Source organism: Micromonospora sp. NPDC050695 (assembly GCF_040654415.1).
In the GTDB taxonomy this organism is placed as follows: Bacteria; Actinomycetota; Actinomycetes; order Mycobacteriales; family Micromonosporaceae; genus Micromonospora.
The window spans coordinates 1-57,671 of sequence record NZ_JBFAHZ010000021.1; the positions used below are offsets into that span (position 1 = coordinate 1).

The window sequence follows — 57,671 nt, forward strand, 5'->3', positions numbered from 1 at the left end:
GACTTCGACGTCATGCTGATGATCTCTCCTCAGAACCGTCCAGGAAGAGTATCCCCTGGTAGACGAGCTGTCTCACATCAGCGTGACAGGGAGGGCCACGCAGATCGGCCGGCACGGCAAACCCGTCCTCGCGCCGCCGTTCGTGGAGTGGCTCATGGGCCTCGACCCAGGCCATGTCACCGACGCCGACCTGGGGCTGCCGCGCACGCTCGCGCTGCGGGTCCTCGGCAACGGCGTCGTGCCCCAACAGGCCGCCGCCGCCCTGCGGCTGCTGCTGTGCCCACACATGTGGTAGCGGGAGAAGGTCCCTTGGCCTACCGACGTGGCCAGTGGTGGCGCGCCCGGTTGAGGCCAGGGTGCCAGTGAGTTCCCGCTAACCGGCATCGGCGTGCTCCGCCTCCACGGCCTCGCTCCGCAGGCGGCACCGCCAGTCCGACGCGATGGCGGTGCCGCCTAACGGAGAGGCAGCCCTCGTCTGAAACCCAGGAACCCACCTACCGCTGCGGCTGGTGGTCCGAGAAATAGGAGTCAAGCCCATGCGATCAGCACGACGAACCCGCAACCTCGCCCCCGCCGCCAACCCCCATAGCGACGACGCAACTTGTACCTGGACCACCGAGCGCATCCTCGCGCTCGGGGCGACCACGGACCTCGCCACCGCCGCCGCCATCCTCGGCATCTCCCGCTCGGCGGCCTACAAGCTGGCCGCCCGCGACGCCTTCCCGGTGCCACTGTTCCGAGCCGGCGCGTACTACCGCGTGCCGACCGCCCCGATCCTGCGGAAACTGCACCTCGATTTCCCACCGCTACCGACATCTGGTGACACCGGCGGGGCGGGTGCCGACGAGGACGGCGGGTATTCGGACGGGGCCAGGGACACCACGGGTTGCAGCCCTCCGCCGTGACCCCGCCGCGGGTAGGACGCCCAATGCGCTGCTCCGTATGTCGTGTCGGTGCAGCCGCCGACTACTGCTCGACGACACCGGAGAGGAGCCGGACCAGGGCGCGACGCAACACCCGCTCGATGTCATCCACGACCGTTGACAGGTCATCTGTCGGCTTGCCGGTGAGGGTGCGCAGTTCCCGCCTGCTCGGGTCGTCGCCGTGCATCTCATCGTTGCGGAGCCGGTATCCCAGACGCAGGAGGGCCTCGAGCCGCTCGGGCGGCGCCTGCAGGACAGGGTCGTCCGCCAACGGCATGGTCGCTCCGGCAACGACCTTGTCCTGCTTCCAACGATCCGCTGGCAGGCCTGGCAGTTTGATGAACAGCACTTCGGCGCAGACGATCAGGTCGATGAGCCGGTCGGTTGGCACCCGGTCGGCCCCGGCCAGGACCAGCCGGCGCAGCGCGGTCTGCAGACCCCGGTTCTCCCGGACCGCGGGATGCGCGAGGAGGTCGTAAACCTCGCGCACCGCCTCAACCTGCTCTCGCCCAAGGATTGTCGGTCGCTCCTCGTCGAAGGTGGGCAGCGCCGACAGTGACGCCGTCGGCCCCAGTCCCTGGGGAAAGTCGTCGTCCGGTGGGCAGCGGATCGCCCGAGTCGCGGTGACGGACCCACCGCACACCAGCCGGAGCGCCGTCACCAGGCGGCTGGCTGGCTCGACCAGCGCGCCAGAATCCGGCGCCGTCGGTTGGGCGGGTACGTCCATGGCCGAGCACACCGGGTACGAGGTGCAGCGGGTCAGGGCCCACTGGTGGAACCGCGACACGGTCACCGAGTTCGGGCCGCCCGCGAAGGCGACCGGCACCGCGAGGTAGCCGATCGCGGCGCTCACCTGCCGGTCGCTCATCGCCTGCAGCACCAGGCCGTCCGGCAACGTGACCGCCTCGATACCCGCGGTGGGGGTGAAGGCGTTGAGCGGGACCACCTCGACCAACCGCGCCCGCGTGGCCAGCAGACCGTCCTCCAACCTGCTGTACGCGGCGTCGAAGGCATCCTGGTCGAACCGGTAGCGCCCGACGGCGGCAACCACGGGTTCCAGGACGTGCTTAACCAGCGTCCACCCCAATTGCCGGAGCGTGAGCGCGAACTCCACCCCGACCATGCAATCCACCCGCTCGCGCAGCACCTCATCGGCGACCACGATGGCCCGCACCGCCCCCATCTCGGCGAAGGTGTCCAAGAACCGGTAGTCGGTGACCCGGCCCGGCATCTGCCAGGCACCGCGGCGGATCGCTACGAACGACTCCTGCCCGTGGCGGTGCCACTCGCCGAAGTCGGGAACGGTCGCGAACACCGGCACGCCGTCGCCAACGGCCAACTCGCCGAGCACCGCCGCCATCAACTGGCCAACTGCCGCATGCAACTTCGGGCGTCGCGCCCGACCCGTCGCCACGTCATCTGTCGCCACCATTGGCCGTCCTCCATGCCCGATCTCACGCGAACCGGACAGGATCCCAGACTCCCCAGCAGGGCGCATCTGACTTTCGCCCCTCAACGGCCCCAGCGCATGGACCACACACCGGACCTGGAACCGCGGCGACTTGATCGTGCCCGCCGGTCACGCGTGGATGTCGATCGACCAAACCGATGCCCCACCACCCAGACGAACGGGAGCACCACCACCGATGCCAGACGGAAGCATCTTCAAGCGCTGCGGCTGCCGCCACCCCGACACCGGCAAGCCACTGGGAAACGACTGCCCGAAACTACGCCGCCCGAACCGCGCCTGGAGCTCCGACCACGGCCACTGGGCCTACCAACTCGAACTACCACCCACCACCGACGGTGGGCGCCGGCAGCTACGCCGCTCCAGCTTTCCTACCCGGCGGGCCGCCGCCGACGAACTCGACCACGCCCGCGACCTGCTCGCCCTCGCCGACCGTGACCGGCGCCGCCGCACCGAGATCGCCGACCTCCTGCAAACCGCCGTACGCGCCAAACGTCCCCTGCCCGAGGTCGACCGCGTCCGCCAGCGGCTGCGCGGCGACGGTGCGCTGGCCGACATGCCCACCGTCGCCGAGTACCTCACCGGCTGGCTGACCCACCTCACAATCGACGCGAACACACAGCGCGGCTACGAATCGATCGCGCGGGTCCACCTGATCCCACACCTGGGCGACATCCCGCTGGACAAGCTGCGCACCACCCACATCCGCGCCATGTTCGCCGCCATCGAGCGCCGCAACGACGAGATCACCGCCGCGAAGGCGAGCAGCGACCCAGTCATCCGCGCGTCCGTCACCGGCGTGCGACCCACTGGTGCCAGCACACGCCAGCGCATCCGCGCCTGTCTGCGCAAGGCGATCAACGACGCCCTCGCCGACGAACTCATCGTCGGCGCCAACCCCGCCGCCCTGGTCAAGGTCCCCGCCGACCGGCCCCTGCCGATCGTGTGGGAGGACGAACGCGTGCAACGGTGGAAGGCCACCGGCGAGGTCCCCGGACCGGTGATGGTCTGGACCGACTCCCAGGTCGTGCGGTTCCTCGACTACGCCGCCGTACACGCCCCCGACCTGTACCCGATGTGGCACTACATGGCCTACCGCGGGCCCCGCCGGGGTGAGGCGTGCGGCCTGCGCGACAGCGAGGTGCGGTTGCACCGCCGCGAGACCACGATCAACAACCAGATCGCCACCCACGGGTACACCGCTGTGCAGAAACCGCCGAAGAGCAGGGCCGGGAACCGCGACGTCGCCCTCGACACCGACACGACCAAGGTCCTCACCGCCTACAAGGCCCGCCGCGCCGCCTGGCAACTCGCCGCCGGCGACGCATGGCCCGACACCGGCCTGTTCTTCGTCCGCCCCGACGGGCAACCGTGGCACCCCAACGCCGTCACCCAGCGGTTCCGCAAGCTCGTCCGCACGGCCGGGCTGCCCCCGATCCGGCTGCACGACCTGCGCCACAGCGCCGCCACCATCGCCCTCGACGCCGGCATCGACATCAAGGTCGTCTCCGAGCAACTCGGCCACTCCACCACAACCCTGACCCGCGACACCTACCAGAGCGTTACCAAGCGGATGCACCAGAACGCCGCCGACGCTGTCGCCAAGAAGATCAACCGGAAGCGCCGCAAGGCGGGGTGAAACCCACCTCCATCGAAGCGGCAGCGGACGACCGCGTGCGGCCAGGCCCGGCCCCGGTCACCTGAGCGAATACGCTCGGGACGTGCGCGGTGACGACCAGCGGCTGAGCCGGCGGGGCAGCTTCGACGAGGACCCGGACAACTACCAGGCGGCCCGGCCGGGATACCCGCGGCGGGTGTACGAGGTGCTTGCCGAGTGCGGGCTGCGACCGGGTGCGCGCGTCCTGGAGATCGGACCCGGCACCGGGCAGGTGACTCGCCCCCTCGTGGACGCCGGCGCGTCGGTGCTGGCAGTGGAACTCGGTGGCCGGCTGGCGGCCCGGCTGCGAACGAACCTGACCGGCCACGACGTGACCGTCGTAGAGGGCGACTTCGCCACCGTGGCGCTGCCCGACGACACCTTCGACCTGGCGGTCTGCGCCACCGCGTTCCACTGGCTGGACGCGGGCGCGGCGGTACGACGGCTGGCCCGCTTCGTCCGGCCGGGCGGAGGGTTGGCGGTGTGGTGGACGGTCTTCGGTGATCCCGACCGTAGCCCGCCCTGGCGCGCGGAGCTGGACGCGGTGTACCGACGATGGCTACCGGGGCAGGGGCGCGGCCCCGCCGGTGTGCCAGCGCCGCTGCGGGTCGCCGAGCGCATGGCGGAACTGCGGGTAGGTGACTGGTTCGGTCCCGTTCAGGTCGAGATGATCCGCTGGGAACACCAGCTGACCCCGCACGCCGCGCGAGGGCTGTGGGGGACCTTCCCGAACGTACGCGAGTTGAGCACTGACCAGCGCGAGGCGTTCCTCGACGGCGTCGCCGAGGTGGTCGCCCGCCAACCCGGCGCGACGGCGATCGACAATTACGTCACCGCGCTGTACACGGCGCCGCGCCGAAACCACGATGCCCTTCCAGCCAGTCCCTGAAATCGGGCAGCGGCTGAAGGGTGCCAGCGATCTATGCCCTTCGACAGGGCCTGAGCTGGCCGTGTCTGCTGAAGCCGGACACCACCACCGAGCCGTTCGAGGATCTGGACCGAAGCGTTCTCGCTGGCATGGGCCGTTCTGGGCTGGCTGCGGACCGAACAGCGGTCATCCCGCGTGCGGGTGGTGGTGTTGTTGCTCGGCGCGAGTGCGCCTAGGCAAGCTGTGCCGGTGATGGGTGGTCAGGTGCGGGCGTCTAGCTGTTGCCGGGCGTGGCGGACGTTGCGATGCGTGTGGGATGACGCGGCGGGCCGGTAGCTGTGGTGTGCATGCGGTACCGGGCGGCTGCCATGCGCGCGACGGCGGCGTGGTGGGGATGGGCGCGGCGGTGGTCGGCGATGGTCCGGGCGAGGAGTTGCCGCGCCGGTTCCTGGCGGCCGTGTTCGTGCAGGACGACGGCGAGGGTGGCTTGGGCGGCGAGGGTCGGTAGTGCGTAGGGTCCGTCGGCTTGGGTGTGGTGGCGGATGAGGTCGCTATAGCAGTCGGCGGCGGCGGTGAGGTTCCCGGCGGCACGGTGGGTGGCGGCTAGGACGCGTAGGGCGGCGCGGACTTCCGGGTTGGTGGGGTCGCGGAGAAGGTGACGCAGGCTACGGTGGCCCCACTTCGCCCAGGGGAGCGCGGCGGCTGGGTCGCCGCTGGTGATGGTGAGGGCGGCCAGTAGCGCGGCGGCGCGGGCGGTCGCGGTGTCCACGGCGAGCCTGCCGCTGGTGGGGTCGACGTGCAGAAGCCCGCTGTGCACGACGTCGATGGCACGCTCGGGCGTGTTGTCGGCGGCGTGGCGCTGGGCCAGGTGCAGACGCTGGGCCATGGCCATCATCGGGCCGGTGATCTGCCGGGAGACGGCCCTCCAGGTGATGTGCAGGTCTGTGCCGGTCGCGCCGACGGCGACGCGTCGGATCGGGCCGAGCGCGTAGGAGGCGGCCTGGCTCGTCTTGCCGGGTGGGACCAGGTGTGGGGTGCGGTGCAGGACCACGGCGGCGACGGCGTCGCGGATCTCGTCGGCCGGAACCGGTGCACGCCCGCAGGACGGCGAGCACAGGTAGACCCTGCCGCAGCCGGGCAACTGGATGAGGATCATGGAACGTGCGCAGGTGTGGCAGGCCAGGAGGTCGGGTGGCACGGGCGCGGCCTGCACGGCGCGGGCCCGCGCAACCCATTCCTCGACCGTCGCCGGCGACAAGCCATGGTTGCGGGCCACGTCCCGGACCGCTTGGTGCAGGGCGTGGACGGCGGCGTGCTCGATGCTCGCGGCGACGACTTCGGCGACAAAGGCGGGTGTCCACGCGGCGAGGGCCGGGGTCCGCGTCGGCATCGGCGTTCCTTCCTATTGTTCGTGTCCGGGTGGGGAGGTGAGGTGGTGCCGCTGGGTTTGCGCAGGCGGTCATCGACCGAGGGCTGCCGATCTGGGCGGAGGGTGTGGCCGGCGGCAACAGCGGGGGGCTGCACCGTCGGCCACATCGGTCGCCGCTGCCGTCCCTCTAAGGTGGGCGACCGGCTTGTACGCCCCGATGTGGGCCCAGCGCAGCTGGCGGGCAGCGAGGCGGGACGATCGGTGGGAGCTGTGACCTGGGCACCTGCACGCGGCCTAGCGCTGCGCGTCGGGCTGGGCGTGTGCCGGCGCGGTGACGGTTGCCGGCTTAGCGGTGTTCAGGGGCCAGGATCCGCGAGCCGGGTGAGGGTTGCGGCGCATCGGGGCGATGACCGGCCCGTCGGGCAGGGTGAGCGCGGGTCTCGGGAGGTAGCCGTGCCGGTGGTACAGGTCCTGGCTGTCGGGCGTGGTTTCGGTGCACGAGGGCATGTCGATGCGGTCGAGGCGGCTTTCGTGGTGGGTGAGCATCGCCGCGCCGATGCCGTGCCGCTGGGCGGCGGGTAGGACGGCGAGGACTGCCAGGTGGTAGTGAGGTTCGGTGGGTCGGACCTGGGTGAGTAGGTGGTCGAGGAGTTCGAACTGGCGCGCGTGCGGGCCGGCGGCGTCGGCCAGTCGGCTGCGGTAGTTCGACGGTGGCGGGATGCTGCGGTAGCGGTGAAAGCCCATCGCGGCGGCGCTCAGGTCGTCGGTGATCTGGATGTCGCCGAAGAACATGGCGTGTTCCACCCAGATGACCGCCACGTCGGTGAGGATCCGCCGCCGGCAGGTCGGATCGGGCACCAGCCACTGGGCGAGCGGGCCGGGATGCAGGGCGTGGGCGACGAGCGCGGCGACCGGTTCCTTGTCCGCCCACCGGGCGGTACGGATACGCGGATTGACGTCCATGAGATGCCTCCAAAGGCAGCGGATCGGGTGGATTGGAGCGGGCTCACCGGTAGGCGGCGGTGGCGAGGTCACCGACGGCGGCGTCGACCGCGGCGGTGATGTCGCGTACCTGCCGGTGGTGCTGCGCGGCGATGGTGCGTAGCTGCACGGTGAGGGCGGCGATGTCGTCGGCGAGGTACAGGTGGTTGGTCAGGCCGAGGGTCGCGACGAGGCCGCCGAGGGCGGCGGTGTGGTTGTCGGGCTGGTCACGGCCGGCGGCGATGTAGTGCAGCCGGGCGCGGGCGACGACCGGCCACTTCAGGTCGGCGGGCAGGTAGCGGTCGGTGCGGGCCAGCCCGCCGAGGCGGCGGCGCACGTCGTGGCGCAGGATCCCGCCAGCGTGTAGGCCGGCGCGGGTGCGGTCGTACAGGTCGTCGGCGAACCCGCGCAGCCACCCCCGCAGCGACGGGGTCGGATGGGCGTAGCGGATGGAGGCCAGGGCCGTGTCGGCGATCAGGTCCCCGACCGGGCGTTCCAAGTGCAGCCAGACACGCTGCTCCTCGCCCGGCCCGGCGTCGTCGGTGATGTCGAGGGCGATCCGCCCGGCGAGGAACAGGTCGATGAGAACCGCACCGGCCAGGCCGAGGGCGAGAGCCTGGCGGTGAATGTGCGGCTGGCCAGTGTCGTCGTCGTGACCGAGCAGGAACAACTCGTCGCGCAACGGCAACTGGGGGATGGAGGAGGCCATGTGGATCCCGCCCTCTACCGCGGCCCGCCGGCGTGCTGTCGGAGGCGGGCGTGCATCCCGCCGTAGGCGGCCTGCGGCTGCGGAAGCAGTAGCTTGTCGACGGCGGCGAGGACCGTGTAGTTCGGGTCGCAGACGTTGCCGATCGGCGCCCTTCCCGCCTGCGACACCAGCTGGTAGGCGTCGAGCTGCTCCAGGCCGGTGAGGTCACCCACCCAGCCGACCATGTCGCGGTGCGCGACCCGGTACGCGTCCTCAAGGGGACGGGCGCAGCCAACTGACATGATCGACGTGTCGGTCTCCAGGCGGGGCCACACCGTCGGGACGCCCTTGATGACCTCGATGATCAGGGTGGTGGTCGTGGCGATCTCCACCCCGACGCCGCAGGCCTCACCCTCGCCCTGGCGGGCGTGGCCGTCGCCGAGGGCGAGCATCGCCCCGTGCACATTCACCCCCAGGTACAGGGTGGTACCGGCGCGCAACTCCGGCGTGTCGAGGTTCCCGCCATGGCTGTCGGGCACGATGGTCGAACGCGCCTCGAAACCGCCCGGCGCCACGCCGATCGTGCCGATCATCGGATCCAGCGGCAGGTCGACCGTGTGATCGGTTTCGGTGGCGTGGAAGCGGACCGTGCCCGCGTTCCGGTCGATGTCGTATACCCACACCCGCTCCTCGAGAGGCGGCTGCAGGGTCGCCGTATGTGAGGTGGAGGTCAGTGCCCCGAAATGGGGGAACGTCGAGGAGACTCCCCAGTCGCGGGCCGGGACGATCGAGGCGAGGTGGACGGCGAGGGTGTCGCCTGGCTCTGCGTCCTCGACGAAGAACGGCCCGGACACCGGGTTCAGGTAGGGCATGCGGCACACCTGCGACGGCAGGTCCGCCGGGCCGCGCACCAATCCGCCGAAGCAGTCCTCGGCGTGCACCCGTAGCACGTCGCCGGAGCGGACGTGGGCCACCGGCATCCGGCCGCCGAAGGTGTAGGCCAGCTCGTCGCGGGCGGGCCGGTAGCTGATCGTGTCCATCGTCGTCACACCCGCTCGACGTGGCGGGCCTGCGGCTGCACGGGCGCCAGACCCGACAGGGCGGGCCGGCGACCGGTCAGGTACAGGCCGGCGAGTACGACCATGCCGAGGGCGAGCCAGGCCAGACCGAGGCGCTGCGCGGCGATGTTGGCGTTGACCACCACGTAGGCGAGGATCGCGAACCCGATCCCGGGCATGACCAGGTGCGCCCACCAGTTCCCGCTGCGCTGGCGGATGAGGTGGTGCACGACCACGGATACGTGCAGGACCAGAAAGGCGACCATCGCCCCGAAGTTGATCAGCGACGACAGCAGCGTGATCCCGTCCGCGCGGGTGGCCATGTACAGGCCGAGCACCAGGGACACGGCGCCGGTGAGCAGGGTCGCGTTGATCGGCACGTTCCGGCGGATCGAAACCTTCGCCAAGAAGGCGGGCAGTTGCCGGTCCCGGGCCATCGCATACAGCAGGCGTGAGGTGGCGACCTGGGCGACCATCGAGTTCGGCAGGCCCCACGCGATCGCGGTTGCTACCGCGCACAGGGTCGCCAGCCACCCTCCGCCAGCCACCTGCGCGGCGTCGTAGAAGGCGGTGCCGTTCGGATCCCCGTCGCTGAGCAGCGAGGCCGGCTCGGGGACGAGCATCGCGGCCAGCCAGGTCTGGGCGATGAACAGCACCCCGGCCAGGATGAGGACGGCGGCCATGGCCCGGCCGATCTGCCGGGAACCGCCCTTGGTCTCCTCGGCCAGCATGGAGATGCCGTCGAAGCCCAGGAAGGACAGCACCGCGATCGACACCGCGCCCGCGATCAGGGACCAGGTGAACGTGTCCGAGTTGTAGAACGCGTCCCAACTGAACCTGCCCCTACCCGAGGCAAGAGCCCAACCGGCGACAGCGAGGAAGACCGCCAGGACGACCAACTCACCGACCAGCATCACCCGGGTCACCATCGCGGTCATCCGCATCCCGACAGAGTTGACGACCGTGTTGACCGCGACGAACCCAAGCAGCCACAACCAGACCGGCACCGCCGGGACGGTGGCGTGCATCGCCACCGACGCCACCAGGTACAGCAGACCCGGCACGAGAACGTAGTCGAGCAGGATCACCCAGCCGGCCACGAAACCGACCGGCGCGCTGATACCCCGGCCGGCGTAGTTGTAGACGCTGCCCGACATCGGGAACGCCTTCACCATCTGCGCGTAGGAGAACGCGGTGAACACCAACGCCACCACACCGACCGCGTACGCCAGGGCCACCATCCCGCCGGAGCCGGCGTACACGCTGCCGAAGATCGCCATCGGCGCGATCGGCACCATGTACACCAATCCATACGCGACCAAGTCCCGAAACCGGAGTTGGCGGCTCAGTTCCTGGCGATATCCATATCGGGAGAGGTCATTCTGAAAACTCATCACACTCCTCAAAATGTTCGCGTCCTGGCCAATCGCGCAACTCGCAGCTGACTCGTCAGCGAAGGCAACTGCTTCGTCGAACCTGAACCGCTGCTAATGATTTCGACCAGCAAGCCGACGGGTATCTCAGCAACGAGATTTGCTCACCGAGACAGATGAGTCGATAGCGTTGATGCGGACACACGGTGTTGTCCGCATGCAACTGTCCGCGTAGCGTTCGACCACGTACGGTCAGACCTTCCGGATGCGGCAGCGACGGACAGACAGCACTCAGGAGTACCGGTGGCGCAAACTCCACGACGGCTGACCCCGCACCGATCGGCGCTGCATGGATTCGGGGCCGCGCTTCGGCAGTGGCGCGAGTGCCGCGGGCTGTCCCAGCGCGCTTTAGGTGGGCTGGTGCACGTTAGTGGGGATCTCATCGGCAAGGTGGAGAAGGCCGAACGTTGGCCGTCCGCCCGCTTCGTCGAGTCGTGTGAGCGCGCACTGCAGACGGATGGTGAGCTGGTCCGTTTCCTGTCAGACCTCGAGAGTGAGCGTCGCCTCACCAGCGTCGGCTACCGCTTGGTCGACGGTGCGGAGGGCCAACTCCGGGCCTCCATCGATCATCCCGACAAGCCCGACCTGCTCCGTTCGTGGCACGAGCAACTCGCCGGTCTGGCCATTGCCGGAAACCGCACCGGATACGCCGGGATGGCGTCCACCGCCCACGCGCAGATCAGCGTCGCGGCCGCCATCGGGCGGCGAAGCCGTTCAGCCGACCGCCGAGACGTACTGATCGCGCAGGCACTGTGGGCGGAGTTCCTCAGCTGGATCGACGAGCAGAGCGACGCCGCCGAGGCTGACGCCTGGTTGCGACGCGCCCAGCAGCACGCCGTCGAAGCTAACGCGCCGACGCTGACAAGCTACGTCCTGATGAGGCAGAGCCAACGCGCCCTCGAGCGCTTCGACCCGCGTAATGCCATCGCCTTGGCGCAGCGGGCGCTGGAGGAGGTCCGGCTACCCGGCCGTATCCGCGCTCTACTGCTGATCCGCCAAGCCCAGGCTTACGCGATGGGAGGTGACCAGAACGCCTGTGCAGCCAGCATCGACAAGGCGCACAGGGTCGCCGGCAGCGCCGACTGGGGCTCGGAACTGCCGATCGATGTCGGCGTCCACTGCGACCCGGTGTACGTGGCTGCCCACGAAGCGCAATGCCGTCTGCTCCTCGGCCAACCGGCGGCTGCTGCCGATCTCTACGAGCAACTCCTGCGCCATTGGCCAGCTCAGTGGCGCGTCGACGAGGCCCTGTGGCGATCGGCCCTGTCCACCGCCTACCTCAACAGTGGTGATGTCGAGCGTGCGGCTACCGAGGCCGCCAACGCCCTGGCCTTGGCTACTGGCACCTCCTCCGCGCGGGCTCTGCGCTGGTTGAACCCGACGGCGGTGGCCCTGCGCCAGCAGACAGCCATTCCCGAGGCGGCGGCCTTCGTGCTCGCCTATCGGCAGGCGACCCTCGAAGCGTGCAACCATTAGCCCGTGGATCTCATCACCACGGCGACGAGCACCGACGAGTCCGAACGAGCAGCGTCCGTCGCGGTCCTTCCAGTCGGGAGTTTCGAACAGCACGGCGCCCACCTCCCGCTGCTGACGGACACCATCGTGGCATGCGCGATTGCGAAGGCAGTCGCCGAGCGCTACGGCCTCTTTCTGCTGCCGCCCGTGACGATCTCCTGCTCCCACGAGCACGCCGCGTGGCGTGGAACGGTCAGTATCAGCGCCACCACCCTCGCCGCCGTGGTCGTTGACATCGCTGACTCCCTGCGTGAATCGGGCATCGACCGGCTCGCTGTGATCAACGGACACGGCGGGAACTACGCGCTTGCCAACATCGTTCAGGAAGCCAACGTCGCCGGACCGAGGATGACCCTGTTCCCCGCTCGGGCCGACTGGGACGACGCTCGAGTTGCCGCCGGCCTGCACAGCACAGCCCACCAGGACATGCACGCTGGCGAGCTCGAGGTTTCGCTGCTTCTGCACGTTGCGCCGGAAGTGGTGCGTGATGGCTTCCAGCATGCAGACCACCTAGCGGACGATCGACGTCACCTCCTCACGCGGGGCATGAGTGGCTACACCACCAGCGGCGTCATTGGTCTGCCGTCCCACGGCACCGCGGCCAAGGGCAGAGCCGTACTCGAAGACCTTGTTCGCTCCTTCGCCGACCACTACGGCCTCCTGCCTAGACCCAAGGCATGACCAGGAATGATGCTGGACGAGAGCTTCTGTTCGCATCGACGTTGCCCCCCGGGAGAGCGATCGAGCGGACGCAGTTTGCAGGGTGAGCCGGGAGCAGGGACAAGAAGCTCGGACGTAGAGTCGGCGACGTCTGGGCACACACACCGGCCCGGAAATCCGAGCCCTGGCGGTGGCCGCGCCGGTGTCCCGGCGACCGGTTGACGAGCCCGCCGTCGTCCGACCCGCGTGGAAGTTGTTCGAGGAGGACCTGTGAGGCTGGGCGACAGGATCGCTGAAGTGTCGGTGGACGACGCCGTCCGCGCCTCCGTGAGTTATGACCAGCTGCGTACCGGTGATGACGGCCTGTACTGGCTGGAGACTCGCCCCGACGCCGGCGGGAGTACGACGGTGACACGGTGGCGGTCCGTTGAGGGCAAGCATGATGTCAGTCCGAAGGGCTTCGATGTCGCCAGCGGCGTGCACGCGTATGGGGGCGGATCGTTCGCTGTCGTCGAGGGGACGTTGTGGTGCGTCGGCGGAGATGGCCTCTACCGGAGCCGTCGTCACGGCGATGAACTCGAATTGGTCAGCCATGGATGCTTCGGTGACCTGACGATCGGCGACGGCGAGTTGCTGGCTGTGCGGGAGTCGGAGCAGGGTGACCAGCTCGTCGCGGTGTCGCTCACCGGTGCTCCGCAGATGCGAACTCTCGTCTCGTCCCGGGGGTTCCTCGGCGCGCCTCGGCCGGGTCCGGGCTCGTTGGCCTGGACCGCCTGGAGCGAGCACGACATGCCCTGGGACGCGTGTGAGGTGTGGACCGCCTCCTACTCACCGCACGGTGGGGTCGAGGACCCAGTAAGGCTCGCCGGCGGTCCGGATGAGTCCGCGCTGGAGCCGCAGTGGGGACCCGGCGGGGCGTTGTACTTCGTGTCGGACCGCAATGGCTGGTGGAACCTCTACCGGTGGAACGGCCTCCAGGCGGAGGCGGTGGCGCCGATCGCGGGTGAGTGCGCCGCGGAGCCGTGGGAATTGGGTTACACGTCGTATGGCTTCCTCGACGACGGTCGGATCGTCGTGGCGGTGCAGGAGGGGCCGCGGCACCGCCTCGTCGTCGTCGAGCCCGATGGCACTGTCCGCCCGGTCGACCTCCCGTACACGTCGATCAAGCCGTACCTCGCCGTGCAAGGGACGACCGTGGCGTTGATCGGATCGTCACCGACCGCAGCCCCGCAGGTCTCGCTCGTAAACCTGGCTGACGCTGCCCACCAGGTGGAGGTGCTTGCCAGGTCGGAGCACGCCGCGCTCGACGGGGCGTGCGTTTCGACGCCGACGGAGCTGCGCGTCCGAGTGGCCAGCGGTCGGAAGGTGCTTGCCCTGGTGTACCCGCCGACGGGCTCGGCGGCGGACTGGCGGGCGCCGGTGATCGTTCGGGCGCATCCCGGGCCTACCGCCTCCTGCCTGCTTCGCCTGGATTGGCAGGCGCAGTTCTTCACTAGTCGCGGGTTCGCCGTCGTTGATGTTGACTACCTGGGTAGCACCGGGTACGGCCGCGTGTTCCGGGAATCGCTGTACGGCCGGTGGGGCCTGGACGACGTCGATGACTGCGCGGCGGTGGCGGTGCACCTGCTGTCCACCGGGCGGGCGGTGCCGGGGCAGGTGTTCATCCGCGGTGCCAGCGCCGGCGGCTACAGCGCGTTGCACGCGGTGTCACAGGAAGGCCCGTTCGCCGCCGCCACCGCGGTGTCGGCAATCGTCGATCCTGAGCGGTGGGCGCTGACGGTGCCCCGGTTCCAGCGGGCGCACGCGATGCGGCTGCGCGGGGGCGCCGGCCCGGTCCGTGCCGCCACGGTTCAATGGCCGGTGCTGCTCATTCACGGCACCGGCGACGAGGTGGCCGTGGTCGAGGATGTCCGCGACCTCGCCGACGAGTTGACGTCTCTCGGCATGGCGCCCGAGGTGTTGCTTCTTCCTGATGTCGGCCACTATGTGGCGTCGTCCCGTCGAGCAGGCGCGGCGCTGGAGGCGGAGCTGGCTCACTATCGCTCGGTGATGGCGGGTGCGGCCAACGATCAACCGGGTTGCACAGCCGCCAGCGGTAGTCGGTGACGCACGTACTCGCCGAACTCGCGGACCTCGGGCTCACCCCGATAGGACTCGAGGTCAGCCTGTACCTCGACGATGCGCTGCAGGCAGCGGTGCGAGGTGGTTCGTGCCGCGAAGTCGACTGCCTCGCGCGCGGTGGCGCAGGCTTCGTCGATGCGGCCGGCGGCGGCCAGCGACGAGGCCATGAGCGCGGTGTCGATGGCGAGTCGCCGGACATGGGTGGGGCTCAGCGCGGCGAGAGCGTCGCCCGCGTGCCGTTGAGTGTGCTGCGGTCGGCCCAGGTCGTGGAAGCAGTGGGCGATCTCGTCGGCGAGGTACGCCGCGTCGAAGTACCGGATCCACGCCGGCTCGTCCTCGGGCTTGCTGCGGGCTAGTTGCGTCTCCACGATGTCAAGGTGGGTCAGGCAGTCGCCTTCGCGTCCGAGACGGGCGTGCGTGCGCGCCACCACCGCGTGCAGTGCGGCTGCCACAGCGGGCGTCGCCCGGGTCTCGCTCCCTCTCACCGCCGTGAGCGCCATTCTGCGTGCCGGCTCGGGGTGCCCGCAGTGCAGCGCGAGATGGCCGATGTTCACGGCGAGCAGGTAGCTGCCGTACAGGCGGTCGTCGGCAGCTTCCGTCAGACGTAGAGCGCGAAGGTACCGGCGCTGGGCGAGGCCGTGGGCGCCAGTGTCGACCGCCTGGTACCCGCAGAGCTCGAAGAATCCGGCCGCCAGCGTATAGAGGTGCCGGCCGACAGTCTCGGAGGTGGGAGTGTTCGCCAACAGCCGGTTCAGTTCGCCTTCGACGTACCGCTGCACCTGCGCGTGGACTCGTCCGGCGCCGTGGGTGTGGTCCAACTGCCGGAACATCGTCAGAGCGGTCTCCGCCGCATGAAGATCCTCTTCGTCAACATGGTCGGGTGAATTGGGTCGTCCGGCCACGGGCGGCCGGGGTTCCGCCGCAGCGTTCAGCCAGTCGAGGGCGGCGCGGTCGAGAACGCCGGGCTGGAAGGGCACACGGACGACCATGCCCGTCACCCCGGGTTTCTCCTCCAATTGGGTGGGCAGCAGGGGGTCTGCGTTGCCAGAGCCGTTCGGGGAAGTTGCCCGCTTGCTCTCGCTGTTGCGGCTTTCCTCGAGAAGGGGCAGCAGGCGGGTCAAGGCCCCTCCGGCCTGCAACGCCCTGTCGCAGGCCTCGACGAATTCCCGGGATGGGAAACGGTCCGCTGTCTCGATTCGACGCACCAGGTCGGCGCTGAAGCGGATCATCGCGCCGAGTCGCGCCTGGGAGAGGTTGGTCCGCTCCCGCAGCCGACGCAGCTCGGCTCCGAAGAAGTGGCGCTCGGACAGGGACGGCTGGAGCATCCGCGGGGTCTGGCCCATAACACCGCCTCCTCGTGACTGTTCGCACCACTATGGCGATGATCAGCGTGACTGTCGCGCACCTAGGGTCGCTCGGTGTTCAGCGCGGCGCAACCACGAACACCGAGATGCACAGGTACGAGAGACGCTCACCGGTGGCGCACATGCGGACAGCCGCTTCGTCCGCATGCTCGGCATTCACTCCACCGACTCGACGGGCGATTGTGGAGACGTCCCGTTGGCTGCTCGTCAGACACGCCACCGACTTAGCACGGGAGGCTGCAGTGCAGGAGGAGTCCGCTCCGCGCCGAGATCTTGATAAACGGCGGCACCCCGGCCTTCCCGCCGCACGAACGATCATGCCTATGGGCATCTGGGCGCTTACCCGGGCACCCATGAGCGCCAGTAGGAGGCGACCTTCGACCGGCACCACATCGACGTGAGATACCCGTGTGACTTGGCGAGTCCAGCGGCTTGACGCTCTGTTGAGCCCGAGAAGAGCGGTACGGCGGACCACCCGATCGGGAGGTCCTGATGGAGAGGGAGAGCACCGGAATGAGTGTCGACACGGCGAGCGGCGAGGACCTCCATGCCGCGATGGTCGATCAGCTCGTCGCTGATCACATGGAGAAAGGGCTGGTCATGCGGCCCGAGGTGGAGGCGGCACTACGGTCCGTGCCACGTCATTTGTTCACTCCGGATGCCGCGCTAGCGGAGGCGTACCGGGCCGACCAAGCCGTGGTGACCAAGCGGATCGGCGACGAGGCGGTCAGTTCGGTGTCGGCGCCGTGGCTCATCGCGGAGATGCTCGGTCAGGCAGCCGACGCCGTCGACGGCGGGTTGGCCGGTCGGCACGTCCTGGAGATCGGTTCCGGCGGATACAACGCCGCGCTGCTGCGCGAGCTGGTCGGCCCGTCGGGCTCCGTCACGACCATAGACATTGATCCCGAGGTGACCGGCCGGGCCGCTGCCTGCCTCACCGCGGCGGGTTACGACGACGTGGCCGTGGTGTGCGCGGACGCCGAGCAACCGGTCAACCCGGGCCGTTCATACGACTTGATCATCGTCACGGTCGGCGCCTGGGACATCTCACCGGCCTGGACCGCGCAGCTCGCCGAGAACGGGACGCTGGTCGTGCCGCTGCGGACGTTCGGGATGACCCGTTCGTGGGCGATGCGTCGGACGGGGGACCGGCTGGTCAGTCACAGCCAGCGGTTGTGCGGGTTCGTGTCGATGCAGGGCGCTGGGGCGCATGAGGTGCGGTACGTCGACGTCGCTGACGGGGTTCATCTGCGGCTGGACGAGGATCAGCAGGTCGATAGTCACGCTGTTGCTGAGCTGTTGGCGCAGCCGCAGACGCAGGCATGGGCCGGGGTGAGCCTGCCCCCTCGTACCGTCCTGGCTGACCTCGACCTGTGGTTGGCGACCCGCATCACCGATGCGGTACAGCAGTTCGTTGTTCTCACGGCTCAGCAGGAGGCCGTCGATGCGGGCGTCGTCGCCCCGGCGTGGCGCTTCGGCACACCGGCCGCCCTCAACAACGGCGCGTTCTGCTACCGCTCGACGCTGCGCTGGAACGACGACGACATGTTCGACCTCGGCGCCTGTGCACATGGGCCTGACGCCACGGCGGCGGCCGGTCGGATGGTCGGACAGATGCGCGCGTGGCTGGATTCGGGCAGCCCTTCACCGGTGTTGCACGTCCTGCCCGCTGGTACTCCCGACGGCGACCTGCCGGCCGGGACGGTGTTGGACAAGCGGCACAGCCGCTTCGTCCTCACCTTCACCCCTGCATAGAAGGGAACGCACGTGAACGACACCGACACCTCGGAGTTCGCCCTGGACGTCAGCCTGGTGGATGCCGGCCCCACCGCGGGCGGCTACGCCACCGCCACTGACGACGGGTGCGGCTCCGGCAACACCGGCTCCAACGCCTGCACCACCAGGTGCGACGGCGGCAACTGACCCCTTCCGTTCCTCCCATGATCGGGCCCGGCGTCGCGCGCGCCGGGCCCGTCGATTCGGTGGTGCCTCGTGGTTCCCGCATCTGGTGCGGCGCTGATCAGAATCGCCGCCTACCCCAAGGATCTCGTTCTGCCACCCTGGCCCGACATGGCCCACGGTCATCCAGATCAGTGGCGCGAGTGGCTGGACACGACGTGGACGCTGCCCGGGTTCGCGGTGGCCGTTACCGGCGCGGCGCCGCAGCTGGCCGACCAGATTCGACGCGCGCTGAGCGGGGAGCCGGTGCCTCGGCAGCGGCTGCGGCGCCTGGTGCAATCAGCGGTCCGGTACCTACTGCGCTGGACCACCCGTGCGACTCCGTTCGGCACGTTCGCCGGTGTCGCCCCGGTCCAGTTCGGCGCTCGCGCGGCGGTCCGTCTGGACGACGCCCATCGTGCGGTCTCCCGCTCCGACGGCCAGTTCATCGCCGAGCACACCGCGCGGGCCGAGCAGGACCTGGCAACTCTGCGCACCGTCGCGGTGGTGACGAACTCGCTGGGATACCGGCGCGGCGACAGGTGGGTGCTGCCCTGTGCCCACGCCACCGCCGATCGGCGGTGGGACGTCGAGGTCCGCCTGACCAGCCCGATTCGGGCCGCGATCCAGGCGGCGCGGTCCCCAGTCAGGTTCGCCGCACTCGCCGCGACGATCGCCGGGCCCCCCAGCATCGCCGACGCCGAGCGGCTGCTGGCCGACCTGGTCCACACCGGGGTGCTGCTATCGGCCCTACGCCCACCCATGACCGCCACCGACCCGGCCGCATACGTCGCCCGCCACTACGTCATTCCGGAACCGGGCAGCCGGACCGCTATCGATCTCCGCGCCGACATCGCGGTGACCCTGCCTCCGCCGGTACTGCAGGAGGCGGAGCGGGCCGCGTCCACGCTCGTGGCGATAGCGCCACCACCTACCCCCGGATGGGCCGAGTACCACAACGCATTCATCGAGCGATGGGGCCCAGGAGCGGTTGTTCCCATCCGTGAGGTGCTGAACGTGCTGGGTTTTCCGGCCGGCTACCGGGGATCCACTCGCCGCGCCCCAGCGTCGTTCACCGCCCGCGACCGGCTGCTCGGCCAGCTCGTGCAGCAGGCCGCACTCGACGGCTGCGCCGAGGTGGTGCTGGACGACGAGCTGATCGACCGGCTCCGCTGGAATGACGACCGGCCGCCGATCCCGCACAGCGAACTGCGGTTCACCCTCACCGCCGACACTCCGCGCGACCTGGACCTCGGCGCCTTCACCCTGACGGTGCTCAGCGGGTCCCGCCACGCCGGGGTCGCCGCGGCCCGGTTCCTGCACCTGCTCACCCCCTCCGAACTCGCCGGATTCCAGCAGGTTTACCGGCATCTGCCGACTGCCCTGCCCGGCGCGGCCACGCTGCAGCTGTCCGGACCACCCCTTGACGCCCGCCTCACCGCAGTAGCCCGGACGCCCGAGCTGTTGCCACTCCTCCCTGTCGGCGACTTCCACCCTGCACCGCCGTACACGATCGAAGACTTGGCGGTGGTCGGCGACGGCCGCCGGTTGTGGCTGGTATCGCTGACCACCGGTCAGCCTGTCGAGCCGCTGTTGTTCAACAGCGTCCTGCTGCCTACGCTGCAGCAGCCGCTGATGCGGTTCCTGGCCGAGATCTGGGCCGCGTGGACGGCACCGTGCAGCCGGTTCGACTGGGGCCACGCCAGCGGCCTGCCGTTCCTACCCCGCCTGCAACGGGGACGCACCATCGTGCACCCCGCCCGCTGGATCATCGACCACACCGCGCTTCCCGCTCAGGGGACAGCATGGGCGCAGTGGTGTGACGCCTGGCGACGACACCGCCTCCAACGGCACATCCCGGAGCAGGTCCTGGTAGGCGATGACGACATATGCCTACGCCTTGACCTGGACAACCCCGCCCACCTGGCGGTCCTCCGCGACCACCTCGACCGGCATCCCCGCACCGTGATCACCGAGGCTCCAGGGCCGGCGGGCTGGATCGACGGCCGCCCCGCCGAACTCCTGCTCACCCTCACCCACCCCGCGCCGGCCGCTCAACCAGCCCGACCAGCCCGACCAGCCACCACTGTTCAGCACTGGCCAGGGCAGTCACGGTGGATCGAGGCACACCTACACGGTCGGCTCGATGACATCTTGACCGACCTCGCCCGCCGACCCGCCGACCACCTCCCAGCCGGTTGGTGGTTCCTGAGGTATCCCAACCCCGAGCCGCACCTGCGGCTACGCATCCCGCTTCCGGACACCGGCCGGTTCGCCGACACCACCCGCCACCTCGCCCGCTGGGTGCAGCACCTGCACGACGACGCCGTCGTCCACGATTACAGCCTGCATCCGTACCGCCCCGAAACCCGCCACGGCGCGGCGGCGACCCTCGCCACAGCCGAGAGAGTGTTCGCCGCAGACTCCCGCGCCGCCCTGCACCGGCTCACCGGAGACCGACAAGCCGCCACCGCCGCCGGGATGATCGCCATCGCCGAAGGCTTCACCGGCGACGGCCCGCGCTGGCTCGCGACCCACGTCCCTCACCGGACCGGCCCCCGCCTCGATCCCGCCCAGCTCGAACATGCCCGACGCCCAGTGCATGACGAGCGGCGCGCCGCAGCGCTGGCCGCCTACCGCTCCATAGTCGCCGATGACGGGCTCGACCCCGACAACGTGCTGGGTGATCTGCTGCACCTGCACCACGCCCGCATGATCGGCGTCGACCCCGCCTCCGAACAGCACTGCCTGCGGCTGGCCAGAACCATCGCCCGCACCACCCTCGCCGGGCTCAAGTCGTGACCGCGGGACAGTCCCTTGCCGACGGAGCGGCCGGCATCGCCCTGCTGCACCTCGAAACCGGCAACAGGCCGGCGGCGTACGAGGCACTGCGCGACGCCACCGCCGGTGGTGTGAGCATCGCCGAGGGGGCCAGCCTCTTCTACGGCGCTCCCGCGCTCGCCTTCGTCCTCGCCACCACCGACCACCCGGGGCTCGCCCAGGCACGAGCGGCCACCGCCGACGGCACCGCCACGGTGACCCGTCGACGACTCGACGCCGCCCACCGCCGTATCGACCGACGTCAGCAGCCGCACTACGCCGAGTACGACCTCATCCGCGGACTGACCGGCCTCGGCGTCGTCCTACGCCGGCTCGACGATCACGACCTGCTCCGCCAGGTCCTGGACTACCTCGTCCGGCTCACCGAACCGCGAGGCGAGCTACCCGGCTGGTGGTGCTGGAACGGGCCCGAACGCCGCCGGCCACCGCCCGTCGGCGGTCACGCGAACTTCGGCATGGCCCATGGCATCACCGGCCCACTGGCACTGCTCGCCCTCACCCTCCGCGACGGCATCACCGTTGCCGGACACACCACGGCGATCAACCGCATCAGCCGATGGCTGGACGCCTGGCAGCAGCACACCGACGGCACGATCTGGTGGCCACAAACCATCACCCTCACCGACCTGCACCGCGCAACACCGGCCCAGCGAACCCCGCTGCGGCCGTCCTGGTGCTATGGCACCCCCGGCATAGCCCGCGCCCAGCAACTCGCCGCACAAGCCCTGCGCGACACCACTCGGCAGCGCCTCGCCGAGACCGCCTTCACCACCTGCGTCACCGACCCCGAACAGCTTCGACGGCTCACCGACCGAAGCCTGTGCCATGGCACCGCCGGACTGGTGGCTACCGCCCGTCGGGTCGCTTCCGATGCCCTCACCTTGATACCCCTGGCCGCCGTAGAAGATCTCCACCGGCAGGCCGCCCCCACCACCAACGAGCCCGAAGGGCTGCTCGATGGCAGGGCAGGCGCCGACCTCGTCACGGCCGTCGCCGCCGCCTGGGACGCCTGTCTCCTCCTCACCTGAAAGAGCCATCCGTGGACCACACCCCCTGGCAACAGGTCAACATCACCTACCCCGGCCAGACCGCCCAGGAGCGCGAGAAACAGGCCGTCGCCCACCTGCGCCGAGTGCTTCCCGCCGCCGAGACCACCGGCCTGATCACCTCCTGGTGGTTCATCCGCAAAGGCGCCTGGCGCATCCGCTACCTCCTCACAGAAAGCCCAGACAGCGGCGACCAGGCCCGACGGCTACTCGCCGAAGGGGTCACCTGGACCGGCGACACCTACGAACCCGAAACCCACGCCTTCGGCGGCCACGACGCCATGACCACCGCCCACACGCTGTTCCACCACGACAGCCGCCACCTCCTCACCTACCTCCACCAGCACCCCACCACCCGGCGCGAACACTCCCTGATCTTGTGCACCGCCCTGATGCGCGCAGCAGGGCTGGACCCCAACGAGCAAGGCGACGTCTGGGCACAAGTCCTCGAGCACCGCGCCGCACACCTCAACCAGGCACCCACGACCGATGCCCGCAGGTGGGAGAGGTTCACCGGAGACGTTCGAAGCCTGCTGCTCGGCGCACCTCGCACTTTCGGCGACTGGCACACCGCATTCGCACACGCCGGCGCAGCTCTACACCGCCAACGGGAAAGGGGCACCCTCACCCGTGGTCTGCGGGCAGTAATCGCCTTGCACGTGATCTTCCACTGGAACAGGCTCGGACTACCCGCCACCACCCAGGCCACCCTCGCCCGAGCGGCCGAGGAAGCCATCTTCGGCCTGCCCGATAAAATTCGGCCAGACCCGGTCACGATGGCGACGACGACACCAGTACCGCGGCAAACAGCCCAACACCAGCGAGGACACCGACTCCACCAGGTGCGGCCGGAGTGCTAGTGCTGCCCTTGCCTCTCGCTGGTTGCGCTGAACGTGGGGTGGGCCGGGCACTGCAGTGCCCGGCCCACGCCCGGTGGTTCACCAGCCGCTAGCGATTTGTGTGCGGGTGCCCAGCAGGCCGCCTGCGGCGCCGGGGTACATCCAGAGGTTGCCGGTGGAGTTTTCTCGGGCGATGACGTCGGGTTTGCCGTCGCGGTTGAAGTCGGTCAGTCCGAATGAGGTGTAGCCGCCCCAGCCGACTCCTACCTGCGTCACGCCGGTGACCGGGACGTCGTAGAGGCGCAGGATGCTGGTGCTCGCGAGTCGGGTGTAGATGTCTGGGGTGGTGTCACCGACGACGTTGGCGATGCCGAATGGGCTGAAGTCGGTCGTCCAGCCTCCGCCGAGTCCTACCCGGGCCGTCTTGCCGCCCTTGAGGTCGCCGGGGTAGTTCCACATTTGGCCGGTGGAGTCGGCGGCGATGACGTCGTGGTAGCCGTCTCTGTTCCAGTCGGCTACCCCGAATGGGCGGTAGCTGCACCAGCCGCTGCCGAGGAATGTGGGCGTTGGGCTGAGGTCGTCCGTGGTGCCGAGGAAGACCTGGAGGTTGCAGGAGGTGTTGTCGCGAACGACGAGGTCTTGGTATCCGTCGTGGTCCATGTCGGCGATGCCGAGGCTGGTGAATTGGTTCCATCCCGTCGACACGAGGCTGGGAGCGGTATTGAGCTGATTGTCCTGTCGGTGGTATTTCCACAGGTTGCCGCTGGTGTCGGCGGTGTAGACGTCGGTCTGCGGGGTGCCGGTGCCGGGCGGCGTCCAGGTCGTCGCGCCGAACGAGGTGAAAGGTCCGGTCGCGGCGGCGCTTGCCTGCGCTTGCTGCGGCGTGAGGGTCCGGTTCCACACCTCGAGGTTGCTGAGCATGCCGGCGTAGTAGGCGGTGGGCGCGCCCAAATACTTGTAGCGGCCGACGACGAATTTGCCGGTGCTGGGCCAGGTCGGCGTGGCGGTGAACTGGGCGCTGCCCTTGAGTTGGTTGTTGACGTAGAGGGAGATGGTTCGGGTGTCGGCGTTGTAGGTGGCGACGAGGTGTGTCCAGACGCCGAGTGCGGTGCCGGCTGGGGTCACGACTTGGGTGTAGGACCAGCTGCTGTCGGTGTTGCCCAGGCCGAAGCGCCAGGTGTTGTCGCTGGCGTTGTTCCAGAGCAGGAAGCGTGAGGCGTTGGCGCCGTCCTCGCTGGCGATGACGCCGCCGGCGCCGGTCGGCTTGGCCCACACCGAGATGCTGAACGATTTGGTGGTGTCGATCAGCGGCGCGGCGTTGTAGAGCGCGCTGTTGCCTTGAGAGACAACCTGCGTGCCGGTGTCATCGACGTTGAGGAACAGGGCGGGGCTGAACAGTTCGTCGCTACGCCACCTGGCGTGGATCTTGTCCGCGGCCTGGTCGGGGTCCTCGAGGCTGAGTGCTTTGCCACCCGATACGTCTTCGGCGGTGGTGACCTGGGCGTCCTTGTTGTCGTCGAGTTGCCAGGTGTGTTGCGAGGTGATGAGGGTCTGTGGCGGCTGCGCGGTGATGGTGGCGCTGCTGGCTTGCAGGTTGCTCACCAACCACATCGTCGTTGTCGCGCCCGCGCCGATGGTCGCGAGGTCGGGGGTGCCGTTGAGGTCGAAGTCGGCGCTGCGCAGCATGAGTGAGGCGCCGGTGTTCCAGCCGGAGTTGGCGAGGATTCGCGGCGTGTAGGTCAGCTGTCCGGTTTCCTCGCTGAAGGTGAGGTCGGACCACAGGTGCAGTGCGCCGGTCGTCTTGTTCCACAGGAACATCGCGGTGCCGGTGCTCATTTGTGTGGTGGCCAGCGTCCAGTTGTTCCAGGCGGTGTCGCCCGTGGGGGTGAGAGCTCCGGTCGAACGCGTCATGAAGCTCGCGGAAATCTCGCCGAGGCTCGGGTAGTAGGTCAGTCGATACCCGGTGGACGGGTCGCCGCTGGTGCCGATCAGGTCGGGAAATTCGAAGGCACCTCGGCGGCTGTCTCCCGCGTTGGCGAGTTGGATCGGTAGCTGCCCGTATTCGTCCGCTAGCTGGTCGGTCAGGAGGTTGAACTGGCTGACGTCCAGGACTGGAGTTGGTGTGGTTCCGTCGCCGTTGCCGGCGGTGACGCTGCCGGTGCCGTTGGTGGGGTAGTAGGCCAGGACGTCTTGAAGGCCGGTTCCGGTGAACCGTCCGGTGATCACTTGCGCTCCGTCGAACTCGGCGGGTGAGTTGGTGCCGCTGAAGCCGTTGCCGCGGGTGCCGATGTTGGTGATCCGCGGATTGACACCGGTGGTGCCATTGTTCTCGGCGAGCCAGATGCCTGGCTTGAGGTTGTTGACGGAGCCGACTGTGACGAGGTCTGGTCTGCCGTCGCCGGTGAGGTCTGCGTCAACCGCGCGCATGGTCGGCCGCACAGAGTTGAATATCAAGGGTGTGGTGTCGCCGAAGTTCGTTCCGTTCGCGGTGACGCTGGTGACGCTCAGAGTGTTGGTGAAGCGGGTCGGGGTGATGGTGATGGTGGCGTCGCCGTTGGCGTCGGCTTGCCTGGTGAGTGGGGGCATCTCGTTGAGCTGGTATACGTAGCTGGTTGGTGTGGTGCCGGTCGCGGGAGCCTTGACCTGGAATGTGGCGGCCTCGCCTACCTTGCTCGTTTCCGGCGGGATCACCGTCGGCGGTGCCGCACGTGTGGCGTCGAAGGTGAACCGGCATGTCGCCGACCAGGCGCTGGGCCTGCGGAAGTCGGTGACCTGCACTGCCCAGGCGAAGGTCGTGACCACTGGCTTGCCGGCGGCGTCCTGTGAATTCTCCCTGAGTTTGTCCAGAGGAGCGATGCGGACCGCAGTGCTGCCCGACGGGTAGGTGAGCAGGTTCGGGTCGCTGGTGACAATGGCTTTCTGGGCGGGGTCGCTGTCTTTCCACAGCTTGAAGCTCACGCCGAGCGTGCCACCGTTGGGGTCGGACACCGGGGCGTAGAGCGTGACCTCTGTATCACCGACGACCGTGGGGGTGGCAGCCGCGCATGCCGTGGTGGGAGCAGTCTTCATCCCGGTCGGGGTGTTGGGCGTGTGGTTGTAGCGGATGGTGAGGGTAGGGCTGGTCGCGAGGAACTTTTTCCAGCTCTCGATGTCGGTGGCTTCGTTCCCAGCCACCATCCACAACGTGCGGACCGCCTTTTGGTTGGCGACGTCGGTTCTGATTTGGCCGCTGATGTCGAAGGAGACACCGTCGGCGGGGCAGCCACTGTAGCCGTAGGCAAAGCTCTTCGAGGCGATTGCACTGCCCTTGCTGACGCCTTCCCAGTAACCCCAGGTGGCGTTGGACTGGGCCAATGTCGTGCTGGGGCCGTAGATGTTGACGGTCTTGGCGGTGCAACTCCACGACCACGTATTCGTGATCTTAAATTGTGCGTCGAGGATTTCCGCACCCTTCAACGTCCCGTAGGGCACGGGGAAGTTGATCAGCGTGTTGCGGCGTTGGCTGCCGGTGTTGCCGACCTGCATATGCCCATCAGGGTCGGGAGTGTTCTTCCAGTAATTGCTCGACTGGTGCTGATAGGAAATCGTCGCCCAGCCGGACATGCTCTGTCCAACTGGCGTCCAATTGAATGTTGGGTCGATGTAGACCGGGTAGACCGTCTTCGGGTCGGCCAGCAATTTGTTGTTCGGGGTCAGGTTCAACTTCCCGGGCGTGATCGCCACGTCTACCGCGGCGGTCTGGGCACCCGGACCCGGGGCGACAACAGTGGAAACGGGTGCACGAGCGGCCGGGGCGGTGCCGGTGGAGTCCCACATGGCTGGCGCTGGTGCGGTGAGCACGGGCTGGTTCGCCCGGTCCCGGCCCGTGATATTTCCGACCTCGTCCGAGGTGAGGGTGACGCCCGTGGTGGTGGTGGTCAGCTCGATGCTGGCGAGCTGGGGGTTGGCCGCTGCGGCGGAGTTCTTGACGACGAAGACGTGGGAGAAGGAGCCCTCGCCCGTGACCCGAATGACGAGGTCCACGCCGGGAAACACCTCGGTGTACGTCGCGGTCGGGCCGGAAAGGATCGGTGCCGGCAGCGCCGGAGCGACGGCCATGGCGAAGTGTCGGTCGCCGCTGGTCATCTCAGCGAAGGGCCCGGCTCCGCCGGCAGACACGCGGACCGGTGTTGTCGTGACGGCCGCAGTGATGCTGCCGTCGGGGTGCCGAACCAGCGTTGGGTCGAGGTTCTTCCACTGGCCGGCAACCCGTGTACGGGTCGGCACGGCGCTCTGGGTCAACTCGACCACGCCGTCGGGGTTGGCGGTGACCGTCGTGGTGGGTGAGCCTGCGGCGGTTGCCTCGACCGGCTTACCGGTTCGTTTGGCCTGCGCCATGGCCTGGTCGACGCCGAGTGACGCGCCCGTCCTCGCCGCAGGTTTCGCCGAGGTGGAGGCCGAGGCGGCTACGGGTGTGGCGGTCAAGGTCATGATGGTGCTGGCGGCGAGAACGCTGGCGGCCACGCCTGCGGCGGTGACCATCCTGTGGCTTCTCGCCCCGTAGGTATGCCGTTTCCCGGGCATGAAGAGGTGCCTCCCCCATGGCTGTTGTCCGGAGCGCGAGGTCCGCGTCCGACGCGGCCACAGTGAAGCACCGCGTACCGCCTTCGAGGAACGTTCACCTCACGCGGACCTGTCCCTTTCGAAGCAACTGGAGCGCTTTGCTCACCCAAACATGATCAATCGTTACTTGCCCGTGACCATCCGGGTCGTAGGACGTGAAAGATTATTCCGCGCCGCGAGCGTGTGCGATCAGACACTCTGCGTGGCCTTTCTTCTATGTCGCAGGGGTGGGTTCGGATGGTCGGGCACGGGGGTACGCGTTTGCTAACTCGGCGCAGACGACTGGTCGCGATGGTGGTGGGCGCATCGTTGATTGCGGGTCTGCTGTCGGGTTCACCTGCGGCGGCGAAACCGCGAGACGACCAGCCGGCGGAGCCTCCGGCGACGTCGCCCGGACCGTCGGTCAAGGGGGTCAAGCCGCTACCGACGAGGTTCGTGAAGCCACCGGACGGGGCGAAGCACTCCTACACGCCGACGCGGACCTCGTGGCCGAAGGCGTCTTCTGCGCGGCTGGCGTTGACGCCGCCGACTGATCGGTCGGCGGCTCCGGTGAAGGCGCGTGCGGCGGGCACGCCCGTCTGGGCGCAGCCCGTGGCGGTCGCCGGTCGGTACGCGGCTCCGTCGAGCGTGGACGTGCAGGTCGCCGAGCCGACCGCGGCCAAGGCCGCCGGGGTCGATGGCGTGCTGCTGTCGGTGCGTCCGGTGGGTACTCCTGGTTCTGGCCCGGTTCGTGTCGGCGTGGACTACGGCGCGTTCGCGGAGGTCTTCGGCGGCAACTACGGCTCACGGTTGACGCTGGTGCGGCTACCCGCCTGCGCGTTGACGACACCGAAGGCGGCGCAGTGCCGCACAGCGACACCCCTGGCGGCGACCAATGATCTCGCGGCGCGATCGGTGTCTGCGGAGATCCCGCTGGCGGCTACCGACGTCCAGAAGGCCAGCGGTTCCACGGTGCTGGCGGTGGTGGCGAGCGCGGCCGACAACGGCGGCGACGGGGGCACCTACGCGGCGACGGACCTGAAGCCGTCCGGGTCGTGGAGCGGCGGGGGGAACACCGGGTCCTTCACCTACTCGTATCCGATCACGGTCCCTCCGGCAGCGTCGGACCTGACGCCGACGGTGGCGCTGTCGTACGACTCGGGCAGCGTGGACGGGCAGACGGCATCCACCAACGCGCAGTCCTCGTGGGTTGGTGACGGCTGGTCGACCCCACACTCGTATGTCGAGCAGACGTTCGCCTCGTGCATGGATGACCCAGGCGGGTCGGCGTCACCGGTGAAGACATCCGACCGCTGCTACGACGGGCCGATCCTCACCCTGTCGTTGAACGGGTCGTCGACGGCGTTGGTGTGGGATGCGACCAAGAAGGTGTGGAAGCCTGAGTCGGACAACGGTGAGGTCGTCACCCACGTCGAGAACTCCGGCAACGGGTCCGGCACCTACAACACCGACTACTGGCGGGTGACGCTGCGCGACGGCACCGTGTACGAGTTCGGACGCAACCGGTTGCCGGGCTGGACTTCCGGCAAGACGGCCACGAACTCTGTCGATCACACGCCCGTGTACTCCCCGCATTCCGGTGACCCCTGCTACCAGTCGTCGGGCTTCACCGCGTCGGTGTGCACGATGGCCTACCGGTGGAATCTCGACTACGTCACCGACGTGCACGGCAACGCGATGGCCTACTACTACGACCAGGACACCAACTTCTACGGCCGCAACATGGGTGCCAGCGACGTGTCGTACATCCGCGACAGCCACCTCGCGCGCGTCGACTACGGCTTTACCGCGGGCGGCGCCTACGGCACCGTGCCGAACCGGGTCGTGTTCAACTCCGACGCCCGGTGCGTGTCCGGGACGTGTAAGCCGTTGAACGCCTCCACGAAGGCGAACTGGCCGGACGTACCGTACGACCTGGTCTGTGACTCCGGCGTCGACTGCGACGACTGGAGTCCGTCGTTCTTCTCCACCGTTCGCCTGACGTCCATCGAGACGCAGCAGTACGACACGACGACGTCGAGGTACGAGAAGGTCGACTCTTATGCGCTGACCCAGACCATGCCCGCCACGGGCGATGCCACCTCCCCGACGCTGTGGCTGGGCTCGATCACCCGTACCGGGCACGACCTCAGCGCCGGCGGGTCGGCCGATGCGATCACCTTGCCATCGGTGTCCTTCACAGACATCAAGCTGGCCAACAGAGTCGACGTCGCCGGTGGGTTGTCAGCGTTCTACCGGCGACGTATCGCCACCATCACCACGGAGACTGGCTCGGTGATCAATCCCAGCTACGAGCTGCCCGTGCCCTGCGCGGCCCCGGTCACGACCGATCCGGCCAACAACACGAGGTCGTGCTACCCGGCTTACTGGACTCCGGATGGCGTGGCGGAGCCAAAGAAGGACTGGTTCCACAAGTACGCCGTCACCCGGGTGACCTCCACCGACCCGACCGGCGGCGCCGCCGCCTTGTCGACCAGTTACCAGTATCTGGGCGGCGCGGCGTGGCACGTCGATGAGAACGAGGTCGTTAAGGCCAAGTACCGCACCTACGGTCAGTTCCGCGGCTACGCCAAGGTGCGGACGTTCACCGGCGATGGCGTCAACGACCGACGCACCCAGGCCGACGTCGCCTACTACCGGGGCATGTCCAAGAACAACACCACCACGACGGTCACCCTGACCGACTCCGCCGGCGGTAGTCACGAGGACATCGACGAACTCGCCGGCAAGGAACTCGAATCAACTCGATATCTCGGCGAGAACGGGCGGGTCGAATCGTCGACGATCACCTCGTACTGGGTGTCCGGGGCGACCGCCACCCGTAGCCGGACGGGCCTGGCTGCCCTGACCGCCCAATGGGTACAGCCGATCAAGACCTACAGCCGGCAGGCGATCACCAGCGGGACGTCGACAACCTGGCGGTACACCGCCACCGACAGCAGCTACGACGCGAACATCACCAGTGCGACTCTCGGCGAGCTGAAGCACAGCTACACCTACACCGTGCCCGCCGACCCGGCCTACGACCAGTGCAGCACCTACACCTACGCGCCGGTCAACACCGGTAAGAACCTGGTCGGCTTGGTCGCCGAAACCGAAACCGTCGCCGTCGCCTGCGCGGGTTTCCAGCAGGGCAGCCCGGCCAGTGAGCCCGGAAGCGTCAACACCCTGTCCGCCCCGACAACGGTCAACCGACCGGCCCAGGTGGTGAAGGCGCAACGTACCTTCTACGACGACACCGATTTCTCCACCACCTTCCCCCAGCCCACCGCGCCCACCAAGGGCAACCCCACCATGACCCAACTCGCGGCGGACTGGACCTCCAGCACCTACCAGTGGCAGACCGCCAGCAGGTCGACCTACGACTCCTTCGGTCGAGTCGCCGACAGCTACGACGGCAGGGGCAACAAGACCGCGAGCGGCTTCACCATGAACGCGGCGAATCTCGTCGTCGGAACGTCGACGACGAACGCGTTGAACCAGTCGGTGTCCACCACCGTCAACCCACGCCGGGGAAGCGTGCTGACCAGCACGGACGCCAACCAGGTCACGACCCGGCAGCAGTACGACGCGGTAGGCCGAAACACCGCGGTGTGGCTGAACTCCCGGCCCACCAGCAAAACGGCCAACCACAAGTTCAGCTACACCGTGTCCAAGACCGGTGTGACCGCCGTGCTCAGCCAGACGATGAACAACTCCGAGCAGTACACGCGCTCGGTCACGATCTACGACGCCCTGCTGCGCAGCCGCCAAACCCAAACGATGACCCCGACCGCGCAAGGCGGACGAATGGTCACCGACACGTTCTACGACACCCACGGCTGGGTCCGCGCCTCGAACAACGGCTGGTGGGACGACGCCAACCTGCCACAGGTCACCACCCCGGTGTCAGCCAGGGACCTGGGCAAGCAGGTACCGAACCAGACCTTCACCACCTACGACGGGCTCGGCCGGCCGGTCATCGTCGTCGCCGCGAAGAACGGCGTGACCGTCTCGACGACCACCACCGCCCACGGCGGTGACCGCACCACCGTGATCCCACCCCAGGGCGGCGTCGTGACCGCCACGGTGACTGACCCGCTGGGCCGCAAGAGCGAACTGCACGAATACAGCAGCACGCCCACGCTGACCACGCCAGCGGACACCTTCAGCGGCGCCTTCACCGTCACCGGCGGCACGGCCGCCGTGAGCAAGTACGGCTACGACAGCCACGGCAACCAAGCCACCCTCACCGACGCGGGAAGCCAAGCCACCCCCGGCGCCACGAGCAACGTCTGGACCTCCACCTACAACCTGCTCGGACAGGTCGTCGCCAAGTCCGACCCCGACGCGGGCGACAGCACCATGCGCTACGACGCCAACGGCAACCTCACCCAGTCCACCGACGGGCGAGGCAAGACGCTGTCCTACACCTACGACGCGCTGAACCGTAAGACTGGGGAGTACGCCGCCTCCGTCGAGACCCAGTCGGCGGCGAACCAACGCGCCGCGTGGATCTACGACAACAGCAACACCGTCTCCGGCGTCACCAACCCGATCGGCCAGTTGACCACCACCATCGCCTACCGCGACGGCCAGGCCTACACCACCCAACAAAAGGGATTCGACGTCTTCGGCAACAGCCTCGGCGTCACCATCACCATCCCCGCCAGCGAAGGCGCACTCGCCGGATCGTACGTCTTCGGACACAGCTACACCTCCGTACTGGGCCTACCCCTGACCGACACGTACCCATCGAAGGGCAGCCTCCCCTACGAAACCGTGGTGCACGGCACCACCGGCGCGTTCGACCTCCCCAACAGGATCGGCGGCCTCGCCGGATACACCCAAAACGTCAGCTACGACGCCTGGGGCCGGGTGACCCAGCAACAAATCGGCTCGTCCACCAGCTTCGCCAACGTCACCAACATCTACGACACCCACAACAGTCGACTGAAGAACCAAACCATCACCCGATCCACCGCAACACCAGCAACCGTGGACACGCAGGAATACGAGTACGACCCCGCAGGCAACATCACCCAAAAGATCAGCAAGCGCTACGGCGCCGTCACCCCGGCCGAAACCCAGTGCTACGGATACGACGGCCTCGCCCGACTCACCGAAGCCTGGACCGCCACCGACGCCTGCGCCACCGCGCCCACCGATGCCAACAAGTCCATGGTCGGCAACACCATCGGCGCCGGTAGCGCCTACTGGACCAGCTGGCAGATCGACCTCATCGGCAACCGAACCAAGCAGGTCGCACACAACCTGACCTCCGGCGGCAGCGACACCACCACCAGCTACGTCTACGACGGCAACGGGCAAAACCAACCCCACACCCTGACCTCCACCACCACGACCGGCGGCTCGACCGGCACCACGTCCTACGCCTACGACAACGCCGGCAACACCACCGGACGCAATGCCGCCCAAGGAAACCAAACCCTCACCTGGGACGACGCCGGCAAACTCACCGAAGTCACCGGCGGCACCAGCGGCGACAACACCTTCATCTACGACGCAGACGGCACCCTGCTGCTACAGAAGGAACCCGGCAACAACACCCTCTACCTGCCCGGGCAGCAACTCACCCTCAACACCGCCACCAGTGTCGTCACCGGCAACCGCTACTACGCACTCCCGGGCGGCGGTAGCTGCATCCGCACCGGCACCGGCACGGCCTACACCTTCGCCATCGCCGACCACCAGGGGACGCCAACCCTCTACCTCGACAGCACGGCCCAGAACCCGACCTGGCGGCAGTACACCCCTTACGGCGCACCACGAGGCGCCAGCGTCGCTACGCCGGACAACCACGGCTTTCTGAACAAACCGATGAGCCCGACCGGGCTCACTACCGTCGGCGCCCGCTCCTACGATCCGATGCTGGGGCGGTTCATCTCCATCGACCCGCTCCAAGACGCGGCCCAGCCACAACAGTGGAACGGCTACTCCTACACCAACAACACCCCAGTGACGTCCAGCGACCCCACCGGCCTCATTCCCGAGGACTGCATGCACTTCGACTGCTACGGCTACAGTCCGAGCACGGGTTGCCCTGATGGGTGTGGTAGTACCACCAATGTGGAATGGGGTCGGGCTAGCGGAAAGAGCACTACACGCTCGCGGAAGCGGACCGAGGGCATCAATGCGCCCGCCTTCTACACGAAGGGCCACCAAGGATGCCCCAGCTGGAAGCCGTGTCGAGCCGATTCCGCAAAGCCTAAGCCCGAACGTCCGCGACCTGAACCCGGACCTGCTGTCCCCGACCGGGGTGATTACGACCCGTGGTGCGAGAACAATAAGCCGAAATGCGATGGATGGACGTTCTCGCACGACGGTACGTGGCAGACCTCCGAGTGGACTCCCGCCTTCTGGAACGATCTCGGCTTGTCCAAATGGGCTGCAGGAGTTGCTTTGGGCGGCCTTGCAGGCTGTGGGGGCTGTGCCGCAGTTGGGGCCGTGCTTGGTGTGATTAAGGAGCGGTGGTTCCAGTACCGGACACGCGAGAAGATTGAGAAACGCTGGGTGGGCGGCCGCGAGGGTGGTCGCTGGCAGTATCGATCCGTTGGCGCAGAGCAGCAGATGCGCGAGAAGTGGCTCTTCGAAGGTTTCACGCACCCATACACAGTTGTGACGGACTGGGAGGAGGATAACAGCTATTACCAGACCGGTTGATGATGGACAGGTAGGCGATGTGGGTCGATTTTCGACTGTAATTAATTGGTCTATTGCCTTTGTTGGCATCGCCTCCTCGCTTATATTCCCGTTTATGGTCGTCCTTGGTAAGAGTAATCTCTGGACGGTTGTGCTCGGGTGGCCCCTCGGGATTCTTTTGGCTTGGGTCATTGCAAAGCGCAGGAGGCTGGGCAGGCGTACCCGGCGTTGGGTAATGAGTAGGGGCATCTTTGCGATTTTTGTGGTGATGTTCGTTCGCGACAACGGCTAGTGGTCGAAAGGCTGGCTCAAGGTGGAGGCGAGGGTCGACCGATCTTGGTCGGCCCCACTCGATCCTGCGATATTCCTTCGCGCAGTTTTCCGCCTGACCGGTGCTGGCTGCCGTCGTGAGGTGTCGGGGCACCTTTGCGCAGCAGCCGACGAGGCTATGTTGACGAAGCGGCGTCGCAGGACGCTTGGCGCCAGGTCTTGATTGAATAGGTCTGGTGCCTGCTGTCGATGGTAAGGCTGGTTAGTGCCGGGAGTCAGAAGGGGGGTCTCAGAGCCAAAGCAAAGTCGGTTGGTCACTGAGTGGCTGCGTTGAGTAGCGCCGGGATGAGCATTTTGTCGGCGTGGTGTCGTTCCATGATCTGTTTAATTCGGGTGTGGCCGGCGAGGCGGATCAGGGCGAGGGTGAGGTTGCGTAGGGCTGCCATGGTGTGGGCGACGTTGCCGAGGTAGGCGTGGTGGGTGTCTTCGCCGAGGAGGACGTCGCGGATCCAGTGGACCTTGTTCTCGATTCCCCAGTGGCCGCGTACGTGGGCGGCGATCTCGGAACGTGAGATTTGACGTGGCTTGCCAAAAGGTTAATGCCTTGCTCATGTCGGTGATGGCGGTAGCCGTCGGCACCTTGTTTGGTGCCTGCGGCTCGCCGCAACCGTCGCCGGTGAGAGCTGAGGATTTTCTGGGCGAATGGTGTTCTGCTCAACGAGATCAATTGAACCTTGATGTTTTAGGTGAGTTCAGGTCGTCCGATCTCTCTCATGAATTCCTCGCCGTATTGCAGGATGACGACGAGTACACGGAAGAGTCTGTACTCAAGCGAGACTATGGCGGTGAATTCCCTGCTTCCGGCCGCGGTACTTGGACGTGGAGTGGTCCTTTAGCGTCTCCTCGCCTGCGCTTGGAATTTGTGGCGCTAGGTCTGTCTCGTAAGCCGATTTCCGGTGAGTTGATGGCCCGGCGCGACGGTCAGGGTGAGCCCAGCTTGTTCGGATACGAGGACGACCCAGACGCGGGTTACGCGGTCAAATTCGTCAGATGCGGCTAACGCGTCTAGGCCGCGTCTAAGCCGGAATCCGTGGATTGGCTTTTTTGGGCGATATCGGAGGCGACGCGGGTCACCGCGGCCGACTGTCGGTCGCAAACCGGGTTTCGTGTGCCCGGCCCGGCGGCAGGGCCCCAGCAAAGTCGGCAGGTGATGCCGAGTAGTGCCCGGGGCGGGTGCTGTCGCGGGCGTGATGCCGGTTGCGCCTGGTGCACGAGCAGGTTGGTGATGGCGTAGACGGTCTCAGTTGTGAAGCGTTCGGCTGGTCGAGGCGGCGTCTGCGGCGACGGATCTGGATGGGTTGGGCGGCGTGCGGGAGGTCGACGTCGTCTTCCTCGACCGAACGAACCTAACCTGCGACACGACGACCAGCCACCGCCTGGCTGATCGCGACCTGGCCGGAATCCCCGTGGGAGGCGGCACCGATCCGGGAGGAGCGGGCAGCCCCACATGATCTTCGATGATGTGCGCGGTGTGTGCTCTCCAGCGGATGCCAACCGGGGTGAACCGGTGCCAACGCGGGTCACCGCAGCCGACCTCCCGGTCGCAAACCGGGGTTTGTGTGCTCCGGGTGTGCTCCTGGGCTGGGAAAACAGGGGTCCGGGTGACGTGGGTGAACGTGGGTCACTCCCTGCCACCCCCGGTGAACCTCCATGTCGTTACACTGGCCACTCGCGCCCTCGTAGCTCAGGGGATAGAGCATCGGTTTCCTAAACCGTGTGTCGCAGGTTCGAATCCTGCCGGGGGCACCTCGTATGACCACCCGTGGATCACCAGTGGTAGGTCAGGTTCACGGTCAGCGTGGTCACCACCGTGACGAAGAAGACGGCCCAGCCCACGAGGTGGCGGGAGCCCACTCGCAGGTGCGCGATGAGCGCGCCGATGAAGTACAGCACCAGGCCGGCGGCGGCGAGTGTCCCCAGCAGTGGCACGGCGAATCCGGCCAGCAGCCCGAGAGATCCCGCGGCCAGCGCCATGCCCAGGAACGGTAGCCACGACCGGGGCACGCGTTTCATGTCCGCCTGCGCCTTCGGATAGGCGTGGCCGATCAGGTAGGTGACGGCGGCGATGCCGGTGAAGACCGAGGCGAGGATGGTGACCGTGACGTAGGCGACGAAACTGGGCTCTCCCTGTGGTTGTCTGCCTCAGGGACGAGCCGGAGCGTCGGGATGTTACCGACATCCGTGTGACCTGGAGCACAGCCGGAGAGTGGCTACGTCAAGATCCGCGCACGTGCCCCGCAGGTGCGCGGATCTTGACGGCGTAACGCGCCAGCTCGTACGTCAGAAGTACTTGTACATCTCTTCCGAGGCCGGCTCGGTGTCCTTGGCGGGCGGGGCGGTGACCGTGACCGGCTCACCGAAGCCGCTCATCCGCATGTCGGTGACGAGATCACCGAGGCTCTTCGTGGCGATCGTGTAGGAGAGCGCGGTGAGTCGACCGTCGGCGTCGACCGTGGCCTCGAACGGGATCGACTTCGGGTCCTTGGCGAGCTTCGCGGACGACTCGATGCCCTCGCGCATTCCGGTGCTGCCGGTGGCGGCGGCGGCCGCCTTCTCCAGGTCGGCGGTGCCGGTGTAGCGGCCGCCGCCCGTCTCCTGAGCGGACACGATGCCGCCGACGAGGCCGGTCTGTGAGGTCAGGTCGAAGGACTGGCGCAGGGAGCTGCCCGGCTTGAGCTTGGTGAGGTCGAGCGTCGTCCACGGCTTCCCGCCGTCGAGCGATTCCATCTTGAGGTAGGCGGTGTCGCCGATCAGCCGAGCCTCCATCGGTTCGGGTGCCTTGCCGGTGACCTGGAGGGTCTTGGCGGCGGGGTCCATCTTGCCGCTCATGGTGATCGCGTTGGGGCCCGCCTTGACCGAGGCGTCCATGGTGACCGTTCCGGCGAGGCTGCGGTTCATGGCCTGCTGGATCGTGGCGACCGGGTCGAGCTTGGACGGTGTGGGGGTGGGCGCGTTCGCGGCGGTGTCGCCGGAGGTGGTGCCGCAGCCAGCTATGAGGACGGCGAGGGCGATCGAGAGGACAGGGATCAGTCGACGCATAGACGCGACCCTAACGGCGACGGGCGACACGCGGGGGGTCAGACCCCCGGCAGCTGCTCGGCTCGGGTGAGCACCTGGTCGATGAGGCCGTACTCCCGGGCCTGCTCGGCGGTGAACCAGCGGTCCCGGTCCCAGTCGCGCTGGATCTCGTCCAGCGTCCGTCCACTGTGCTGGGCGATCAGCTCCTGCATGGTCCGCTTCACATGCAGCATGTTCTCGGCCTGGATGGTGATGTCCGAGGCGGTGCCGCCCATCCCGCCGGACGGCTGGTGCATCATGATCCGCGAGTGCGGCAGTGCGTACCGCTTACCGGCCGCGCCCGCGCAGAGCAGGAACTGCCCCATCGAGCCGGCGAATCCGAGCGCCAGCGTGGCCACGTCATTGCGGACGTAGCGCATCGTGTCGTAGACGGCCATCCCGGCGCTCACCGACCCGCCCGGCGAGTTGATGTAGAGGTAGATGTCGCGTTCGGCGTCCTCGGCGGCGAGCAGCAGAATCTGCGCGCAGATCTGGTTGGCCGACTCCTCGGTCACCTCCGTGCCGAGGAAGACGATCCGCTCCCGCAACAGCCGCTCGAACACCTGGTCACCGAAGGTCGGCTGCGCGCCGTCCACCATCCGTACGCCGTACCCGATCATGTGTCGTCGCCTTCCGCCGTGCCGGCGGGCGGCGGGACCGCCCGGTGGACCGGCCCCTCCAGCGTGCGTGCGACGGCCGTCGCCGGCCCAGCGAATCTGCCGCCGGCAGATTCGCCGACGGCAGAACCGGCGCGGCCTACGCGGCGGTCAACCGCCGCGCGCCCGCCCGGGACCGCACGCAGCCCAGCAGGGCGGCGGTACGCGGACCGCGGCGCGAGCCGCCAGCGGAGGCCGTCGCGCCGACGCGCAGGGTCGGCCCGGCAGCCCCCGGCCCCCGGTCCAGGATCGGTCGGCCCGTGCGCAGGGTGTGCTGACCGGCGACGCGGCGGGCCACCTCCACCCGTTCGAGGCGGGTCAGCGTGGCCCGTGGCGCGCTCGGGATGCGGGGCTCGACCCGGCGCAGGTCGTCGCGGGCCTCTTCGAGGAGATCGGAGAGGCGGATGCCGAGGGCGCGGCAGATCGCCGCGAGCACCTCCGAGGAGGCTTCCTTGCGCCCCCGCTCCACCTCGGAGAGGTAGGGGACCGAGACGCCGGCGGCCGAGGCCACCTCACGCAGCGTGCGGCCCTGGCTCTGGCGCAGCCGACGCAACACTCCGCCGATCACTCGTCGCAGCAACGACATGCGGGCCTCACTCTCGCGGTCGTCTGGCGGACACCCCCATCATGCCCGTTCATCGGCACCCTGGCCGACCCGTACCGCCGCCCGAAGCTGGCCGATCGTTGTCCTGTGCGCAACCCCGGCGTGCGGTGCACGGCGTACCCGCTATGTTGTGGGCGTGCAGGCGACGGTGGCGGGGCAGGTTCGACGGTGATCCATTTTCCCGCGCAGCGCCGTGGCCCGCTCAGCGCGCTGAGCCTGCGGCTGGCCGCCGCCCTGGGCCTGGTGTTCGCCGTGGTCGCCGCGGTCTATCTGGGCCGGGACGGCTACCGCGACGTCAACGAGGACGGCCTGACCCTGCTCGACTGCTTCTACTACGCGGTCGTGTCGCTCTCCACGACCGGTTACGGCGACATCACGCCGGCCTCCCAGTCGGCCCGGATGGTCAACGTCCTCTTCGTCACGCCGGCCCGGGTGCTCTTCCTGATCATCCTGGTCGGCACCACTCTGGAAGTTCTGACCGAGCAGTACCGGACCGGCCGTCGCCTGTCGCGGTGGAGGAGAACCGTGAAGGACCACGTCATCGTCTGTGGCTACGGCACCAAGGGTCGCAGCGCGGTCTCCGCGCTGATGGAGAACGGTCTGGACCGCTCCCGCATCGTGGTGGTCGAGCGCAGCGCCGCCGCCCTGCGGCAGGCCACCTCCGCCGGGCTGGTGGCGATCGAGGGTTCGGCGACCCGGTCGTCGGTGTTGAACGAGGCGCATGTCAAGAACGCGAAGGCAGTGATCATCGCGACCGACAGTGACGATGCCTCGGTGCTGGTGGCGCTGACCGTCCGGCAGCTCACGGCCGGGCAGGTCAGGATCATCGCGGCGGCCCGGGAGGCGGAGAACGCTCCGCTGCTCAAGCAGAGCGGCGCGCACCACGTGATCGTCTCCTCGGCCACCGCCGGTCGACTGCTCGGCCTGTCGACGTCGGCGCCGCCGCTCATCGACGTGGTGGAGGACCTGCTGACCCCCGGGCAGGGGATGGCGTTGGCGATGCGCTCGGCGGAGCGGGACGAGGTGGGTCGCTCGCCGCGCGAACTGGACTCGCTGGTGATCGCCCTGGTGCGTCGGGGCAAGGTGGTCACCCTGGCCGACCGGGCGGGTGCGGTGATCGAGACCGGCGACATGCTGGTGCACGTACGCGACGACCGCCCGCAGTCCACCGCGACCGCCTGAGATCACGCCGGACGCGGCGGCGTCAGCAGGCGTCGATGTCGGTGTCCGTGCCGCAGATCGTCTCGGTGCAGGTGACCTGCGTGGTGGCGGCCCGCCGGAGCAGCTCGTAGAGCGTCTCCCGCTCGGCTGGCCCCAACGCCCCCAGCACCTCGTCCTCGGCGCTCGCGAGGGCACATTCGGCCTCTTTGAGGCTTTTCGCCCCATCGTCGGTGAGTTCGACGACGTGCCGTCGGCGGTCCTGCGGCGACCGGCGGCGCTCGATCAGCTGCTTCGCTTCCAGGTCGTTGAGCAGCCCGACGATGTTGGTGCTGTCCATCTCCAGGGTGGTGGCGAGCGCCTGCTGGCTGGTGCCACCGCCGGCGCGCAGCACCGTGAGCGCGACCAGGTGTCGAGGTCGCAGGCCCAGCGGCGCCAGTACCGACTCCGCCCGTAGTCGCATCCGCCGGGCCAGGTGGTCCAGCAGTGCCCCGGAGCGGTGCTCCGAGGGCTCCAGGGGCGGGGCGGACATGTGACCCAGTCTACCGAGCCCACGGAACATCTGCCTGCTATAAATAGTTGGTGCTTCACAGACGATTCCTGGAGGAGGAATAATGAACTTGCTGCATATCGACTCGAGCATCCGCGGCGACTGGTCGGTCAGCCGGCGGCTCACCGCCCGCGCCGTCGCCACCTGGCGTGCGGCCCACCCGGACGGCACGGTCACCTACCGTGACCTGGGTGCCGAACCGCTGCCGCACCTGGACGCGGACGGCGGACTGGCCCGGATGACACCCCCGGACCAGCACACGCCGGCGCAGCGCGAGTCCTGGGAGCTCAGCGAGCGTCTGGTCGACGAGGTGAAGCAGGCCGACGTGGTGCTGCTCGGGCTGCCGCTCTACAACTTCGGCGCGCCCAGCAGCGTCAAGTCCTGGGTCGACCACCTGATCGTCCCCGGGCTGGCGTACGACCCGACGACGCAGGAGGGCCTGCTCGGCGGCCGCGAGTTCGTCGTACTGGCCACCCGGGGTGGCGGCTACGGCGAGGGCACCCCGCGCTACGGCTGGGACCACGCCGAGCCGTGGCTGCCGCACGGCCTGTCGATGACCGGCATGCAGCCGCGCTTCATCAGCGCCGAGCTGACCCTGGCACCCTCGGTGCCGGCGATGGCCGAGCTGATCCCGCTGCACGAGGCGAGCCTCGCGGCGGCCGAGAAGGAGATCGACAACCTCTGGACGCCGGCCTCCGCCCAGCGCTGAACAGCCGGTACGACGAGAGCGGCCGTCCCCGTGTCCGGGGACGGCCGCTCTCGTCAGTGCGTACGGATCAGATGATCGTCCAGGTGTCGCCGCTGCCCAGCAGGCCGGCGAGCTGCTGCTCCGGGGTCTCGGTGACCGTCGCCTTCGCGGCGGCGAGCTGGCTCTGCACCACGCTGTCGTACGACGGCCGGTCCACCGAGCGGAACACCCCGATCGGGGTGTTGCGCAGGTCCAGGCCGGGCAGCCGGGACAGCGCGAACGCGTACGCGGGGTCGGCCACCGTCGCGTCGTGCACGACGATCTCCTCCGGCCGGACCGTGCTGGTCTCCCGGACCTCCAGGCCGAAGCCGCCGGGCGGGTGCACCACGCAGAACCGCCCGTCCGCCCCGAAGGTGATCGGCTGGCCGTGCTCCAGGCGGATCAGGTAGTCGTCCCGGGTGGACGGGTCCTTGAGCTGCTCGAACGCCCCGTCGTTGAAGATGTTGCAGTTTTGGTAGATCTCCACGAACGCCGAGCCCTCGTGTTGGGCGGCGGCGCGCAGCACCGACTGCAGGTGCTTGCGGTCGGAGTCGATGGTCCGGCCGACGAAGCTCGCCTCGGCGCCGAGGGCGAGCGAGAGCGGGTTGAACGGAGCGTCCGCCGAGCCGGCCGGGGTCGACTTGGTGACCTTGCCGACCTCGGAGGTGGGCGAGTACTGACCCTTGGTCAGGCCGTAGATCCGGTTGTTGAACAGCAGGATCTTGAGGTTGACGTTGCGCCGCAACGCGTGGATCAGGTGGTTGCCGCCGATGGAGAGGGCGTCACCGTCGCCGGTGACCACCCAGACCGACAGGTCCGGCCGGGACACCGACAGGCCCGTCGCGATCGCCGGGGCGCGCCCGTGGATCGAGTGCATGCCGTACGTGTTCATGTAGTACGGGAAGCGCGACGAGCAGCCGATCCCGGAGACGAAGACGGTCCGTTCCCGGGGGATGTTCAACTCCGGCATGAACTGCTGGATCGCCGCCAGGATCGCGTAGTCACCGCAGCCGGGGCACCAGCGCACCTCCTGGTCGGACTTGAAGTCCTTGGCGGTGAGCTTGAGAGCGACGGGCTCAGACATTCTTCAGGACCTCTTCCAGCGTCGTCTCCAGCTCGGCGGCCGTGAACGGCAGGCCGCGGACCTGGTTGTAGCTGATCGCGTCGACCAGGTAGCGGGCCCGGATGACGTGGGCGAGCTGGCCCAGGTTCATCTCCGGGATGACCACCTTGTCGTAGGAGCGCAGCACCTCACCGAGGTTGGCCGGCATCGGCGCCAGGTGCCGCAGGTGCGCCTGGGCGATGGACAGGCCGCGCTGGCGCACACCGCGGCACGCCGCGCCGATCGGCCCGTACGTCGAGCCCCAACCGAGGACCAGCACCCGGGCGTCGCCGTCCGGGTCCTCCACCTCGATGTCCGGCACTCGGATCGTCTCGATGCGGGCGGCCCGGGTGCGCACCATGAAGTCGTGGTTGGCCGGATCGTAGGAGATGTCACCGGTCTTGTCGGCCTTCTCCAGACCGCCGATGCGGTGCTCCAGCCCCGCCGTGCCGGGGATCGCCCACGGGCGGGCCAGGGTCTCCGGGTCGCGCAGGTACGGCAGGAAGGTGGTGCCGTCGTCGCCGTTGGGCTCGGTGGCGAACTCGACCCGCAGGTCGGGCAGCGACTCCACGTCGGGCAGCAGCCACGGCTCGGAGCCGTTGGCGACGTAGTTGTCGGACAGCAGGATCACCGGCGTGCGGTAGGTCAGCGCGATCCGGGCCGCCTCCAGCGCGGCGAAGAAGCAGTCCGACGGTGACCGGGGCGCGATCACCGCGACCGGCGCCTCGCCGTGCCGGCCGTAGAGCGCCATGTTGAGGTCGGCCTGCTCGGTCTTGGTCGGCATGCCGGTCGACGGGCCGGCGCGCTGCACGTCCACGATCACCAGTGGCAGCTCCAGGGCCACCGCCAGGGAGATCGTCTCGCTCTTGAGCGCCACACCCGGGCCGCTGGTGGTGGTCACACCCAGCGACCCGCCGTACGACGCGCCCAGCGCCGCGCCGACGGCCGCGATCTCGTCCTCGGCCTGCATGGTGAGCACACCGAAACGCTTGTGCTTGCTCAACTCGTGCAGGATGTCCGACGCCGGCGTGATCGGGTACGCGCCCAGGAAGACCGGCAGCCCGGAGCGGACCCCGGCGGCGACCAGGCCCAGCGAGAGCGCCGCGTTGCCGGTGATGTTGCGGTAGGTGCCCGGCTGCATCTTCGCCGGCTTGACCTCGTAGCGGACCGCGAAGTCCTCGGTGGTCTCGCCGAAGTTCCAGCCGGCCGTGAACGCGGCCACGTTCGCCGCGACCAGCTCCGGACGGGCCGCGAACTTGCGCTCCAGGAAGCGCAGCGTCGACTCGTACGGCCGGGAGTACATCCAGGAGAGCAGGCCGAGGGCGAACATGTTCTTCGACCGCTCGGCGTCCTTCTTGGACACCTCGTGGGCGGCGAGCGCGCCGACCGTCATCGACGTCAGCGCCACCGGGTGCACGACGTAGCCGGCCAACGTGTCGTCGTCGAGCGGGCTGCTCTGGTAACCGACCTTGGCCAGGTTGCGCTTGGTGAACTCGTCGGTGTTGACGATGATGTCCGCGCCGCGCGGCAGGTCGGCCAGGTTGGCCTTGAGGGCCGCCGGGTTCATCGCCACCAGCACGTTGGGCGCGTCGCCCGGGGTGAGGATGTCGTAGTCGGCGAAGTGCACCTGGAAGCTCGACACGCCGGGCAGGGTGCCGGCGGGGGCCCGGATCTCGGCGGGGAAGTTGGGCAGCGTGGAGATGTCGTTGCCGAGCTGCGCCGTCTCCGAGGTGAACCGGTCGCCGGTCAGCTGCATGCCGTCACCGGAGTCACCGGCGAACCGGATGACCACTCGGTCGAGTTGACGGATCTGCTTGGTCACTGTGCCACCTTCGTTCGCGACATGATGGTGACCTCGCTCTGCCCGGCCACGGGACCTCCTTGACGCAACCTCGCACCGCACCGCCCCAGGCTGGTCCGGCCGCTGTCGTTCCTCACCTGAGAGCCTACGTCGAACAGACCCCCGACCCTCCCCGGAGGTCCGCCGTCTGGGACCGCAATCGGAAGGTAGTTGGGAAGTATTGCGGTGTTTCGCCCGGCACGCCGTAATCCAGATCACCTGGATGTCGCGCGCCGGTCGACGCCCGTCAGTCGGTGGGCGCGGTGCTCGGCTCGGGCGCCGGGTCGCTGAGCCGGCGCCGCAGCGAGGTGGTGGCGAGCGTGAGGGCCAGCACCACCAGCAGCGCGGAGACCGCGATCAGGATGATCGCGGTGCGCTGCACCGAGGACATCCCGCCGTCGTCGGTCGCGGACCCGGCGGCGAGTACGCCCTGCGAGCCGGTCGGTGCGGGCGGCGACACCGGCGTGGCCAGTGCGGCCGCCGCGGTGATTCGGAAGCTCATCTGCACCTGCCGCGTCGGCCCGCTGCGCGGGTCGAGTCTGCCGATGACCGCGCCGGACAGCGGCGCTTCGCGCTGGGCCTGCGGGGTGGCCTCCACCGGCAGTCGCAGTTCCGCGGTCTCGCCCGCCGGCACCGTGCCGGCGTCACACCGCACCCGCGTCGGGTCGACCGCCACGCAGCCGGCCGGTGGGGTCGGCACGCTCACCCCGGGCGGCAGGACCACCTCGATCCCGCCGGCGGCGTCCACCGTGCCGGTGTTGCCCAGCCGGACCCCGAGGGTGCTGGCCGCGCCACTGATGTCGAAGGTCACCTCGTCGGCGGCGAGCGAGATCCCGGGCACCGGCGGGCCGGGCGGGAAGAGCACCGCGAACCCCTGGTTGTCGACCGCCTCGCCGGTCATCCCCGGCGCGTCCGCGGCGACCTGGACGGAGCCGCTGAGCGGCATCTGCTTCCACGCGTCGCCGGTCACCTGCAACCGGACCACGCTGCTGAACCGCGCGCCCGCCTCGGCCATCCAGGCCCCGCACCGGTAGGTGCCGCCACCGACGGCGGTGCATCCCTTCGTCCCGGTGTCGGTGAGGCCGGCGGGCAGGGTGTAGGAGAGCCGCACCCGCTGCGCGGTGGTGCCGGTGTTGGCCACCGTGACGCGCAACGCGGCGGCCGTGCTGGCCGCGTTCCAGTACGCACCGCCGAGGGTGACGTCCTCGGTGGTGACCTGCACGCCGAGCGGGCTCGGCGGCGGCACCGGCGCACCCGGTGCCGGTGGATGGACCGGGGGTACCGGTGGCACCGGAGGCCAGGGGGTGGGCGGGCCGTTCGTGCCGCCCGGCGCGGGGGCGTTGGTCGTCGGCACCGGGGGTACGTCCGGGGTCGTCGGCGGTGCCGCCGGCGTCGTCTCCGGCGGTGGCGCGGTGGTCTCCGGGGCCGGCTCGGTCGGCGGGGTGCCGTCGCCCGGCTCCTCGGTCGGGGTGGGCTCCTCGGCGGGTGTGGTCTCGGGATCCGGATCCGTCTCGGGTTCGCTCACCGGGTCGGTCGCCACCGCAGCCGGGTACGCGTGCGGGACCGCCGCGCTGGCCCATGCCGGTGCCACGGCGAGCGCGGCCAGCAGGCCGAGCGCCAGCGAGGTCGCCAGCAGGGGCGTGGGACGTCGCCCCGCAGCCCGGCGATCGGGCGAAACCTTCACGCGGGCCATCTGTCCTCCGGTGACATGGGTGGGAGTCCAATGTTCGGTAACAGTTGCCCCAGTGCACTAGTCCCATCCGGAAACAAATACGTAACGTGTTTGGGACGGTCGCTCCGGGCGGGCGGTAGGCTCCCGGACGTGACCGGTTACCTGGGCTCGTACGCGACGCTCGGGCTCCTGCTGCTCGCCAGCGTCCTGTTCTTTGTTGTGGCGTTCTCGGCCAACCGGGTGTTACGTCCCGCGCGTCCGGCCGACCCGCCCGGCAAGCGGACCAGCTACGAGTGCGGGCTCGATCCCGTCGGCGCGGACTGGGCGCAGATGCAGATCCGCTACTACGTCTACGCCTATCTGTACGTGCTGTTCGCGGTCGAGGCGGTGTTCCTCTTTCCGTGGGCGGTGGTCTTCGACCGCCCGGGCTTCGGCCTGGTCACGGTGGTGGAGATGGCGGTGTTCGTGGCGGTGCTCGCGCTCGGCATCCTCTACGCCTGGCGTAGGAACATCCTGCGCTGGACCTGACCGCCGCGCCCTCCGGCGATCGTGCCGGACCGTCCGGCCGTTCGCGGTCGGTCACGCCGACGACCGGTCAGGCGAGACCCCGCCGGGTCGCCGCGGGTGGGCGGTCGCCGCGGATCGAGGCGACCATGTCCAGCACCCGCCGGGTGGGCCCGACCTGGTGGGCGCGGAACACCCGGGCTCCCAGCCAGGCGGAGACCGCCGTGGCGGCGAGCGTCCCCTCCAACCGTTCGGTCACCGGCAGGTCGAGCGTCTCGCCGATGAAGTCCTTGTTGGAGAGCGCCACCAGCACCGGCCAGCCGGTCCCGGTCAGCTCGTCCAGCCGACGGGTGATCTCCAGCGAGTGCCGGGTGTTCTTGCCGAAGTCGTGCGCCGGGTCGATGAGGATGCCGTCGGGGCGTACCCCCGCCGCCACCGCGCCCTCGGCGAGCCCGGTCACCGTCGCGACCACGTCGGCCACCACGTCGTCGAACGCGGCCCGGTGCGGGCGGGTCCGCGGGACCAGCCCGCCGGCGTGCGAGCAGACCAGGCCCGCGCCGGTCTGCGCGGCCACCCGAGCCAGCGCCGGGTCGGCACCCGACCAGGTGTCGTTGAGCAGGTCCGCGCCGGCGGCCACGGCCTCCGTCGCCACCTCGGCGCGCCAGGTGTCGATCGAGATCACCACCTCCGGGAACGCGGCCCGGACGGCGGCGATGGTGTCCACCGTGCGCCGGATCTCCTCCGCGACGTCCACCTCGGCGCCCGGGCCGGCCTTCACCCCGCCGATGTCGATGATCGCCGCGCCCTCGTCCACCGCCCGCTCAACCGCGCGCAGCGCGCTGTCGGCGGCGAAGGTGGCACCCCGGTCGAAGAACGAGTCCGGTGTGCGGTTGACGATCGCCATCACCACCAGCTCGTCCGGGGCGAACGTCCGCCCACCCAGCCGCAGCGCCCCGGCCATGCCCGCCTCCTGAGAGTCCGCACCGTCGCCGCCCGCGTCGGCCGGTCCCGACGCTAGCCGGTCGGTCGACCGCAGCGCAGCGCGCCGTCGACCACGACTCGTGATCGGGGTGGTGGGGTCGCTACCGGCCGGCCGCCGTGCCACGATCAGTACATGGGTCAGCTTCTGCTCCTCCTGGTCGTGGCGTTGACCGTCGCGGCGGTGGTGTTCGGCGTGACGGTGCTGGTCAGCGGCCGTGATCCCGGCCTGGTGCCGGTCGAGCCCGATTCGCAGGCCGTGCCGTTGCCAGGCACCCGGCCACTGCGCGAATCCGATGTGGGCGCGGTCCGTTTCGACACCGGGTTGCGCGGGTACCGGATGGCCCAGGTCGACCAGGCGATGCGTCGTGCGGCGTACGACATCGGCTACAAGTCGGAGCTGATCGGGGTGCTGGAGGCGGAGGTCATCGCGTTGCGTGCGGGCCGTACCGCCGACGCGGACGCGCTGCGCCAGGCCCGCGAGCAGTCGGCCAGCGCCGCCGAGCGGTCGACCGACGTGGCCGAGCAGCCGACCGGCGTGGCGACGGACGCGCCACGGGCCGACGGCGCGGCGGCGGTCGGCTCGGCCGGCGCTGTCGAGCAGCCCGACGCCACCTCGTCGCCGGCGGACGCCGACGGCGTGGCACCGGTCGACGACGCCGAGCCCGTGTCGGCGCCGCCGGCTTCGTCCGGCGTGACCGGCCCGGCCGACGCCACCTCCTCGGCGGCGGACGCCGACGGCGTGGCCCCGGCCGACGACGACACCAGCAGGAACGGGGCGGCTGTCCGGTCGGAGTCGGCGTGACCGGCCCGGACGGCACCGACGATCTCCGCGAGGCGGCCCAACCCGGTGCCGGCGAGGTGACCGCCACCGTGATCGTCGACGCCCCGGCCGAGCGGGTCTTCGCGGCGCTGCTCGCCTGGGAGCGGCAGTCCGACTGGATCCCCTTCACCCGGGTACGGGTCGTCGAGGGCGACGGGCGGGAGGGCAGCCGGATCGAGGCCGTGACGTCGCTCGGCCCGGCGGTGCTGCGCGACGAGATGCGCGTGGTCCGGGTCGACGAGCCGTACGAGATCGGTGTGGTGCACTGCGGTCAACTGCTGCGCGGGCCGGGTGTGCTGCGCTGCACCCAACTGGACCGCAACCGCACACAGGTGGTCTGGCACGAGTGGTTCCACCTGCCCGGCGGTCGGGCCGGCCGGTTGGCGTGGCCGGTGCTGTGGCCCGGGTCCAAGGTCAGCCTCACCCAGGCGCTGAAGAGGTTCGCCCGTCTGGTCGAGCAGGGCCGGTTGCCCTGACCACGCCCGGTGCCGGCTGCCAGCCCGGCGCCCGGAACAGGTGCCCGGCGCGGTGCCGCCAGCTCACCGCGGACCGCAGGTCCCGGGCGGCCGACGCGTACTCCGGTGGCAATGGGCTGTCGGTGCGATGGCCTAGCGTGTGCGAGGTGACTGACCTGGTGATCGGCGCCGACGGGCTGGCCCGCTGCGCCTGGGGGGCGAGCACCCCGGACTACGCCGTCTACCACGACACCGAGTGGGGGCGGCCGCTGCGTGGCGACGACGCGCTCTACGAGCGGATGACCCTGGAGGCGTTCCAGTCCGGCCTGTCCTGGCTGACCATCCTGCGTAAGCGCCCGGCGTTCCGGCTGGCCTTCGACGAGTTCCACATCCCGACCGTCGCCGGATACGACGACACCGACGTGACCCGCCTGCTCGCCGACGCCGGCATCGTCCGCAACCGGGCCAAGATCGAGGCGGCGATCGCCAACGCCCGCGCGGCACTGGAGCTGCCCGAGGGCCTGTCCACGCTGCTCTGGTCCTTCGCGCCGGAGCAGCGGCCGGCCCGCCCCGCCTCGTTCGCCGAGCTGGCCCCGATCACCCCGGAGTCGACGGCGATGGCCAAGGCCCTCAAGAAACGGGGCTTCCGGTTCGTCGGTCCCACCACCGCGTACGCGCTCATGCAGGCCACCGGGATGGTCGACGATCACATCGTCGGCTGTCACGTCACCCTCTGACCGCCGACATGATGGGATGGCAGGCATGACGACCGAGACCGCGTACCGGGCCGGCCCGGCCGGCAACGCCGACGGAGCGGGCACCTGGGCGGTGCTGTTGCCCGCCGAGCGGTACGAGGCCGAGCGGCTCGTGCACCACGACACGCTGGAGTTGACCGGGCTGACCGACGTCGGCCGGCCGACGTCGGGTGACCGGGTGGCGGTGCTCGCCGACGCGCCGACCAGGCTGGTGGCGCTCGGCCGGGTCACGGCGCCGGCCCAGCGGCACTCCGAGGACCCGGACGATCCGCAGTCCCCGGTCGAGCCGGGGACGCTCGTCGTCGCGTACACCCGGCGGGCCTTCGACGAGCCGGTGCCGGCCGACCTGCTCACCCTCGACGGGCCGGTCACCGCACTGGACCCGGCGGCCTTCCGGGCGTTGGCCGACCGGCTCGGCCCGCCCCCGGCGCGGCGCACCTGGCTGGTCAGCCTCGACCTGCCGATCGAGGCCGGCACGCCGGCCGAGGCGGTGCGCCTGTTCTGGTCGTACGTGCAGGAGTTGGGCCCTCGCGAGCTGCCCGCGTTCGTGTCACCGTCCGGCGACGAGCTGGCCATGCAGGCGTTCGTGCTGGGCGAGCAGGCCAACCAGGACCCGGAAGAGGACGACTAGAACAGCTTGTCGACGCGTCCCCGCCAGTCGGCGAGCACCGGGCCCGGGTCGGTGTCCAGCACCCGTTCCAGCAGCGTGGCGTAGACGTCCCGGAAGTCGGTGGTGTATTTCAGGTCGCCGTCGTCGAGGTCGGTGAGGCTGGGCGCCTCGCCGTGCCAGCCGCCGTGCACGCCCGCGCCGAGCAGCAGCACGTCCGACGCGGTGCCGTGGTCGGTGCCGTCCGAGGCGTTGGCCCGGACGCGTCGGCCGAACTCGGAGTAGACCGCAACCACCACCTTGCGACCGGCGTCGGTGCGACCCATCCGGTCGGCGAACCCGGTCAACGCCCGGTCCAGCTGCCCCAGCAGGACGGCCTGCAACTGCTTCTCGTCGGCGTGTGTGTCGAAGCCGCCCAGCGACACCGAGAAGACCCGGGTGGACACTCCGGCCTCGACACACTGGGCGACCAGGTCCAGCTGCGCGTCCAGTGGTGTCCGCGCCCCGCCGGTGGCCGTCGCGGGCGCCTGCTCGCCGTCCGGGTCCGCCGTGTCCTGCTCGGCGGAGTCCCGCACCTGGCGGATCATGTCGTCCACCGACCGCAGGTCGGCGAAGCAGGCGGCGGCCCGGGCCCGCGCGGCGGATTCACCCGGCTCGGCCGCTTCGAACGCCTTCAGCGTCTCCGCCGACAGCCCCTTGGCGGCCTTGCGGTCGGCCACCGGCACCGCGGCGCCCGCGCTTCGCGCCCCGGCCAGGAGTGGCGGCAGGGCCGGTTCGAAGGAGACCGCCAGCCGGGGGTCGCCGCCCGCCCCGTCCAGCCAGCGACCCAGCCAGCCGGTGGTGCCCGGCCGGTCCGGCTGCGCGGTGTGCCAGATGTCCATCGACCGGAAGTGGCTGCGGTCCGGCTTCGGGTAGCCGACGCCGCGCACGATCGCCAGCCCGCCCTGGGACCACCGCTGGTGCAGGCCCTCCAGGGCCGGGTTGAGCCCGAAGTCGTCGTCCAGCCGTCGTACCTCGTTGTCCGGGTACGCCAGCTCGGGACGGGCCGCCCGGTAGGCCGGGTCGCCGTACGGGATGACGGTGTTCAGGCCGTCGTTGCCGCCGTACAGGGTGACCAGCACCAGGGTGTGCGACTGCGGGTCGCGGTCGCCGGCGGTGTCCAGCAGGTCCCGCAGGCTGTACGCGCCGGCTCCGGCGGCCAGCGCGCCCGCGCCGACCACTCCGCTGGTGAGCAGGAACCTCCGTCGGGTCAGGGTGTCCATCTCTCGACTCCTCCGCTCAGCTGACGGTGTATTCGGGACTGATCAGGCCGGCGGCCAGCAGCTTGCGGGGCTCGCCGGCCAGCGGGGTGAGCGCGGCCCGGGTGCGGGCACCCCACCCGTCGACGACCAGCAGCCGGGCCAGCGCGTCCGGCCGGCCGGCGGCGGGCGCGGCGGTCAGCCGGGCCAGCACCGCCGGCGCGGTGGCGGCGGCGAGCATCCCGGCCAGCCGGAGCCGGGCCTGCAACGACGAGGTGGTCAGCCAGGCGGCCCCGGCCGGCCAGCCGCCCACGCTGGGTGGGCGCAGCGGCACCTGGTCCAGCGCGTTCAGGCCGCCCAGCAGTTGCTTGCGCTGCTGCTCGGGGAGGGCGGAGGGGCGGATGCCGAGTTGCCGCAGCGCGCCGACCATCCACTCGACCGGCTGCTTGACCAGGGTGCCCCGGGTCTGGGCGAAGGCCGGCGCGGAGAAGATCGCCCGGAGCGTCGTGGTGGTGTCCGTGCCGGCCAGGCCGTCCGGCGCCGGAACGTCGGTGCCGGCGTACCGGAACCAGAGCCGCCCGGCCACGAACGTCGCGGTCGCCGGCTCGGCGGCCAGCAGCCCGGCGTACGCCTCGGCGTCGAACCGGCCGCTGTGCCCGAGGATCGTCTTCTCCCCGGGGTCGTGCCGGCGTGCCTCGAAACGGGCGGTGCCGGTGCCGCGGTCCACCGTCCAGCCGGTCAACGCCCGCGCGCCGGCCTTCACGTCGGCCTCGGTGTAGGTGCCGATGCCGAGCGTGAACAGCTCCATCAGCTCGCGGGCCAGGTTCTCGTTCGGCGCCTTGCGGGTGTTCTTCTGCCCGTCCAACCAGATGATCAGGGCCGGGTCGCGCACCATCGCGGCGACCAGCGGACCGAACGGCCCGCGACCGTGCCGGCGCAGCGTCTCCAACTGGCCCTGCATCACCCGTGCCGACTTGACCTTCTGGGCGCTGGTGGCCCAGTGCCCGTGCCAGAAGAAGACCAACTTCTCGGTCAGCCCGTCCTCGGCGGCCACCATCCGGTCCAGCCACCACTCGGTGACCTGCTGGAGCTGCTTGCGGCGCTCCGCGTTGGCCTTCTGCCGCTGTTCGCGGGTGGACTCCTTGGTCAGCGCGGCGTACGGGTCGGCGGGCAGCGCCGGCGGCGGGGTGGCGGCCGCACCCCGGTCGGCCCGGCCCGGGGCCAGCAGCCGGTCCAGCGTTGCCGCCGCCCCGGCCCGCTCGGCCGCGTCCACCTCGTCGGCGGTCGGCCCGAAGGTGGCCCGGCGCAGCAGGTGCGCCACCGCTTCACGATCGCTCATGGGACCGACGCTAGGCGGGGCGTGTTCGAGGACGGTAAGGCCGAGGTGCGAATCGCGTTCAGTGTCCCTCGAAGACCGGTTTCTGCTTGGCGACGAAGGCGAGGGTGGCCGCCCGGTGGTCATCGGTGGCGCCGCAGATCGACTGTGCCTGCGCCTCGGCCGCCAGGGCGTCGGCGAGGGTGCCGGCATTGGCGATGGAGAGCTGCCGCTTGATCGCCCCGTACGCGACGGTGGGGCCGGCGGCGAGGCGGGCGGCCAGCTCCTGCGCGGCCGGCAGCACCTTCTCGTCGTCGTCCATCAGCCGGTTGAGCAGGCCCAGCCGGCAGGCCTCCTCCGCGCGGACCGGCTCGGCGAGCATCAGCAGCTCCACCGCCTTGGCGTGGCCGACGAGCCGGGGCAGTGTCCAGGAGGCGCCGGTGTCGGCGGCGAGGCCCACCTTGGCGAAGGCCATCAGGAAGCTGGTGCTCGGACCGCCGATGCGGATGTCGGCGAGGAACGCCAGGGAGGCGCCCGCTCCGGCGGCCATGCCGCGGACGGCGGCGACGACCGGCTTGGGCAGGTTGGCCAGCCGGGCGGCGATCGGGTTGTAGTGCGCCCGCACGGTGCCCAGCGGGTCGGCGGAGCTGTTCTCCAGCGTCGACACGTGCTCGCGCAGATCCTGACCGGCGCTGAACGACCCGCCCGCGCCGGCGAGGACGACCGCCCGGCAGGACCGGTCGGTCTCCAGCTCCGCCAGGGCGTCCCGCAGCGCCTCCTTCAGCGCCACGTCGAGCGCGTTCATCGCGTTCGGCCGGTTCAGCGTGAGGGTGACGACGGCGTCGGTCCGGTCGACGAGCAACGGCTCGGTCACGTGTCTAACGACCCTTCTGTCGGACGATGCGGTTGCCGGCGTCGAGGCACTGCTCGACATACCGGTCGGCGGCCGGACGCAGGCGGGCCGCGTGCCGGTCGAAGAAGCTGGCGGCGGCGGTGCCGGGCCAGCGCTCGGGCAGCAGCGCCGGGGGCAGCTGCGGGTCCCGGAACAGGAAGGTACGCCACGCGTGCACCAGCCGGAACCGGGCCGCGTACGCCTCCTCGTCGCTGCTGCGCACGGTGACCGCGGCGAGCAGTGGACGCTGGTCGGCGACGAAGCGTTCGTAGGCGCGGCCGATCTCGGTGAGGTTCCAGGCCCGCCGGACCACGCCCATCGCCCCGGGTGTGCCGGAGTAGTGCGAGGCGGTGAACCGCTCGAACCGGATGCCGGCCTCGGCGAGCAGCAGGTCGACGTCCTCGGCGGGCCGGGTGGCCACCCAGGTCTGTTCGTCGAGGGTGCCGTAGCCGAGGAAGCTCAGGGTGGCGGCGAGCCGCTGCCGGTCCCGCCGGGAGCCCGGCGCCTCCAGGACGAGCAGATCGAACCGGCCGTCCCAGGTGACCCGGCCGGTTCGGTAGATTCGGGCCGCGGCCTCGTCCAGTCGTCGGGCAGCTTTTGGCGTGATCGAATATCCCGGTCCGGAGGCCAGGCGGAGCGGGTCGAGCCAGCCCTGACGCACCATCCGGGACACGGCGGTGCGAACGGCCGGCGGTGCAATTCCCAACGGCGCCAGTAGCTTGACCAGGGCGGCGACCGGTGCCCGGCCACCTCTCGGTCGGAGGTGGTCGCCGTACAGGTCGAAGAGTGCCGACCGTGCCTGCATGACCGCACATTGTGACAGGCCTTCTCAAGATAAGCTAGATGCTGTTACATCAATGCTGCTCCGGTTTGGGTCCGGCGGTGTTCATCAGGGAAAATCGTTGGTCGACACCCCCGCGACGGTTGCGGGTGGTCGTGACGAAGTGGCTGTGGGGCAACCCACCGACCCTGGTGTAGGTCTGAGGGGAGACAACATGGCGGCGATGAAGCCGCGGACGGGCGACGGTCCGCTGGAAGTCACCAAGGAGGGTCGGGGCATCGTCATGCGGGTCCCGCTGGAGGGCGGTGGCCGGCTCGTCGTCGAGATGACTCCCGACGAGGCCAACGCGCTCGGTGACGCGTTGAAGGCAGCCGCCGGCTGAGTGAGGAGTGCTCCGGGCGGTGTACTCCGCCCGGAACGTTCCCCAGACCCTGAGCCACCGGTATCGCCGGTGGCTCAGGGTCTTCATCGGCGCGGACCGGGCGGCCCGGTCCGCGCCGCTCCGCGACACTTTCCTGGAGGTGCGGTTCCGCGTGCTCGACATCCGACTCGTCACCGAATCCGACCAGCTCGACGTGCTCGTCCTGCCCGTCCGCCCGGCCGGCCAGGCCCCCGGGGGTGCGGAGTCGGCCGAGCCGGTGCCGACCGCCGTGGCACCCCCGGACGGCACCGCCGACGAGGCCGCCGCGCTGACGCCGGTGGCCCGGCTGACCGGTCGGGCCGGCGAGATCCGCACCCAGCTCCGCCCCGGGCGCACCCCCGGGCGTCTGCTGCTGCTCGGCATCGGCGACGGCGACGAGGCGGCCTGGCGGGCCGCCGGCGCGGCTCTGGCCCGCTCCGCCTCCGATGAGACGCACATCACTATCGCGCTTCCGGCCGAGGCGACCCCGGTGACCGTCCGTGGGCTGGCCGAGGGGCTGCTGCTCGCCTCGTACCGGTTCCGGCTCACCGAGGCCGGCGACACGCTCCCCGCACTCGACGGCATCGACCTGCTGCTCACCGACCCGGCCGGGTACGAGGCGACCCTCGCCACGGCCCGGACGACCGCGGCGATGACCCACCTCGCCCGCGACCTGACCAACATGCCCTCCTCGGTGAAGAACCCGCAGTGGTTCGCCGAGCAGGTGGCGACCGCCGCGGCCGACCTCCCCGACCTGCGCCTGCGGGTCCGTGGCCCGGCCGAACTGGCCGCCGAGGGCTTCGGCGGGATCCTCGCCGTGGGCGGCGGCTCGGCGAGCGGCCCCCGCCTGGTCGAACTGGACTGGCACCCGGCCGACGCACGTGCCCACGTGGTGCTGATCGGCAAGGGCATCACCTTCGACACCGGCGGCATCTCGATCAAGCCGGTCCCGGCGATGAAGCTGATGCGCAAGGACATGGCCGGCGCGGCGGCGGTCGTCGCGGCCACCCTCGGCGCCGCCACGCTGCGGCTGCCGGTCCGGGTCACCACGCTGGCCCCGCTCGCCGAGAACATGGTCAGCGGCTCGGCGTTCCGCCCCGGCGACGTCGTGCGGCACTACGGCGGCACGACCAGCGAGACGACCAACTCCGACGCCGAGGGCCGGCTGGTCCTCGCCGACGCGCTGGCGTACGCGGTGCAGCAGCTCAAGCCGGACCTCCTGCTCGATCTGGCCACGCTCACCGGCGCCAACGCCGTGGCCCTGGGCAAGCGCACCGCCGCCCTCTACACCGAGAACGACGACCTGGCCGCCGGCGTGTTGGCGGCGGCCGAGGCGGCCGGCGAGTCGGCGTGGCGGATGCCGCTGCACACCGACTACGTGGAATACCTGGGCAGCGAGGTCGCCGACCTGTACAGCGCGCCCGCCCAGGGTGCCGGGTCGGTGCTGGCGGCGCTCTACCTGCGTGAGTTCACCGGCGAACTACGGGACCGCTGGCTGCACCTGGACATGTCGGCCCCGTCCTGGGCGGACGGCGACCAGGCCGAGGTCAGCCGCGGCGCGACCGGCTGGGGCGTGCGCTGGCTGCTGCGCTGGCTGGCCAGCGTCGACTGACGCCGGTCAGCACTTCACCGCGGCGAGCACCCCGTGCCCGACCGGGAGCAGCGCCGGGATCCAGTGCTCCGACTCCCGGATCGCCTTGATCGTCTCGCGGACGGTCACCGTCTCGGCGTCCCGGGCGGCCGGGTCGGCGATCCGGCCACCGGCCAGCATGCCGTTGAGCGCGAGCACGCCTCCCGGGCGCAGCAGTCGCAGCGCGGCCTCCACGCAGGCGTGGAAGCCGGTCGCCTCGGCGTCCACGAAGACGAGGTCGTACGCGCCGTCGGCGAGCCGGGGGAGCACGTCCAGGGCGCGTCCGGTGATGATCCGGGTGCGGCCCGCGGCGAAGCCCGCCTCGGCGAAGATCCGCCGGGCGATCCGCTGGTGCTCCACCTCCACGTCGATGGTGGTGAGCACCCCGTCGGCGCGCATGCCGCGCAGCAGCCACACACCGCTCACGCCGGTGCCGGTGCCGATCTCCACCACCGCCCGGGCGTTGCCGGCCGCGGCCAGCAGACGCAGCGCCGCGCCAGCGCCGGGGGTGACCGCGTCGAGGCCCACCTCGTGGGCCAGGCTGCGGGCGGTACGCAGGACGAGATCCTCGGTGACGTACGACTCGGCGAACTGCTGAGCCTGGGTCGTCGAATTGCCGGAACCGGCGACCGTGGCGATGGGGCACCTCCGGGGGCGGTGCGTGGTGCGGGGGCGGGTTGGCACTGTGAGCGTAGAGGCGACCGTCGCGCGGCGCAGCCGCGGCTTCCGTCGTACGCGATCACCGGGGGCAACCGCTGACTCCACCGCGCGCATCCGTGCAATCCTGGAGGCGGTATCCCGTCAGCCGCGCCCACACCGGACCGTGGCCGGGCGACGCGGCGCGGGATCCGGGGACGGACTGGGAGGCACCGACGTGACCGACGGCTGGGACTGGCGCCGGGGCGGTGAGACTCCGGCACCGGCGCGACCGCCCGGGGCAGGGGTACCGCCTGCGGGGCCACCAGGCACGCCGGGGGCCGGCAGCGCGCCCGTGGCGTCGCCGGACGGCGTACCGGCGGCAGGGGGCCCGCCACCGGTGGCGGCCGCCCCGTACGCCGGGTCACCGGCACCGGCCGGGTCGACCGCCGGCCCGTCGCCCTGGTGGTCGGACGCTCTCGCCGACCCCTGGCGGGATCCGGCTGCCCCGGTCGCGGTGGTGGTGCCCGCGACGGTGGCGGCCGGCACCGAGCCGGAGCCGGTCAGCGACCCGGACGCACCTGGTCGTCCGATGTTGCGTCACCTGCTGCTCATCCCGGTGATCACCGCCCTGCTGGCAGGTGCCCTCGGCGGTGCGCTCGGTTACGCGTTCGCGGTGCGTGCTGGGGCTGCCGCGACGGTCCTCGGAGCTGAGCCGGCCCAGCCGCCCGCACTGGCCCAGCGCAAACCGGAGTCACTGGCCGGGGTCGCCGAACGTGTCCTGCCCAGCGTGGTCACGGTGCGGGTGAGCAGTCTCGGCGGCACCAGTGAGGGTTCCGGTTTCATCGCCAGCGCCGACGGCCACGTGATCACCAACGACCACGTGCTGGCCGGCGGCAGTGGCAAGGCTTCGGTGATCTTCAACGACGGCAGCACCGCGCCCGCGAC

At 69.7% G+C, this 57,671-nt stretch carries 47 protein-coding genes and 1 tRNA gene (1 of these 48 running past the window's edge); 25 read left to right on the top strand and 23 right to left on the bottom strand.

What is annotated here, in order from left to right:
- The first annotated feature begins 154 nt into the window (after window positions 1-154).
- Together AB0H52_RS17775 and AB0H52_RS17780 are read left to right on the top strand one after the other, a co-directional pair.
- The gene (locus AB0H52_RS17775; protein ID WP_357948579.1) at window positions 155-295 is read left to right on the top strand and encodes a hypothetical protein; all 141 of its coding nucleotides are present in this window, start codon (window positions 155-157) and stop codon (window positions 293-295) included.
- Window positions 296-536: 241 nt separating this feature from the next.
- Window positions 537-905 carry a DNA-binding protein gene (locus tag AB0H52_RS17780; protein WP_357948582.1) on the top strand — a complete coding sequence of 123 codons (369 nt, stop codon included), beginning with the start codon at window positions 537-539 and terminating at the stop codon, window positions 903-905.
- A gap of 61 nt (window positions 906-966) precedes the next feature.
- On the opposite strand, the gene AB0H52_RS17785 is transcribed toward AB0H52_RS17780, so the two are convergent.
- Window positions 967-2,355, bottom strand: a complete 1,389-nt coding sequence (locus AB0H52_RS17785) for a hypothetical protein (RefSeq protein WP_357948585.1) — start codon at window positions 2,353-2,355, stop codon at window positions 967-969.
- A gap of 214 nt (window positions 2,356-2,569) precedes the next feature.
- Here AB0H52_RS17785 and AB0H52_RS17790 point away from each other — a divergent pair, with 214 nt between their 5' ends.
- Both AB0H52_RS17790 and AB0H52_RS17795 read left to right on the top strand, forming a co-directional pair.
- The gene (locus AB0H52_RS17790) at window positions 2,570-4,030 is read left to right on the top strand and encodes a tyrosine-type recombinase/integrase (RefSeq protein WP_357948588.1); all 1,461 of its coding nucleotides are present in this window, start codon (window positions 2,570-2,572) and stop codon (window positions 4,028-4,030) included.
- 82 nt (window positions 4,031-4,112) lie between these two features.
- Window positions 4,113-4,937: a methyltransferase domain-containing protein gene (locus AB0H52_RS17795; protein ID WP_357948591.1), complete on the top strand. Its 825-nt coding sequence runs from the start codon at window positions 4,113-4,115 to the stop codon at window positions 4,935-4,937.
- Between the two features lie 253 nt (window positions 4,938-5,190).
- Here AB0H52_RS17795 and AB0H52_RS17800 read toward each other — a convergent pair whose 3' ends face one another.
- The 5 genes from AB0H52_RS17800 to AB0H52_RS17820 all read right to left on the bottom strand — a co-directional run bounded on the left by AB0H52_RS17800 (window position 5,191) and on the right by AB0H52_RS17820 (window position 10,406).
- Complete coding sequence (locus tag AB0H52_RS17800) at window positions 5,191-6,306, bottom strand: tetratricopeptide repeat protein (RefSeq protein WP_357948594.1); 1,116 nt, start codon at window positions 6,304-6,306, stop codon at window positions 5,191-5,193.
- A 273-nt stretch (window positions 6,307-6,579) separates the two neighbouring features.
- Complete coding sequence (locus tag AB0H52_RS17805; RefSeq protein WP_357948597.1) at window positions 6,580-7,248, bottom strand: GNAT family N-acetyltransferase; 669 nt, start codon at window positions 7,246-7,248, stop codon at window positions 6,580-6,582.
- 43 nt (window positions 7,249-7,291) lie between these two features.
- Window positions 7,292-7,975: a GPP34 family phosphoprotein gene (locus AB0H52_RS17810; protein WP_357948600.1), complete on the bottom strand. Its 684-nt coding sequence runs from the start codon at window positions 7,973-7,975 to the stop codon at window positions 7,292-7,294.
- A gap of 14 nt (window positions 7,976-7,989) precedes the next feature.
- Window positions 7,990-9,003 (bottom strand): acetamidase/formamidase family protein, encoded by a 1,014-nt coding sequence (locus AB0H52_RS17815; protein WP_357948602.1) that lies wholly within the window; start codon window positions 9,001-9,003, stop codon window positions 7,990-7,992.
- Window positions 9,000-10,406: an APC family permease gene (locus AB0H52_RS17820; protein WP_357948605.1), complete on the bottom strand. Its 1,407-nt coding sequence runs from the start codon at window positions 10,404-10,406 to the stop codon at window positions 9,000-9,002. Before AB0H52_RS17820 ends, AB0H52_RS17815 begins: the two co-directional genes overlap by 4 nt.
- A gap of 282 nt (window positions 10,407-10,688) precedes the next feature.
- Between AB0H52_RS17820 and AB0H52_RS17825 the strand changes: the two genes are divergently transcribed.
- The 3 genes from AB0H52_RS17825 to AB0H52_RS17835 all read left to right on the top strand — a co-directional run bounded on the left by AB0H52_RS17825 (window position 10,689) and on the right by AB0H52_RS17835 (window position 14,726).
- Entirely contained in the window at window positions 10,689-11,921 is a 1,233-nt protein-coding gene (locus AB0H52_RS17825) for a helix-turn-helix transcriptional regulator (RefSeq protein ID WP_357948608.1), read from the top strand.
- Between the two features lie 3 nt (window positions 11,922-11,924).
- Window positions 11,925-12,641, top strand: coding sequence for a creatininase family protein (locus AB0H52_RS17830; RefSeq protein ID WP_357948611.1), 717 nt, complete (start codon window positions 11,925-11,927; stop codon window positions 12,639-12,641).
- 897 nt (window positions 12,642-13,538) lie between these two features.
- Window positions 13,539-14,726, top strand: coding sequence for a prolyl oligopeptidase family serine peptidase (locus AB0H52_RS17835; protein WP_357948696.1), 1,188 nt, complete (start codon window positions 13,539-13,541; stop codon window positions 14,724-14,726).
- Here the strand turns inward: AB0H52_RS17835 and AB0H52_RS17840 are convergent.
- Complete coding sequence (locus AB0H52_RS17840; protein ID WP_357948614.1) at window positions 14,690-16,084, bottom strand: helix-turn-helix transcriptional regulator; 1,395 nt, start codon at window positions 16,082-16,084, stop codon at window positions 14,690-14,692. The two genes, AB0H52_RS17835 and AB0H52_RS17840, sit on opposite strands and share 37 nt — an antisense overlap.
- Before the next feature lie 534 nt (window positions 16,085-16,618).
- Here AB0H52_RS17840 and fxlM point away from each other — a divergent pair.
- From fxlM to AB0H52_RS17865, 5 genes are all read left to right on the top strand, one after another.
- Window positions 16,619-17,860 carry a methyltransferase, FxLD system gene (fxlM, locus tag AB0H52_RS17845; protein ID WP_357948699.1) on the top strand — a complete coding sequence of 414 codons (1,242 nt, stop codon included), beginning with the start codon at window positions 16,619-16,621 and terminating at the stop codon, window positions 17,858-17,860.
- A 12-nt stretch (window positions 17,861-17,872) separates the two neighbouring features.
- Entirely contained in the window at window positions 17,873-18,028 is a 156-nt protein-coding gene (gene fxlA, locus AB0H52_RS17850; protein ID WP_151491040.1) for an FxLD family lanthipeptide, read from the top strand.
- 69 nt (window positions 18,029-18,097) lie between these two features.
- Window positions 18,098-20,845 carry a lantibiotic dehydratase gene (locus AB0H52_RS17855; protein ID WP_357948617.1) on the top strand — a complete coding sequence of 916 codons (2,748 nt, stop codon included), beginning with the start codon at window positions 18,098-18,100 and terminating at the stop codon, window positions 20,843-20,845.
- Window positions 20,842-21,912: a lanthionine synthetase C family protein gene (locus tag AB0H52_RS17860; RefSeq protein ID WP_357948620.1), complete on the top strand. Its 1,071-nt coding sequence runs from the start codon at window positions 20,842-20,844 to the stop codon at window positions 21,910-21,912. The genes AB0H52_RS17855 and AB0H52_RS17860 overlap by 4 nt, the downstream gene beginning before the upstream one ends.
- 11 nt (window positions 21,913-21,923) lie before the next feature.
- Window positions 21,924-22,790 (top strand): thiopeptide-type bacteriocin biosynthesis protein, encoded by an 867-nt coding sequence (locus AB0H52_RS17865; protein WP_357948623.1) that lies wholly within the window; start codon window positions 21,924-21,926, stop codon window positions 22,788-22,790.
- A 78-nt stretch (window positions 22,791-22,868) separates the two neighbouring features.
- Here AB0H52_RS17865 and AB0H52_RS17870 read toward each other — a convergent pair whose 3' ends face one another.
- The gene (locus AB0H52_RS17870; RefSeq protein ID WP_357948626.1) at window positions 22,869-27,290 is read right to left on the bottom strand and encodes a LamG-like jellyroll fold domain-containing protein; all 4,422 of its coding nucleotides are present in this window, start codon (window positions 27,288-27,290) and stop codon (window positions 22,869-22,871) included.
- A 1,227-nt stretch (window positions 27,291-28,517) separates the two neighbouring features.
- Between AB0H52_RS17870 and AB0H52_RS17875 the strand changes: the two genes are divergently transcribed.
- A complete protein-coding gene (locus tag AB0H52_RS17875; RefSeq protein WP_357948629.1) occupies window positions 28,518-34,034 on the top strand; it encodes an RHS repeat-associated core domain-containing protein in 5,517 nt (1,838 codons plus the stop codon).
- A 563-nt stretch (window positions 34,035-34,597) separates the two neighbouring features.
- Here AB0H52_RS17875 and AB0H52_RS17880 read toward each other — a convergent pair.
- The gene (locus tag AB0H52_RS17880; RefSeq protein WP_357948632.1) at window positions 34,598-34,729 is read right to left on the bottom strand and encodes a hypothetical protein; all 132 of its coding nucleotides are present in this window, start codon (window positions 34,727-34,729) and stop codon (window positions 34,598-34,600) included.
- A 158-nt stretch (window positions 34,730-34,887) separates the two neighbouring features.
- Between AB0H52_RS17880 and AB0H52_RS17885 the strand changes: the two genes are divergently transcribed.
- Together AB0H52_RS17885 and AB0H52_RS17890 are read left to right on the top strand one after the other, a co-directional pair.
- A complete protein-coding gene (locus AB0H52_RS17885; protein WP_357948635.1) occupies window positions 34,888-35,343 on the top strand; it encodes a hypothetical protein in 456 nt (151 codons plus the stop codon).
- A 673-nt stretch (window positions 35,344-36,016) separates the two neighbouring features.
- Window positions 36,017-36,089, top strand: a tRNA-Arg gene (locus tag AB0H52_RS17890).
- 21 nt (window positions 36,090-36,110) lie between these two features.
- Here the strand turns inward: AB0H52_RS17890 and AB0H52_RS17895 are convergent.
- From AB0H52_RS17895 to AB0H52_RS17910, 4 genes are all read right to left on the bottom strand, one after another.
- The gene (locus tag AB0H52_RS17895) at window positions 36,111-36,434 is read right to left on the bottom strand and encodes a DoxX family protein (protein ID WP_151492573.1); all 324 of its coding nucleotides are present in this window, start codon (window positions 36,432-36,434) and stop codon (window positions 36,111-36,113) included.
- A 189-nt stretch (window positions 36,435-36,623) separates the two neighbouring features.
- Complete coding sequence (locus AB0H52_RS17900; RefSeq protein ID WP_151492575.1) at window positions 36,624-37,382, bottom strand: hypothetical protein; 759 nt, start codon at window positions 37,380-37,382, stop codon at window positions 36,624-36,626.
- Window positions 37,383-37,420: 38 nt separating this feature from the next.
- A complete protein-coding gene (locus AB0H52_RS17905) occupies window positions 37,421-38,020 on the bottom strand; it encodes an ATP-dependent Clp protease proteolytic subunit (protein ID WP_151492576.1) in 600 nt (199 codons plus the stop codon).
- A gap of 136 nt (window positions 38,021-38,156) precedes the next feature.
- A complete protein-coding gene (locus tag AB0H52_RS17910; RefSeq protein ID WP_151492578.1) occupies window positions 38,157-38,642 on the bottom strand; it encodes a helix-turn-helix domain-containing protein in 486 nt (161 codons plus the stop codon).
- Window positions 38,643-38,828: 186 nt separating this feature from the next.
- Between AB0H52_RS17910 and AB0H52_RS17915 the strand changes: the two genes are divergently transcribed.
- The gene (locus tag AB0H52_RS17915; RefSeq protein ID WP_151492579.1) at window positions 38,829-39,842 is read left to right on the top strand and encodes a potassium channel family protein; all 1,014 of its coding nucleotides are present in this window, start codon (window positions 38,829-38,831) and stop codon (window positions 39,840-39,842) included.
- Window positions 39,843-39,864: 22 nt separating this feature from the next.
- Here AB0H52_RS17915 and AB0H52_RS17920 read toward each other — a convergent pair whose 3' ends face one another.
- The gene (locus AB0H52_RS17920; RefSeq protein WP_192580466.1) at window positions 39,865-40,350 is read right to left on the bottom strand and encodes a MarR family winged helix-turn-helix transcriptional regulator; all 486 of its coding nucleotides are present in this window, start codon (window positions 40,348-40,350) and stop codon (window positions 39,865-39,867) included.
- An 82-nt stretch (window positions 40,351-40,432) separates the two neighbouring features.
- On the opposite strand from AB0H52_RS17920, the gene AB0H52_RS17925 reads away from it, so the two are divergent.
- A complete protein-coding gene (locus AB0H52_RS17925; RefSeq protein ID WP_225854779.1) occupies window positions 40,433-41,077 on the top strand; it encodes an NAD(P)H-dependent oxidoreductase in 645 nt (214 codons plus the stop codon).
- Window positions 41,078-41,144: 67 nt separating this feature from the next.
- Here AB0H52_RS17925 and AB0H52_RS17930 read toward each other — a convergent pair whose 3' ends face one another.
- From AB0H52_RS17930 to AB0H52_RS17940, 3 genes are all read right to left on the bottom strand, one after another.
- Complete coding sequence (locus AB0H52_RS17930) at window positions 41,145-42,179, bottom strand: 2-oxoacid:ferredoxin oxidoreductase subunit beta (protein WP_151492586.1); 1,035 nt, start codon at window positions 42,177-42,179, stop codon at window positions 41,145-41,147.
- On the bottom strand, window positions 42,172-44,019 hold the full coding sequence (locus tag AB0H52_RS17935; RefSeq protein ID WP_151492587.1) for a 2-oxoacid:acceptor oxidoreductase subunit alpha: 1,848 nt from the start codon (window positions 44,017-44,019) through the stop codon (window positions 42,172-42,174). The genes AB0H52_RS17930 and AB0H52_RS17935 overlap by 8 nt, the downstream gene beginning before the upstream one ends.
- Before the next feature lie 265 nt (window positions 44,020-44,284).
- Window positions 44,285-45,730: a hypothetical protein gene (locus tag AB0H52_RS17940; RefSeq protein WP_357948642.1), complete on the bottom strand. Its 1,446-nt coding sequence runs from the start codon at window positions 45,728-45,730 to the stop codon at window positions 44,285-44,287.
- A 129-nt stretch (window positions 45,731-45,859) separates the two neighbouring features.
- On the opposite strand from AB0H52_RS17940, the gene ndhC reads away from it, so the two are divergent.
- Complete coding sequence (ndhC, locus tag AB0H52_RS17945) at window positions 45,860-46,237, top strand: NADH-quinone oxidoreductase subunit A (RefSeq protein ID WP_139587019.1); 378 nt, start codon at window positions 45,860-45,862, stop codon at window positions 46,235-46,237.
- Between the two features lie 67 nt (window positions 46,238-46,304).
- On the opposite strand, the gene folP is transcribed toward ndhC, so the two are convergent.
- Window positions 46,305-47,174 carry a dihydropteroate synthase gene (folP, locus tag AB0H52_RS17950; RefSeq protein WP_151489569.1) on the bottom strand — a complete coding sequence of 290 codons (870 nt, stop codon included), beginning with the start codon at window positions 47,172-47,174 and terminating at the stop codon, window positions 46,305-46,307.
- Window positions 47,175-47,327: 153 nt separating this feature from the next.
- On the opposite strand from folP, the gene AB0H52_RS17955 reads away from it, so the two are divergent.
- The 4 genes from AB0H52_RS17955 to AB0H52_RS17970 all read left to right on the top strand — a co-directional run bounded on the left by AB0H52_RS17955 (window position 47,328) and on the right by AB0H52_RS17970 (window position 49,855).
- Window positions 47,328-47,996 carry a DivIVA domain-containing protein gene (locus AB0H52_RS17955; protein WP_357948645.1) on the top strand — a complete coding sequence of 223 codons (669 nt, stop codon included), beginning with the start codon at window positions 47,328-47,330 and terminating at the stop codon, window positions 47,994-47,996.
- Window positions 47,993-48,490 (top strand): SRPBCC family protein, encoded by a 498-nt coding sequence (locus AB0H52_RS17960; RefSeq protein ID WP_151489567.1) that lies wholly within the window; start codon window positions 47,993-47,995, stop codon window positions 48,488-48,490. The genes AB0H52_RS17955 and AB0H52_RS17960 overlap by 4 nt, the downstream gene beginning before the upstream one ends.
- Before the next feature lie 146 nt (window positions 48,491-48,636).
- Window positions 48,637-49,206, top strand: a complete 570-nt coding sequence (locus tag AB0H52_RS17965; protein WP_151489566.1) for a DNA-3-methyladenine glycosylase I — start codon at window positions 48,637-48,639, stop codon at window positions 49,204-49,206.
- A gap of 25 nt (window positions 49,207-49,231) precedes the next feature.
- The gene (locus AB0H52_RS17970; RefSeq protein ID WP_151489565.1) at window positions 49,232-49,855 is read left to right on the top strand and encodes a hypothetical protein; all 624 of its coding nucleotides are present in this window, start codon (window positions 49,232-49,234) and stop codon (window positions 49,853-49,855) included.
- On the opposite strand, the gene AB0H52_RS17975 is transcribed toward AB0H52_RS17970, so the two are convergent.
- From AB0H52_RS17975 to AB0H52_RS17990, 4 genes are read right to left on the bottom strand one after another with little or no spacing between them, the layout of a single operon-like run.
- Window positions 49,852-51,093 carry a DUF1501 domain-containing protein gene (locus AB0H52_RS17975; RefSeq protein ID WP_151489564.1) on the bottom strand — a complete coding sequence of 414 codons (1,242 nt, stop codon included), beginning with the start codon at window positions 51,091-51,093 and terminating at the stop codon, window positions 49,852-49,854. The genes AB0H52_RS17970 and AB0H52_RS17975 overlap by 4 nt on opposite strands.
- A gap of 16 nt (window positions 51,094-51,109) precedes the next feature.
- On the bottom strand, window positions 51,110-52,408 hold the full coding sequence (locus AB0H52_RS17980; protein ID WP_357948650.1) for a DUF1800 domain-containing protein: 1,299 nt from the start codon (window positions 52,406-52,408) through the stop codon (window positions 51,110-51,112).
- A 58-nt stretch (window positions 52,409-52,466) separates the two neighbouring features.
- Window positions 52,467-53,258: an enoyl-CoA hydratase-related protein gene (locus AB0H52_RS17985; RefSeq protein WP_151489562.1), complete on the bottom strand. Its 792-nt coding sequence runs from the start codon at window positions 53,256-53,258 to the stop codon at window positions 52,467-52,469.
- 4 nt (window positions 53,259-53,262) lie between these two features.
- Complete coding sequence (locus AB0H52_RS17990) at window positions 53,263-54,081, bottom strand: PaaX family transcriptional regulator C-terminal domain-containing protein (RefSeq protein ID WP_151489561.1); 819 nt, start codon at window positions 54,079-54,081, stop codon at window positions 53,263-53,265.
- A gap of 190 nt (window positions 54,082-54,271) precedes the next feature.
- Here AB0H52_RS17990 and AB0H52_RS17995 point away from each other — a divergent pair, with 190 nt between their 5' ends.
- Both AB0H52_RS17995 and AB0H52_RS18000 read left to right on the top strand, forming a co-directional pair.
- Window positions 54,272-54,439: a DUF3117 domain-containing protein gene (locus AB0H52_RS17995; protein WP_007455245.1), complete on the top strand. Its 168-nt coding sequence runs from the start codon at window positions 54,272-54,274 to the stop codon at window positions 54,437-54,439.
- A 151-nt stretch (window positions 54,440-54,590) separates the two neighbouring features.
- Window positions 54,591-56,069, top strand: a complete 1,479-nt coding sequence (locus tag AB0H52_RS18000) for a leucyl aminopeptidase family protein (RefSeq protein ID WP_151489573.1) — start codon at window positions 54,591-54,593, stop codon at window positions 56,067-56,069.
- A 6-nt stretch (window positions 56,070-56,075) separates the two neighbouring features.
- On the opposite strand, the gene AB0H52_RS18005 is transcribed toward AB0H52_RS18000, so the two are convergent.
- Complete coding sequence (locus tag AB0H52_RS18005; protein WP_225854397.1) at window positions 56,076-56,726, bottom strand: O-methyltransferase; 651 nt, start codon at window positions 56,724-56,726, stop codon at window positions 56,076-56,078.
- A gap of 220 nt (window positions 56,727-56,946) precedes the next feature.
- Between AB0H52_RS18005 and AB0H52_RS18010 the strand changes: the two genes are divergently transcribed.
- Window positions 56,947-57,671 carry the 5' portion of a trypsin-like peptidase domain-containing protein gene (locus AB0H52_RS18010; RefSeq protein ID WP_357948703.1) on the top strand. It continues 706 nt past the right edge of the window, so the window shows 725 of its 1,431 coding nt (coding positions 1-725); it begins with the start codon at window positions 56,947-56,949; its stop codon lies beyond the right edge, outside the window.

What these genes read in the sequence shown, in the direction of transcription:
- AB0H52_RS17775 (WP_357948579.1), top strand. Translation starts at nt 155, where the DNA reads ATGGGCCTCGACCCAGGCCATGTCACCGACGCCGACCTGGGGCTGCCG.
- AB0H52_RS17780 (WP_357948582.1), top strand. Translation starts at nt 537, where the DNA reads ATGCGATCAGCACGACGAACCCGCAACCTCGCCCCCGCCGCCAACCCC.
- AB0H52_RS17785 (WP_357948585.1), bottom strand. Translation starts at nt 2,355, where the DNA reads ATGGTGGCGACAGATGACGTGGCGACGGGTCGGGCGCGACGCCCGAAG.
- AB0H52_RS17790 (WP_357948588.1), top strand. Translation starts at nt 2,570, where the DNA reads ATGCCAGACGGAAGCATCTTCAAGCGCTGCGGCTGCCGCCACCCCGAC.
- AB0H52_RS17800 (WP_357948594.1), bottom strand. Translation starts at nt 6,306, where the DNA reads ATGCCGACGCGGACCCCGGCCCTCGCCGCGTGGACACCCGCCTTTGTC.
- AB0H52_RS17805 (WP_357948597.1), bottom strand. Translation starts at nt 7,248, where the DNA reads ATGGACGTCAATCCGCGTATCCGTACCGCCCGGTGGGCGGACAAGGAA.
- AB0H52_RS17810 (WP_357948600.1), bottom strand. Translation starts at nt 7,975, where the DNA reads ATGGCCTCCTCCATCCCCCAGTTGCCGTTGCGCGACGAGTTGTTCCTG.
- AB0H52_RS17820 (WP_357948605.1), bottom strand. Translation starts at nt 10,406, where the DNA reads ATGAGTTTTCAGAATGACCTCTCCCGATATGGATATCGCCAGGAACTG.
- AB0H52_RS17840 (WP_357948614.1), bottom strand. Translation starts at nt 16,084, where the DNA reads ATGGGCCAGACCCCGCGGATGCTCCAGCCGTCCCTGTCCGAGCGCCAC.
- fxlM (WP_357948699.1), top strand. Translation starts at nt 16,619, where the DNA reads ATGAGTGTCGACACGGCGAGCGGCGAGGACCTCCATGCCGCGATGGTC.
- AB0H52_RS17870 (WP_357948626.1), bottom strand. Translation starts at nt 27,290, where the DNA reads ATGGTCACCGCCGCAGGCGTGGCCGCCAGCGTTCTCGCCGCCAGCACC.
- AB0H52_RS17880 (WP_357948632.1), bottom strand. Translation starts at nt 34,729, where the DNA reads ATGGCAGCCCTACGCAACCTCACCCTCGCCCTGATCCGCCTCGCCGGC.
- AB0H52_RS17900 (WP_151492575.1), bottom strand. Translation starts at nt 37,382, where the DNA reads ATGCGTCGACTGATCCCTGTCCTCTCGATCGCCCTCGCCGTCCTCATA.
- AB0H52_RS17905 (WP_151492576.1), bottom strand. Translation starts at nt 38,020, where the DNA reads ATGATCGGGTACGGCGTACGGATGGTGGACGGCGCGCAGCCGACCTTC.
- AB0H52_RS17910 (WP_151492578.1), bottom strand. Translation starts at nt 38,642, where the DNA reads ATGTCGTTGCTGCGACGAGTGATCGGCGGAGTGTTGCGTCGGCTGCGC.
- AB0H52_RS17920 (WP_192580466.1), bottom strand. Translation starts at nt 40,350, where the DNA reads ATGTCCGCCCCGCCCCTGGAGCCCTCGGAGCACCGCTCCGGGGCACTG.
- AB0H52_RS17925 (WP_225854779.1), top strand. Translation starts at nt 40,433, where the DNA reads ATGAACTTGCTGCATATCGACTCGAGCATCCGCGGCGACTGGTCGGTC.
- AB0H52_RS17930 (WP_151492586.1), bottom strand. Translation starts at nt 42,179, where the DNA reads ATGTCTGAGCCCGTCGCTCTCAAGCTCACCGCCAAGGACTTCAAGTCC.
- AB0H52_RS17940 (WP_357948642.1), bottom strand. Translation starts at nt 45,730, where the DNA reads ATGGCCCGCGTGAAGGTTTCGCCCGATCGCCGGGCTGCGGGGCGACGT.
- folP (WP_151489569.1), bottom strand. Translation starts at nt 47,174, where the DNA reads ATGGCCGGGGCGCTGCGGCTGGGTGGGCGGACGTTCGCCCCGGACGAG.
- AB0H52_RS17955 (WP_357948645.1), top strand. Translation starts at nt 47,328, where the DNA reads ATGGGTCAGCTTCTGCTCCTCCTGGTCGTGGCGTTGACCGTCGCGGCG.
- AB0H52_RS17970 (WP_151489565.1), top strand. Translation starts at nt 49,232, where the DNA reads ATGACGACCGAGACCGCGTACCGGGCCGGCCCGGCCGGCAACGCCGAC.
- AB0H52_RS17975 (WP_151489564.1), bottom strand. Translation starts at nt 51,093, where the DNA reads ATGGACACCCTGACCCGACGGAGGTTCCTGCTCACCAGCGGAGTGGTC.
- AB0H52_RS17980 (WP_357948650.1), bottom strand. Translation starts at nt 52,408, where the DNA reads ATGAGCGATCGTGAAGCGGTGGCGCACCTGCTGCGCCGGGCCACCTTC.
- AB0H52_RS17990 (WP_151489561.1), bottom strand. Translation starts at nt 54,081, where the DNA reads ATGCAGGCACGGTCGGCACTCTTCGACCTGTACGGCGACCACCTCCGA.
- AB0H52_RS17995 (WP_007455245.1), top strand. Translation starts at nt 54,272, where the DNA reads ATGGCGGCGATGAAGCCGCGGACGGGCGACGGTCCGCTGGAAGTCACC.